Genomic DNA, 54781 nt, shown 5'->3' with positions numbered 1-54781 from the left:
AGCCCTGGATATCCAAAATGACCAGGAAGGTTAGCACGGGGAAAACTACGGTCGTTACCAGGGCCCCAAAGGCCGAAATTTTACTCCTAGTAATAAGCTGGATAAACCCAATGATTGCTTCTCTTACTCCCACGGAAACGCCCCCCTTTCCCGTTTTTCTCAAGACCCTATGGGCAAAGCTTCACCCACACGGGGCGCTATATAACACGCTAAACTTTGATCGACAAGAAAAAATAACGTAATCTGGCCTGCTTAGATTACATAAATTTTTTTAAGAAAAAGTGGAAAAAATAATTGGCAAATAAAGATATAACTAGAAATTGATACTAAGCCTAGGAAGTTCTCCCCAAAGCCCCCTATTTAAAAAAAGAGGCCCTGATATTTTTGCCCTCGTGGGGATTTAAAAAGGCCTTGACTCCGGACCATAGTCCAGACCGTATGCTATTGGCAAAAGAAAGAGAGGAGCCCATGAGACGTCTTACCATTGGGAAAGTAGCCAAATTAGCCGGGGTAGGGGTAGAAACTATTCGTTTTTATGAACGCAAGGGGCTGATCAGTCGCCCTCCAAGGGGAATATCTGGCTACAGAGAATATTCTTTAGAGACCATCTCTAGGATACGCTTCATCAAACGGGCTCAGGCCGTGGGCTTCTCACTCAAAGAAATTAAAGAGCTATTAGAGCTTCGAGAGGCCCCAGAGACCAACTGTCAGGATATCCGCCAAAGGACCTGGAGCAAAATTCAAGAGATAGAGGAAAAAATAGCTCGTCTGCAATAGATGAAAAGGATCCTTGAAAAGCTGGCCAATTCCTGCAAGGGACAGGGGCCCTTATGGGAATGTCCTATTTTAGGGGCCCTGGAGGAGGAAAAATGACCAGAAAGAAATCTGGAGATTTGGCAAGATGGTATACCCTTCCAGGCTTAGGGATCTCCCTTCTTCCTGCCGGGATATGCCCGGTCTGTTGGCCTATATACGCAGGGATATTAAGTAGTCTCGGTCTGGGGTTCTTGTTGAAAAGGGCCTATCTCCTACTTCTGACAGTGCTCTTTCTATTGGTAGCCTTAATTGCCCTGGCCTATAAGGCTTATACCAAAAACCTTTACGGCCCGCTTGCCCTTGGATTTATGGCCTCAGTCTTGATCATTATCGGCAAATTCTTCTGGACAAGGCCGTTTTTAACCTACGGCGGAACATCACTTTTGTTTATTGCCTCTGTTTGGAATGCCTGGCCGTCCGAAAATTTCTCCAAATGCCTTTTTCTTAAAAACAACAAAAGGAGGTCTAAAATGAAAACCAAGCGTCTGATTGAGGTCTTCAGTGCCGGATGCCCCCTCTGCCAAGAAACCGTTAAATTGGTCCAGCAATTGGCCTACCCTTCTTATGAAGTTAAAGTGATCGGCTTGAACGACCCTCAGGGACTCAAACGGGCCCAAGAGCTAGGGGTCAAGACTGTACCAGCCGTGGCCATTGATGGCCAACTAGCAGCCTGTTGCCAAAACAGAGGCCCCCGGGAAAAAACACTTCGTCTGGCTGGCTTAGGATACCCCCTTAAAGAGGGGAACCAAGAAGACCCACAATAGCCCTTTCCCCTAAGCCCTCTGACCTAACATTAGAGATTACTGACAGGAACAAAAATGTGGATTGCCCTGCCCCGGTTCACTGCGGAGCAGAGCAATCCACATCCCAGGATAGCCAAGGATCTGGACTATCTCTTCCTGCCATTCACTTGGGATAGGCCCTAGGTTGAGAAAAAGATTGACACATAGAGACGATAGTTCTACATTTCGCCAAATAACGAAATAGAGTAACAAGTGAAAGAATTCCTCGCTATAACCAAAGCACTCTCGGACGAAGGCCGCGTGCGGATTCTATTAGCCCTTCGGAATGGAGAACTCTGTGTCTGCCAATTGATAAAGCTACTGAATCTCGCACCATCCACAGTCTCTAAACACATGACCATACTCAAGCAGGCCGGTCTTGTAAATCTCCGGAAGGATGGACGCTGGACCTATTATCGCCTTGCTGATGAGGAGTCCTCGCCAATGGTCCGACAGGCCATCGAATGGGTCGTCGAGTCTGTTGGAATGAGTGCTCGCGCCCGGGAGGACAAAAAACGCCTCAAAGAAATCCTCAAACTCGACAAGGAAGAGCTATGCAAGGTTTTAAGAAAAAACTGAAGATCCTTTTTCTCTGCACCGGCAACTCTTGCCGCAGCCAGATGGCAGAAGGTTGGGCTCGCCACCTGAAGGGTGACCTCATCGAGCCATACTCGGCTGGCGTAGAGGCAAGCACCCTGGACCGACGGGCCGTGGCGGTCATGAATGAGGCTGGTGTAGACATTTCCGCACAATACTCAAAACCAGTGCAGGAAGTCATGCACATCGAGTTCGATTACGTCGTCACCCTTTGCGGACACGCTCAGGAAACCTGTCCCGCCTTCTCTGGCAAGGCCAAGGTTATCCACCGAGGCTTTGACGACCCCCCAAGGCTGGCCGAATCCGCCAGAAACGAGGAAGAGGCCCTCGAACACTACCGTCGGGTGCGCGACGAGGTCAGGGCCTTCATTGAAAGGCTGCCCGACGCGTTGGATGCTTCGAGTACGAAGGAGGAGACATGAACGAGACGGATACACATCTTCGTGGACAACCCAGGGACCTGGGTTTTTTTGAACGTTACCTGACGATTTGGGTGGCCTTGTGTATCGTCGCCGGCATCTTCTTGGGCAAGATCGCTCCGGAGATAGCGCAGTGGCTGGACGGGCTCGCCATCTACGTGGGTGAGGCACCCGTTGTTTCCATACCCATCGCTGTCTGCCTTTTCTTCATGATGTACCCCATCATGGTGAAGATAGACTTTGCCGAAGTACTAAAGGCAGGTAGAAACGCAAAGCCGGTAGGTCTTACCCTTTTCATAAATTGGGCGGTCAAACCGTTTACGATGTACGCGATTTCCGTTTTCTTTCTCGGCTTCCTGTTCCGAGGCCTCATCGGCCCGGAGGCTGTAGATTACGTGAAGATGCCCCTGGGGTTTGACCTGCCAGTAGGGGCCGAACATGGTGTGGGCAAAATCGTACTAGTTGACGGCATCAAGATGCTCGAGGTGCCGCTCTGGCGCTCCTACCTTGCGGGCTGCATTCTGTTGGGGATCGCTCCGTGCACGGCGATGGTTTTAGTATGGGGCTATCTCGCCCGAGGGAATGATGGCCATACGCTGGTCATGGTGGCCATAAACTCGCTGACGATGCTTTTTCTGTATGGTCCGCTCGGCGGTCTTCTGCTAGGGGTAGGGCGCCTTCCCGTGCCGTGGCAGGCGCTGGCCCTTTCCATCGGCATCTATGTGGCCTTGCCTCTCGTCGCGGGATATGCATCGAGAAGGCTCGTCATCCGCATCAAGGGAGAAGAGTGGTTCAAAAGAAGGTTTCTGCACATCCTCACTCCGATCACCATCACCGCCCTACTGGCAACACTCGTCCTGCTGTTCTCGTTCAAGGGTGACGTGATCTTGTCCAATCCGCTGACTATTTTATGGATAGCCATTCCGCTTTTCATTCAGACCACTTTGATATTCTGGCTGGGCTACGGCCTGGCGCGGCTTTTGCGGCTTTCATATAAAGATGCAGCCCCCTCGGCAATGATCGGTGCTTCCAACCATTTTGAGGTCGCCATTGCCACCGCCGTGATGCTGTTCGGGCTTTCGTCTGGGGCTGCGCTCGCAACCGTGGTGGGTGTGCTTATAGAAGTGCCTGTCATGTTGATGTTAGTCAAAATTTGTCTGCGAACCAGCCACTGGTTTATGCACAATAAACCTTAGTCTTCCTTTAAGTATCTTAGATCTACATGATTTTGACTCCCTCACAGGAGGGTTAATTAAAATAGCTGGAGTTATTAAAAAAGTCGTTGTTTTCCTCCAAATGGAAGGGGTGGAAGCGGTTAATTGCCTAATAACCAGGAGGCAACCATAAGCCCAGACGGGGTCTAGCGTTAACCAAGAACCGCCAGAGTTGGCGGATTGAAATCTTGCTCCCGGGGAGGGACTCGAACCCCCAACCTAGTGGTTAACAGCCACCCGCTCTGCCGGTTGAGCTACCCGGGAAGCCAGGGGTATTAATAAAACGTGCTCGCCCCTTCGTCAATAGGGGGATCGACTTAGAAAATCTCCATCAGGCGAGGTATTCAAGATCTTCCGAAAGGTTTAGATCTTGGCTTAAAACTTGGTAATTCTCCAACAGATAAGTCCTTAGGACTTTACAGGATAATGATTTCCGTCGAATAAAATATAAAAGATCCTTTTAAAATAGATACATGACCAACAAAAAGATATTCTTACCACCAGAAGCCGAGAATTCCCGAGAAGTTCCACCTGCCGTCCGGCTAATTATTAAAACTTGCCAGAAGATACCACCGCTTCCCTCCAGCATTCTGGAGCTTCTGCAGAAGCTGGCCTCTCCCGAGGTCTCTGTAAAAGAAATAAGCCGAATAATCGAAAGGGATCAGGCCCTGTCAGCCATGATCCTCAAGCAGATAAACTCCGCTTACTATGGTCTACCCCGAAGGGTTTATTCTCTAAAGCAGGCTGTCGCCCTTTTAGGAATAAACGAGATCCGCCACTTGGCCTTAAGACTTTCTTTGAGAAAGACTCTTTTGAGCGAAGAGGCCCTCTTTCTTCACGCCCTCAAGGTAGCTGCCCTCTGCGAACATCGTACAGAGGGGGGCTTTGATCCCTCTCTTGCCTATACAGCCGGTCTTCTCCATGATATTGGGAAGTTAGTCCTAAAAATCGCCTTTAAGGAAAGGTATCAGCACCTAGACAGCCAGCACCTTTGGGGAAGGAATCTTACAGAGTTTGAAAAGGATCTTTTCTTGGTTGATCATGCCCAGGCGGGAGGCCTTTTGGCCGATTTTTGGAGACTCCCTCCAGTACTGGCAGAGGCCATAATGAATCATCATCGTTCTCCAGAGGGGCTTGCCGGCTTAGTGGGGTTGGCAGATGAGGCCGTCAACACAGAGGAACTCTCTGTTGAAGAAAAAGATCTCCTTTCAAGGTTAAGCCTTTAGAGGATTCTAAATGCAGGTCTTGGTTGCCCTTGCTGATTATGCCCAATCTGTAAAGCTGGCTAGTCTTTTAGTAAGTGCTGGCTTGGAGGCGGCGGCCGTAAATGATCTTGAGGGAATGCTCGAAGGCCTCAGATACAATCCCCTGGTTTTTGTCTCTGGGGCTGAGTTCTCAGGACTTTCGGCAAGCGAAATTGTCGGTATTCTTTCCCTTACCGAGGAAGAGCCGGTAAGTATTTTTATTGATATCCCCAAGGAAAAGATGGTTCCTCTTCTTTTGAGCGGAGCCGACCTCTGTCTTATGTCTGGAATGGAACTCTCTGACCTTCCAGAGATAATCAAAAAGTGGGCCTCCCAGGAGGCTACCCGAAGAGAAGTCGAGGCCCTCAGGGAAAAGGTCTCTCGGACGGAAGAAGAATTGGCCTTTATCCTGGAAAATATCGAAGAAGCCGTCCTGCGTCTAAAAGATGGACGGATTAAATACCTTAATAGATATGCAAAGCTCCTCTTTGGAAGCCTTTCTGAGAACCTAAAAGGCGAGAAGATTGCCAATCTGGCCCTAGATGATCTAGAAAATCTCTTGCAGATTATTGAGGCCGGCGCCAACACTGAAGATTTAGTCCGTTTTATTCGAAAAGACGGCCAAATCTTTCACGGCCACGTACTGGCCAAAAGTATCGGGCCCGAAGAGGCCCTTCTGGTTATCAGAGATGTCAGTCAGCTTCCGGATCTTAAGGTACGCAATGAACGCCTGGAGATCCTATCGGCCCTAATAAATCTAGTTGACGGCCTAGCCCACAATCTGCGCAACCCCTTAATGGTGATCGGGGGATTCTCCCGGAGACTTATCCAAAAGATAGACCCGAAACATCCCTTTTGGCCCTATCTGGATACTATCTGCCAGCAGGTAGAACGTATCGAGGCCTTCCTTAAAGAGAGTGCCCGCTCTGTTTCTCTACTCCGAGGAGAAGATATCCAGTTTCGCCAAGTAGACCTCAAAGCCCTGGTAAAGAGAAATATTGAACAAGCCCAAAAGGTCTCTTTGGGAGGAGAATTCAAGTTTGAGGTCTTTTTACCTCAAGAAAGGCTTTACACCTTCGGAGAGGAAGGGCTTCTAGAGCGTCTTTTCTGGCGAATCATCGAAAACGCCATGGAGGCCCTGACCAGCGGAGGAACAATTAGAATCAGATCCCAAAGGGAAAGGGGTTTTATCTGCATGCTTATTATGGACAGCGGCCCTGGGATCCCTCAAGAAGAGGTTGAGAAGATCTTTGAACCCTTTTACACTACCAAGCCAGCGGCCCTGGGCCTGGGGCTCACCGAGGCCTTCTTCATCACTACCATCCACAGGGGGCTCATCGATATCTGTCAAGGAGAACTCCCCGGAGCCTGCATCAAGATCTGTCTCCCGGAGTCTAGCCAGCAGGAAACAGTCCACCCCCTTGGCTCTTAAATCTGTTTAGGCTACCCTTTAGCCAAAATGGTCAAGACAATTCTCCTTCATGTCTGTTGTGGACCATGTAGCTTTTTCCCGACAAAGATCCTGCGTGAAGAGGGCCTGGAGCCTGTAGCCTTCTTTTATAATCCCAATATTCACCCCTTTAGGGAGTTTAAAAATCGGCTCAAGGCTATGAAAGAGATGGCTGAACGACTCTCTCTTGAACTCCTGGCCGAAAAAAACTACGGCCTTAAAGATTATCTTCACCGGGTCGCCTTCCAAGAGGACAACCGATGCCTGATCTGTTATCGGATGCGTCTTGAAACCACAGCCAGGAAGGTCCGAGAACTTGGCCTTTGGGGCTTCAGCACCACCCTTCTTTACAGCCGCTATCAACAGCATAATCTTATCCGTCGGGTGGCTGAAGATCTCGCCTATCGCTATAATGTAAGGTTTGTCTATCGCGATTTTCGCCAAGGATGGCCAGAGGGCCAAAAAAGAGCCCGAGAGTGGGGGATCTACCTTCAGTCTTACTGCGGCTGTATCTTCAGTGAGCAAGAACGTTACGACAAAAAATTTAAAATCAGGCAAGGAGGAAGGCCATGAATCCTATGGAAGGGTTGGGTAAAACCATTATCCTCTTGGGGATCGTCCTTATCGTGATCGGACTTATCCTCACCTTTGGGGCCAAGATTCCCTTCCTCGGAAGACTTCCTGGAGACATTTACATAAAACGAGACAACTTCACCTTTTATTTCCCTCTGGCCACCTCTATCCTTATCAGCATAATCCTGACCCTGATCTTCTCCCTGCTCAATCGCCGTTAAGACCGGAGAGTTTGGCCTGAACCGATGGGAAGAGGCCAGGGTCTGTATGGGGAAGAAAGAGGGCTCCAGTGAGCAGTTGCATGAATTCGCCCCGAACATTCATCTCCAGATAGGTGAGTTTTTTAAGGATATCCTTAACCTCGGCAAGCCCCTCCCGGTTAAGGAGGAGATATACCGCCCCAGCCCCAGCAGCGTTGCCCAAAGCCTTAAAGCGAGATAGGGGAATGTCGGGTAACATCCCGATAGTTACGGCGGCAGCAGGATCGATATAGTTTCCAAAGGCCCCGGCAATATAGAAGTTTTCTATCTCCTCAAAGGAGATCCCAACGCTCTGACAGATGACCGTAAGGATAGTATACATGGCCCCTTTGGAACGGATAAGATTTTTAATATCTGCCTCAGTAATAAAGATTTTCTTACCATGGGCAGTCTCCTCGGGGGGAGCAACCAAGTAGGCCGGCTCACCATCTATCTGGATCATCCTCTCCGGATCCTTGTCCTGAAGGAGCCGACCCCGTTGATCTACAAGGCCGGCGATAAACATCTGGGCCAGGAGATCAATTATTCCTGAGCCACAGAGCCCCTCTGGGGGAGCATTTCCAATAACTTCATACGTAAGATGAAGGCTTTGGGGATCGATGCGAACCCGTTCAATGGCCCCCTTCCGGGCCCTCAGGCCACAGGTAAGGATTCCTCCCTCAAGGGCCGGCCCGGCCGCCCCGGCGCAGGCCACCAGAAAATCCTTATTCCCCAAGACGACTTCAGCATTAGTCCCTACATCAACTAGAAGGCTGATGCTCGAAGATCTGTGCATCCTTGAGGCCAGAATCCCGGCAATAAGATCACCACCAAAGTAACTACCGATATTGGGAAAGATGTAGATTCCCCCTAAAGGGTAGATATCAAGCCCCACCTCACTAGGAGACAAAAAATCAAAATAATTGGCGGCCGGAAGATAAGGTTCCCGAAAGATCTGGGAGGGATCAAGCCCCAGAAGAAAGTGGATCATCGTTGTATTTCCGGCCACAGCCACCACATAGATAGACTCCGGCCCCCATCCCTTCTCTTCAACCAGGACCTTGAGCTCACGGTTAAGGAAAGAAAGGGTCAGTTCCTGGAGTCTCTTTAATCCTTGGGGACGGGAGGCTGTATGAAGCCTAGTGAGGATGTCTTCCCCATAGTCAACCTGGGGATTAAGACCGGATCTGTGGGCGATCACTGTCCCTTTAGCCAGATCAAGGAGATAAAAAACTATGGTTGTGCTTCCCAGATCTATAGCCAGCCCCAGGGGGGGAACTTCAGGAGATCTTGAAACTTTAACAACCTGCCATCTCTCCTTAAAGAGGCAATCGACAACTATCTCATAGGAGCCCTGGCGAAGTAAGTAGGGAAGTTCTCTTAAGACCGGAAGCGGAATTTCTGGAATAGCTTCCAGGGGCTCCTTGAGAGCGGCCCGCAGGCGGGCCTCAGCGGACCGATTGTCCTCAAGGTTGGGTTTAGGAAGACGAAGTTTGACTCTTTTTACTAAAGGATCAACGGCCTTATTTGGGTAACTGGAGACGTTCTGGAGGCTCCTCTCGGTATTTGACATCGATGATCTCGCCCTCTTCTTCGCGAACGATCTTCTCAAAGGAATGTTCAGCCTTGTCCATCAGGCGCTTGACCCGCCAGTAAAAATATAGCCCTACCCCGGCAGCAGTAATGAGGGCGGCTAAAATCAGGGGAAGGCTAAGCAAAAAGATGACTCCCGCCAAGGCCAGAGAGCCCACTAACCCCAGGATAAAACGCATCTCTTGCCAAAGTTTTTGTAAATTGCCTTTTGTTAACATAAGCTTAGGGTAAATCCTCACCCGAGAAAATCAAGCCTAAGCGGTTTGACATAACCCCCACTGGCGGGTATTTCCTTCAGAGATTAAGCTTTGGTCTAGGAAGGGCTCCTTGATCAGAACCTCCAGAAGGCCTCCCCCAATGATCATCATTCCAATCCTGTCAGCACTGGCTGCCTTGGCCATCTCTACCATCCACTTCTTTATGCCTCTTTATCTTCAGGGGACCTTAGGATTCTCCGGCCAACAGATAGGGTTTCTGTATGGAGCTTTAAGTATTACCACCATTGTCACTGCCTTTCCCTTTGGTCTAGCTAGCGACCGGCTTAAGGCCCGTGATCTGGTAGCCCTAGCCCTTGTTCTCCTGGGCGGAGCCATTTATGTCCAGTCTCGGGTAAGCAAATTTTCCATATACTTTCTGGCCTTTCTCACCTATGGCCTGGGGCTTAATCTTTTTCGAATTGCCCTTGATGCCCTTTTATTTAAGACAGTCTCTGAGCGGGGGGGAAAGAGTTTCGGAATCTTCAACGGTTCCCGCATGGCCGGCTTTACGGTGGGGGGCCTTATTGGGGGCCTCCTTCTGGAAAGACTCGATTTTGTTTTCACCCTCAAGACCGTGGCCGTCTTTTATCTGTTGCTTCTCGGCCTTTATCCTTGGTTGCCTAAAACAATCCCGGTCCATTTCCGAGTGGCCAGCTATCGAGAAGACTTCAGCCGCCGGCCGGTAATCCTCTTTGCCCTGTGGTTGTTGCTCTTTTACCTTCACTGGGGGGCAGAGTTTACCAGCTATGGTCTTTTTCTAAAGAAAGGGCTGGGGCTTTCTCTAAGTGGCATGGGCCTTTATATGGCCGCCGAATTTGCTACCGTAGGGTTGGCCTCTTTGACTGGAGGGCTTCTTCTCCATAGGGGAATATCTATCGAATACCTAGCTCTAGCTGGACTGGTGGCCTCTGGAATAGGACACATCGGAATGGTCTGGCCAGTGGTGGGAATCTCCTTGGCCTTCCGACTCATCCACGGCCTGGGAGACGGCCTGATTGCTGTGGTATCCTATGTAGGAATCGCTAGGCTTTTTCGCATCGAACGTATTGGCGGAAACTCCGGATTGATTACCTTATCTATTATGCTGGGTTCCTTTGTGGGTTCTCTGATCTTCGGCCCCTTGGGGGAAAGATTTGGCTATGGAGTTCCGTTGGCAGTCTCCGGAGCGGTGACCCTGGGGCTCATCCCTCTAGCCCTAATTTACCGCTACTCCAGCGCCTTAGAGCCTAGTCGGAGGTAAGATGGAGGCAATAATTATCTCTTGTCCTGGATGTCAGACCAAAAATCGTATCCCTCTGGAAAGGGTCCTTCAGCATCCGATTTGCGGCCGTTGTCGAAGACCACTTCCTGTGGGAGGGGTAGTGGAGACGATCGAGGAGGCAAATTTTAAGGACTCGGTATTGACCTCAGAACTTCCCTTTCTCCTCGACTGTTGGGCCCCTTGGTGTGGTCCTTGCCGGATGTTGGCTCCAGTACTTGAAGAAATGGCCCAAGAGTATGCCGGCCGTCTGAGAATAGGCAAACTCAACGTCGATGAAAACCCGACAATAGCCCAGAGCCTGGGGATAAGATCCATCCCCACTTTGGTACTCTTCAAAGGTGGGCGACCGGTAGATCAGGCTATCGGGGCTCTTCCTCCGGAACAACTCCGGGCCTGGTTAGAGAGACATCTCTAAGAGAAAAGGGGAGTAATCTATGGAGACCGACCTCGTTGAAAGCCTTACCACCCAGGTCAAAAAGGACATCGCTGAACGCTACTTTGGCTATCGGCGGCTGATTGAAGAAGACATTGCCCACCTTAAGGAAGAAGCTGCCAGGCTGGAGGGGATGATTTACCGAAGGATTGCCCCTGACTTCTGCCGGATCTACATCATGCTTAAAGATCTAGAACTCATTAAAGACTTCCTCAGGCTAGTAGGGCTCAAGGAGACCATCTTTTACGACGACTACCTCACCCAATCAAAGACCATCCGGCGAAGACTCTTCAAGGGCCTTAAGGTTTGGGGGCTTACTAGTCATGGACGTTTTCGAAGACTCCTTATGGAAATTTACGAACGCCTGAGACGAAACATCCACGAATACCGGGAGGCCTTAGGTGAGCTCAAGACCAAAGAGGCCTTGGTGGCCAAAGAGATAAAACACTTTGAAGAGAATTTTAGTCTAAGCGAGATCCTCTCCTTTATCGGAGAGCTTGATCGCCTGGATACTGGTACCAGTTTAGTTGAAGAAATGAGCGAGGTAGGGGCCAGAGAAGAACTGGAGAAGGCTATGAGGATTCCCCCTCTGAGGCCTCCTTCCCGGGATCTTCCCGATCTCCCCGAATTTCCTCCGCTTCCTGTGGTAAGAAAAGAGCTCAAAAGGCTTGCCGATGCTGCCTGGCCCCTCCACAATCCTGAGACCCTCAAGGTCATTGTTCACTAGGTGGATATCCTAGCCAAGATCAAAGGCTTCATCAGGAAGAAAAAGCTGCTCGCCCCAGGGCAAAAGATCCTTCTGGCCGTCTCCGGGGGGCCTGATTCTATGGCCATGCTGGATGTCTTCCGGCGCCTTGAGAAACCCTGGAATCTCAAATTAGGGATAGCCCACTTCGACCATCGTCTGAGAAAGGAATCTCGAGAAGAGGCCGAGTTCGTCAAACAATCGGCCGAGAAATACCACCTTCCCTTTAGCTTAGGGGCTGCTCCAGTATCCCTTTACCGAAAACTTAAAAAACTAAGCCTAGAAGAGGCCGCCAGGGAACTCCGTTACCGTTTTCTCGAACAGGTAGCCCAAAGAAGAGGCTACGAGCTCATCTGTCTGGGGCACAATCTTGATGATCAGGCCGAAGAGATTCTCATCCGCCTCATCAGAGGAGCCGGCCGAGGGGGGCTGGCGGGTATTCCGGCCAAACGCCATCCGTTCATCAGACCCCTTCTTGCCCTAAGCAAGGCAGAAATCCTGGAATATTTAAAGATCAGAGGGATTAACTTCCGGGAGGATCCCAGCAACAAGAGCCGCCTTTTTCTCCGGAATCGGATCCGTCTGGACCTAATTCCTTTCCTGGAGAAACACTTCAACCCCCGAATAAAAGAGACTCTCTGGCAGACAGCAGAAATCCTCTCCGAAGAGGAAGCCTTTTTCCAGCAACAGATCGAATACCACCTACGTCGACTTCTGGCTAAGGGAAACGGAGACATTCTGCTCAAAAAAGAGGTCTTAGAGCTGGAGTTGGCCCTGAGGCGCCGCCTCTATCTGACAATTATCAGACGTCTTTCTCCGAGGGCCAAAGTGGGTTTCAGGCACCTAGAGATGTTGGAAGATATTATCAAAAGCCCTTCTCCAGGGGTTGGTCTTAGGCTTGGGGGCTTGAGGATCCGTCGGGTACAAAGGGGGCTCCTTTTTAGCCCATCGCCGTTGAAGGCCGAGCAGTTTAGGCTACTCATTCCTGGACCGGGCCGCTTTGATCTTAAGGCCCTTGGTCAGATCTTGGTGCTTGAGGAAGGACCGATAAGTTCAAACCAGTACGAAGAGGGAACCATCTTCCTTGATGCCGAGAAGGTCTCCTATCCTCTTGTCCTCAGGTCTCCCAGGCCAGGAGACCGTTTTCATCCTCTGGGGGCCCCGGGGAGGAAGAACGTCTTCCGCTTTCTGGCAGACTCTGGCATCGACCGAGAGGAGAGGAAAAGGTATCCGGTCCTTGTTTCCCAAGACCAGATCCTGGCCGTCATTCCTTTAAGGCCCGCAGACTGGGCCAAAGTGACCTCTAAGACTAAAAAAGTGATCCAAATTCGCCTATTGCCAAAAGACAACAATACTTATTAAGATTGATTTAAAATGTTTCTTCCATTTCGGGCTAGGTCCAGAAGATGGTTAATGATTGGTTGCCTTTAAGCCGTTTCAATTAATAAATCGGGCCTGTCAATTGCCTTTAAGGAGGTAAGAGAGTTGTCATCCTTTTACAGAAACTTAAGCCTTTGGCTCATAATAGCCATTGTGATGGTCTTCCTCTTTAATATTTTCAACCAGCCTAAACCAAGGGGGGTAGAAATTCCTTACAGTGAGTTTATCAGTCTGGTGGAAAAGGGAGAAGTCGAAGAAGTCATCATCCAGGGAGATAAGATCGATGGTTTTCTCACCAACAAGAAACGCTTCCATACTGTGGCCCCCCGGGATGACAGTCTAGTCAGCCTGCTCAAGGATGCCCAGGTAAAGATCACTGTTAAGCCTCAGGAAGAGACCCCCTGGTATATCACCCTTCTTATATCCTGGTTCCCCATGCTTCTTCTGGTTGGGGTCTGGATCTTCTTTATGCGCCAGATGCAGACCGGGGGTGGGAAGGCCCTTTCTTTTGGTCGGAGCCGAGCCAAGATGCTTACCGGTCAGCAGATAAAAATCACTTTTAAAGACGTCGCAGGAGTGGAGGAGGCTAAAGAAGAGGTCTCAGAGATTATAGATTTTCTACGGGATCCCAAAAAGTTTACCCGGCTGGGAGGCCGGATCCCCAAAGGAATACTTCTGGTCGGACCTCCTGGGACCGGAAAGACCCTGCTGGCTAAGGCCATTGCTGGGGAGGCCGGAGTGCCGTTCTTCAGTATATCTGGTTCTGATTTTGTAGAGATGTTTGTCGGTGTAGGAGCAGCCCGGGTAAGGGATCTCTTCACCCAGGCCAAAAGGCATGCCCCCTGTATCATCTTTATTGACGAGATAGACGCCGTTGGACGCCACCGTGGAGCAGGCCTTGGGGGAGGACACGACGAAAGGGAACAGACCTTAAACCAGCTCTTGGTAGAAATGGATGGTTTTGAGAGCAACGAGGGGGTCATCGTTATTGCCGCCACCAACCGGCCAGATGTCCTTGATCCCGCCCTCCTCCGCCCGGGGCGTTTCGACCGTCAGGTGGTTGTTCCCGCCCCAGATGTCAAGGGACGGGAAGAGATCCTTAAGGTCCACACCCAAAAGGTCCCCTTGGCAGAAAATGTTGACATCTCCCTGATCGCCCGGGGCACACCGGGCTTCTCTGGAGCTGATCTTGAGAATCTGGTTAACGAAGCGGCTCTTCTAGCGGCTCGCAAAGGGAAGGAAAAGGTAGATATGGAAGATTTTGAGGAGGCCAAGGATAAAGTCCTCATGGGGCGGGAGAGGAAAAGTATGATCATCAGCGAAGAAGAAAAAAGGATCACTGCCTACCATGAAGCAGGCCATGCCTTGGTGGCCAAACTGCTCCCGGGGACCGATCCTCTCCACAAGGTAACCATCATTCCCCGGGGGCAGGCCTTGGGGCTAACCCAACAACTCCCTCTAGATGAACGGCATACCTATCCTAAGGACTATCTCATCAATCGCCTGATGATCCTCCTCGGGGGGCGGGCTGCTGAAGAGCTGGTCCTAAAGCAGATCACTACCGGGGCTGGAAACGACATCGAGCGGGCCACGGAGCTGGCTCGAAAAATGGTCTGTGAATGGGGAATGAGCGAGGTCTTAGGACCGGTGTCTTTTGGGAAAAGAGACGAACACATCTTTCTGGGCAAGGAGCTAGCCCATCATAAGGATTATAGCGAGGATACAGCTATTAAGATCGACACCGAGATCCGCCGCATGGTCACCGAATGTTACGAGAAAACCAAAAAGCTACTCCAAGACAATATCAACACGCTCCATCGGTTGGCAGAGGCCCTTCTGGAACGGGAGACCCTAGACGCCAAGGCTATAGATGAGATCATTCGAGAAACCGGGGCCACCCCTCAAGCAGCTTAGAAAAGCCGCCCGTAAAAAGGGCTCTTTTACTACCTAAACAGAAAGGACGGCAGTGAAACCTCTCAAGTGGGGTCGTCTCCACCTTGACTGGCAAAGACCCTATATCATGGGGGTGGTCAACGTCACCCCCGATTCCTTCTCTGACGGGGGAAAATATTTAAGCCCCCAAGCAGCCTTAAGGCAGGCCCTGGCCCTGGCTGAAGCCGGCGCCGACATACTTGACATCGGGGGGGAATCTACCCGCCCTTTTGCAGAACCCGTCTCCGTAGAGGAAGAACTTTCTCGGGTCATTCCGGCCATAAGCCTCATCCGCCATCATCTGCCGGATACCCCCATCTCTATTGATACCTACAAGGCTCCAGTGGCCCGTGAGGCCTTGGCTAACGGGGCCGATATAATAAACGACATCAGCGGCCTGCGCTTTGATCCCAAAATGATCGAGCTGGCCAAAATCACCCAGGCCCCAGTGGTGGTGATGCATATGAAGGGAAGCCCCCGAGATATGCAGATTAACCCCACCTATGACGATGTCATAGGAGAGATAAGATCCTTCTTTATCGAACGTATAGAGAGTCTTACTAGGGCTGGGATCAAGAGAGAGCGGATCATCCTTGATCCGGGAATAGGGTTTGGCAAACGTTTTGAGGACAATTTGGTTATCCTTAGACATCTTGAAAAGTTTATCTCTCTGGGGGCTCCGATCCTTGTAGGCCCCAGCCGCAAGGCCTTCATTGGCCAGATAACCGGACACCCTCCCGAGGAGCGGGATGCTGGAACCATGGGGGCAGTGGCTTGGGCAGCCATCAAAGGAGCCCACATCGTCCGGGTCCACAACGTGGCTATGGCCAGGGATCTGCTGACGGTAATTGGAGCCATTGCTAAGGTCGAATATGTCTCCAAGATGAAAGAAGGCTGATGGATAAGGTCTTTCAGTTTCTAGAACGGCTACGTTGGCAGGATATCCTCGATATTGCCATTGTGGCCTTCCTCATCTACCGGGTGATGCTAATCATTCGGGGCACCCGGGCCATGCAGATGGTGGCTGGGCTCGGGGTGCTTATGCTCATCTACTTTGTGGCGGCCAAACTCGAACTTCTAACCCTTCACTGGATATTGGGTACCTTTCTTTCTTCCTTGGTCCTCCTCATCATCATTGTCTTCCAGGATGACATCCGTCGGGCCCTTACCCAGATGGGCCAAACCCCTTTTCTGAAGGCCCGGGTAGAGCGCTCCCAGGCTATGGAGGAAATCATCAAGGCGGTCACCTCCTTGGCCGACCGCTACATTGGGGCCCTTATTGTCATCGAGCGGGAAACCGGTCTCAAGGAATACATTGAAAGCGGAACCATCCTTGAGGCCCGGGTCAACCGCGATCTTATCTGCTGTATATTTAATCCAGCCTCCCCCCTCCACGACGGGGCGGTGATCATCCGCGAAGGCCGGGTGGCAACAGCAGGTTCCATTCTCCCTCTGACCACCAATCCCAACGTCAGTAAATACTTAGGGACTAGGCACCGGGCCGCCCTGGGAATCACGGAGATAACCGATGCAGTGGCCATCGTGGTCTCCGAAGAACGGGGGGCCATTAGCCTGGCTGTCGGCGGGCACATTACCCCTGATATTGATGAGTCCACCCTGAGGCGAATGCTTCTTAACCTCTTGGGAGTCGGTCCTCCCAAGAGTCATCCCTGGTGGAAGAGGAAAATCTTCTGATGAGATGGCAGGAGTTCCTGGGTAGAGACTGGGTACTTAAGGGGCTCTCGATAGTCTTTGCCGTCATCCTCTGGTTCCTGGTAGTAGGTGAAGAAAATGCAGAAATGGCCCTGGATGTAGCCCTGGAGCTGGTTAACCTGCCTTCTGACACCATTGTCGTCAACGACATCCCCGGAGAGATCAAGGTCAGGGTAAGTGGGCCTCGAAGCCTGCTTCAGGGGCTATCACGGCAGAGGATCTCCCGGGTTATCGACCTCTCAGAGGCCAAGCCTGGGAGGATAATTATCCAGATCACTCCGGAGAGTATTCGAGTCCCCAGAGGGGTTCGGGTGGTCAAGATCAGTCCCTCAGAGATTGAGATCGTCCTCGACCGCCTGATTCGCAAGACCGTGAAGGTCCGAGTCCGTACAGAAGGCAAGTTACCAGAGGGATTCCGTCTGGAGAAGATCGTCGTCAGTCCCGAAAAGGTCCGGGTGGAAGGACCTCTTTCGACTCTCAAAGGTCTCAAATTTCTGGAAACCCAGCCGGTGGACCTCTCTGGGTTGACCACCGCCTTCCAGCGACAGGTAAGACTCAACCTGCCCCCTTATGTAAGGGTCATTAATGGAGACCCAATGGTCACGGTAACGGTAATAGTCACCGAGATCATTGGCAGCAAAGTTCTGAAGGTCCCCTTGTCCTCTGAGGGAGAAACCAGACCGATTATCCTGACCCCCAACCGAGTAACTCTTAAGATCGCTGGTCCCGTGATCATTCTTAGGAAACTTGAGACCTCACAGATAAAGGCCTGGGTGGAAACAAAAGATCTTAAGCCTGGAACCTACTGGCGAGAGATAAGAGTCGGATTGCCGGATAAAAAACTTCGTCTTCTCTCCATAAAGCCTTCCAGAGTCAAGGTTTACATCAAAAAGGCCCCAAACAAAAAAACCCAAAATATCCTCCATCTCATCAAGAAAACCGTGTGGAAAGGGAAAAAACATGAGCAGGAGACTGTTCGGGACAGATGGGATCCGCGGCCTAGCCAACGAACACCCCATGACTCCGGAGACCGCCCTCAAGCTGGGACGAGCGATCGCCTATTATTTTAGAAAGATTGGCGGCCACCATCGAGTCCTTATCGGTAAGGACACCCGACTTTCGGGCTACATGCTAGAGACTGCCTTGGCTTCAGGAATCTGCTCCATGGGAGCCAATGTACTCCTGGTTGGTCCTCTACCAACCCCGGCCATCGCCTTTTTGACCTCAAGCATGCGAGCCGATGCCGGAGTGGTCATCTCGGCTTCGCATAACCCTTATCCAGACAACGGAATCAAGGTCTTCTCTGGAGATGGTTTTAAGCTTCCTGATGAGACCGAGGCCGAGTTGGAGGCCCTTATGGAGAGCCCGGAACTTGATAACCACCGACCAACGGGCGACGGAGTAGGTAAGGCCTTCCGGATCGACGACGCTCGGGGGCGTTACATCGTCTTCCTCAAGCAGGCCTTTCCTAAGGAATTCACCCTTGATGGGCTGAGACTGGTCCTTGATTGTGCCCACGGAGCTGCCTACAGGGTAGCCCCAGCGGTCTTTGAGGAACTGGGGGCCGAGGTCATCAAGCTAGGGGTAGATCCTGATGGCCTAAACATTAACAACCGTTGTGGAGCTCTTTATCCAGAGGTGGTTCAAGCCAAGGTTCGAGAGACCGGAGCCGATATGGGAATTGCCCTGGACGGGGACGCTGACCGGGTTATTGTCGTCGATGAAAGGGGCGAAATAGTCGACGGGGATCACATTATGGCCATCTGTGCCCAGGCCATGGCCCGGGCCGGACGCCTTCAGAAAAACACCGTGGTGGCCACTATCATGAGCAATATGGGACTTGAGGTCTGCCTAAAAAAGATGGGGCTCCGGCTTCTGAGGACCAAGGTTGGAGATCGATACGTGGTCGAGGCTATGAGGGAGGGAGGCTACAATCTGGGAGGAGAACAGTCGGGACACCTGATCTTCCTTGACTACATGACCACTGGTGACGGAACCCTTGCGGCCCTCATGCTCCTGGCCGTAATGCTCAAAGAAGGCAAATCCCTTTCAGAACTCGCTCAGATAATGGAGACTTATCCTCAAGTCTTAATAAACGTCCGGGTAAGCCGGCGTCTTCCCCCTGAGGAGATCCCCGGGCTCATGGAGCTTAAAAGCCAGATAGAGAGAAAACTCTCTAATAGGGGCCGGATCGTCATCCGGCCTTCAGGGACTGAACCGGTATATCGGGTCATGGTGGAAGGAGAGGATCAGGAGGAGATCAAGGCCTACGCCAAAGAGATAAGTGAACATATCAAAAGGACTCTGGCCTAGTCCTCTAAGTCAAGGCGAAGCTCGATCAACTTGGCCTTTTCTGGAAGTCGCAAGTTTCTGACCACCCCAAGGACAATATCGGCCGTAATCTGACGGATGAAATACTTAAGGGGGGCCGGACGGCCATTTACCCAGAGACTGAGATGTCTCTGCCCTCCGAAGGGGGCTATTATCTTTTCTTTGATAAACTCTACGACCTTCTCCGGCTCCTTGAAAGAAAAAAGAGGCCAGCCTTTCACCGGAAAATCAGCCACCACCGCTATCACCCCGGGAATCTCTTCGGCCAATAGCTGGGAAGAGATATCCCGGCGGGCAATTTCTATCTTGGGAAGATGGGGATGATGTTTAAAACCTTCAATTATTACCAAATCACAGCCTCCATAATATCTAAAGAGAATCTCCTCGAGAGAAGGACGATGTCCAGAGAAAAAATAAAGTCCCGAAGGTCCGACCAAACCAACCTGGCTTACAAGCTCTCGATACTGAAAGGTATCCTTGCCTGGGTGGTCAAGATTGGCGATTTCTTTGGTAGATTTGAGAACTCCCGGTTTGTATCCTTCAGTCCTTAAGATCTTAAGGATCTCAAGGATGAAAGTCGTCTTGCCTACGTTGTGGGGACCAACAAAGGCCACTGCCGGCGGAAGACCAATCTTTTCCCAAATCTCCTGATAGTTCATTTGACAACTATTATCTCCAGATCACCTTTCTTTTTAAAGACGTTTATGACCACATCTCCCTCCCATTTGCGGATCAGCAGATCAACGCTGGCCTCCCCCAAGCGAAGGTTTTTGATCCAGATCCGGTTCAGAAAGTCAGGAAGTATGGGATGGTAAAAGTAGATCTTTCCCCCTTCAAAACTCAAGCCCAGAGAGGCCTGAAGAAGAAAGAAGACGGAGGCCGCAGCCCAGGCTTGAGGATTACAGGAGACCGGATAAGCTGTGGGGCCTTCGTGGGGACGCCGGGGAAAACCGCAGAAGAGCTCTGGCATCCGGTGGAGTTCAAAGAAATTACTGGCCTCAAAAAGGGCCTGAAAGATCTTTAAGAACTCTGTCCGAAAGCCGTAGCGTCTGAGACCATAGGCAATCAAGGCGTTGTCATGGGGCCAGATAGAACCATTGTGATAAGACATGGGATTATAACGGACCTCAAGGGAGGAAAGAGTCCGGATACCCCAACCGGAGAATGAGTCTGGAGACAGAAGCCTTTGGGCCACAGCTCGGGCCTCTTCCTCTCCGGCCAGCCCGGAGAAAAGTAGGTGACCAGCATTCGAGGTCCGGACAAGACAGGGGCGTTTGTCTCCATCAAGGGCCAGGGCATAGGTGTCCAGTTCTTCGGACCAAAAAAGTTTGTTGACCTTTTTGCGTAGGATTTTAGCTTGAAGGGCCAGTTTGTTAGCCAGAACCTCTTCCCCTAAAGCTGCCGCCAAATGAGAAGCCTTAAGCCAGGCCTCGTAGACATATCCCTGGACCTCCACCAGGGCTATAGGGCCTTTGACTAGCCGACCATCGGCATGGAAGACACTATCATGAGAGTCCTTCCAGCCTTTGTTAACCAGCCCTTTTCCTTTTGAAGAGTATTCCACCAGACCGTCACCGTCCAGATCACCGTACTTTTCGATCCACTCCAAGGCCAAAAGGATCTGGGGCCAGATCTGGCGGATGAAGTCGAGATCCTGAGTGCGTTGATAATAGGCCCCGGCCAAAAGAATAAAAAGGGGAGTGGCATCGATCGTCCCGTAATAAAAGGCAAAAGGGATCTCACCGGTGGCTGCTGTCTCGTTAGAGCGGATCTCGTGAACTATCTTGCCAGGTTCGGCATCGGTTTCGGGATTGATCTCCCGAGCCTGAGTCGCCGCCAGATAGGAAAGAACCCCCCGGGCAATGGCCGGATTGATCCAGAGACACTCTAGGGCGGTAATGATACCGTCTCGTCCGAAGACTGTACTGAACCAGGGAATGCCGGCATAAGGATAGGGGCCATGGGGAGTGTCGGTAAGCATGATAAAGATATCGGCTAAAGAGCGATGGAGCCAGCGGTTAAACTGCTCATTTGAAGTCTGGATCTCACAGGTCTGTTGGCGGAAGTTGGTCAGATGCAAACGGGCCTCAAAACCGGCCTTCTTGTAGGATAGGCACCGGCGCTTCTCTTCATCTATCTCACAAGAAACCGTAAGGAAGAAGGTCTTTGCCTCCCGGGGACGTAGACAGACCCTGAAGATGGCCTCCGAAGGAGCTAATTCTTCCGGAGCTGGAGAAAAGCGAAGAACCGTCTCTCTCAAGACCCCATCAAGCCCCTGGTAAGAGAAGATCACCCGGTCGGATTCCAACTTTGGAGCAAAGATCCGCCCTTTCTTGGGCCGTTTCAGGCCTCGAACCTCAAAGATATCAGCGTAGTCGGCCTCGAAATAGTAGGAAAAGAAAAGATCTACCGGGCAGAGACCAAAGTTTTCAAATTCAAGCCGTTCGTAACAACAACCATCATAAAGGAACTTGGTCCTCAGGATATGAATAGTACCTTTGGGAACCAGAAGACGATCCCGGGAGACGATATCGGGATTGGTGAGATCCACCGTAAAGAAGATATTGTCTTCCCGGATGGTAGAACTTAAGAGCAGAGGGGCCAGGTCGGCTACTGCCAAGCGAAGGCGAGAGACGAACCTGGTCCCCTGGTGGAAAAGACCGTATTCGTTGCTTCCCAGTGGCTCTATATCGCCAAAGCGGTTAAAAATGGCAAAGGTATCCCCCTGCTTGAGGACCCGGGGCCGATCGTCGATCCTGGCCGAGGTCGTAAGGATATAGAAACGATTTTCGACACAGATGATCTCCTGATGGGCCACTTAGACCGCCTTAAGCAGGGGATATTTTTCGCCGACGATGGCCTCATATATGTCAAGATAATCCCGGGCCATTCTGGAAGCCGAGAATCGCCGTTCAAAAAACTCCCGGCAGCCAGCCCGATCAACAGAGGCCACTTTTTCTACTGCCACCACCGCCTCCTCCAAGCTCTCCACGATGAATCCGGCCACTCCCTCTTCGATCACCTCCGGCACAGAACCACAGCGCCAAGCAATAACCGGGGTACCACAGGCCAAAGCCTCGATCATCACTAACCCAAAAGGCTCAGGCCAGTCAATGGGAAAGACCAAGGCCAGGGCCTGCCCTAGAAACTCGTTCTTTTCCCCCTCTCCAATCTCCCCCACAAACTCTACCCAGGGGCTCTTGAGAAGCGGTCTGATAACCTCTTCAAAATACTGACGGTCTGCGGAATCTACCTTAGCGGCAATCTTGAGGGGAACCCCAGCCATCTCCGCGATCTTTATGGCCCGGTCTGGTCTTTTCTCCGGAGATATCCGGCCTAAAAAGGCCAGATATTTTCCTGGCTCAGTATATGGACGGTAAAGGCCTTTGGGCAGTCCATGGTAGACGGTCCCTTTCCAGTTGGCCCAGTAAAGGGGTTTTCGCTGGGCATAGGATATAGAGACCAGAGCCTGATCTTTAAACTCCCGATAAAGGGGGACAAGATCACCGATGTCCAGGCGTCCGTGAAGAGTGGTCACCGAGGGAGTTGAGAGACGCCTGGCCAAAGGGAAATGGATATAATCGATGTGGAAGTGAATGATATCGAACTCATCGGCCATCTGGAAGACCTTTTCCAACTGAAGGATGTGGTGGGCAAGGCGATCCTGACAGCTGGCATCAAGCCTTAAGGCCCTCTGGCAACAGGGAATCAGCTTGGCCTTGGTCTTTGAGTCGCCGCTAGCAAAAAGGCTCACTTCGTGGCCCATGGCCACCAGCTCTTCAGTCAAGTAGGAGACAACCCGTTCCGTTCCCCCATAAAGCTTTGGGGGCACACTTTCATGGAGAGGAGCCACCTGAGCAATCTTCATAAAGATGCTCACCTCCTCCTACCCGATCTATTTAAAAACAAGGGAAAAAAGAAGAAATGTTGCCAATTAAAAAGAAGGGCTTATCATGTCTTCTGCGCCCATAAAATAGTCTCTTTTCCCGACTTTACAAGGCCAAAAGCTTGCAGGCTCTCTGCAAGGGGACTAAGTAAAAGAGGAGATGCCCAAGATAGTCTTCAGGTGGTCTTACGGCCACGTCTTAGTAATGGTTTTTAGCTCAGCGGCCTTGGTTTCCCTTTTTGTCTTGGCCCTGGTCTTTGCCTATCTAAAACTGGAGTTGCCTGACGTCAGTAGCCTTAAGAACTACCGCCCCCCGGCAGTAAGCGAGCTCTATGATCGCAAGGGGCGCCTAGTGGCCTACTTTTATAGGGAAAAGAGGTGGCCTGTCCCCCTGGAACTGGTCCCTGAGAGGCTTATCCAGGCCATCATTGCCGCCGAAGACGCCCGCTTTTACCAACACAAAGGCTTGGACTTCTTTAGCATCATGCGGGCGGCCATCAGAAACATGGAGGCTGGCAGTATTGTCCAAGGCGGTAGCACCATTACCCAGCAGGTCACCAGAGCGTTGTTGCTCTCCAGAGAGAAGTCCTTCAGACGCAAGATCAAAGAGGCCCTCCTGGCTTGGCGTATTGATTCCATGCTCACCAAGGATGAGATCCTCAACATCTATCTCAATCAGATCTACCTGGGAGAAGGGGCTTACGGAGTCGAGGCTGCCAGCCGGATATATTTTGGCAAACACGTCTGGGATCTCAACCTAGCCGAGTGCGCCCTTATTGCTGGCCTCCCGCAGGCCCCTAGCCGGTATAATCCCTACCGTAACTTCAAACTGGCCAAAAAACGTCAGGCTTACGTCCTGAAGAGAATGGTCGCCGAGGGTTACATCACGGAAGAGGAGGCCCAAAGGGCCTATGCTACCCCCATTGAGCTCCGGCGTTTCAACCCTCCCATTGCCAAGGAAGCGGCTTACTTTGTCGATTATGCCCAACAACAACTCAGTAGGATCCTGGGGCGAGAAGAGCTTCTCACCGGTGGCTATAGGATCTATAGCACCCTTGACCTCGATTACCAGAGAGCTGCCTTTGAGGCCTTGAAAGAAGGCCTAATAGCCATAGATAAACGTCACCCCGACCTCAAGGATTCCCCCGTTCAGGGAGCCATCTGCCTCATTGAGGCCTCAACTGGGGCCATAAGGGCCTTGGTCGGGGGGCTTGATCCCGGCCGGGGCCATTTCAACCGGGCCACCCAGGCCCGCCGTCAACCAGGCTCTGCCTTCAAGCCTATTGTCTATGCCGCCGCCCTTGAGGCCGATCTTATCAGCCCGGCTACACTCTTTGTTGACGAACCCCTGATCTTTCCAGGAGCCACTGAAGACAAACACTGGGAGCCTCAGAACTTTGACGGTTTCTTTTTAGGTCCCATTACCGTCCGCAAGGCCCTGGCGGATTCCCGAAACACTGTGGCCGTTAAGGTGGCCCAACTAGCGGGGATAGATCAGGTAATCACCGAGGCCCAAAAGCTGGGGATCACGGTCCGGCTCTCCCGGGACCTAGCCTTGGCCCTAGGATCCAATGGTATTCCCCTCATCCAACTTACAGCAGCCTACCAAGCCTTTGCCAATGAAGGGGAAAGAATCCCTCCACGGATAGTCGAAGCCCTGGTAGACCGAGACGGACGGGTCCTTGAGCCCCGAAGATCCCCCCCGGTTCGGGTTCTCTCTCCAGAGACCAGCTTTATGCTCACCTATCTTCTGGAGGAGGTGGTCAAGGACGGAACCGGCCGTTGTGCCTCCCGTCTTCCCATCCCCATAGCGGCCAAAACCGGGACCACAGACTATTATCGCGATGCCTGGTTCGTCGGCTATACTCCTTCGTTGGTGATCGGAGTATGGGTGGGGCGTGATGACAAAACACCCCTTGGCCCTGGGGAAACCGGTGGCCGGGCCGCCTGTCCCATCTGGGTCTCTTTTATGGAAAAGATCCTTGATATTGATGGCTTGAGGGAAGAGAGATTTATCCCCCCCGAGGGGATCACCTTTGCCGCCATCGATGAGACAACAGGTGAGGTCTCCCTCCCCAAAGGAAATACCGTCTGGATGCCCCTCAGAGAGGGAGAGGTCTCAGAAATCAGACCAGTCCTTGAGGAAAGGCCTAGCCTGTGGCCTGACGTATCCCCCCAAAGACGTCCTTGGTGGCAACGTCTACCTTTTTGGGAATAACCGTAAGGTCATCCCGGACGACATAGAGGACCTTAAAACGGGTCTTAAGACGTTCAATCATCTCGTTAAGGGCCTCATCTTCCAGGTCCTTAATCCGGATATAGACCTCCCGCCGGCCAGGTTCAGCGTGGTCATAGGAGGTGAGGATGGAAACCAAGCGTCCACCATGTTGCCGAATAACCGCCGCCACCTCGTTGATCGATCCCGGACGATCCTCAAGATCAAAGGCAATCTGGATGGGCCCCCGGTATATACCGGTAATGCTGATCAGGACCTTAAAGACATCGGTCTGGGTAATTATGCCAACCACATAGCCTTCTTCGTTGACTACTGGAAGGCCAGAGATCCGGTTCTCCAGCATGATCACCGCTGCCCTCTCAACAGTATCGTCCTCTCTGATGGTGATGGGATTAGGAGTCATGATGTCTTTGACCTTGATCTCGGAAAGCAGGTAATAGAGTTCGTGAACGTCTAAAGAAGTAGCTTTAGACGGAGCCGCTTCCTTAAGATCGCGATCAGTAATAATCCCGACAACCTTCCCCCGACGGACCACCGGTATACGCCGAATCTTATGTTCCTTCATTATTTGGGTGGCCTTCATCATGGAGGCATTTTCGTCTACGGTGACCACATCTGTTGCCATCCATTCTCTTACTAACATAGACCCCTCCTTCTTATCTGTGCCGTTCCTTTATCAAAAGCCCCGACCCTCTTCAAGAAAAAGGTTAAGACTTTTCTTCAAGGATTTCATCAAGAGCCTTTTTAAACTCTTCGGATTCAAGGGCCGAGAGATCGATCTCTTCTAGATCCTCTCCAGAGCCTTCTTCTCCAGCCTCAGGAACTAGATCAGAGACGTCAATATCAGAGATTCCTGAAGGCCCAGGAGCCTCTTTGCTGGGTTCAATGGATTCAGGCTGGGCCCCTAACTGGGGCCCCTGAGGCGGACTTGAGGCCGAAGGGGCCTCCGAGCCAGTCAGAAAGTCAGCCACTGCCTCAAGGGGCAAAGGATTACCCAGGGCTTTCTTGATGGAGCTTAGGTCGTTCTGACAATGAGGACAAGTGCTCAGATGGTCAAAGGTTAAAAAATTACACTTCGGACAGCGCATTTTCTCCCTCCTCAGGCCGATATGAGGCCTTTATCCTCCTCAGGACGGCTGTTATATTGTTTAACATGTCAAAGCATTCTTTGGTAAAAAAACTAGCTGTTTTTTTATTTATCGGCCTGTCAGCTCTAGGACTTAGCGGTTGTGGAGGGGGCAGACGGGTCTATCTGGCCAATGAGGCCTGTCTCATCAAAAAAGGACAGTCCAACCGGGCTGAGGTCTTGAACCTCCTTGGACCTCCAGACAAAGTTGTCCGCCAAGCCAATGGTTGGGAGATCTGGTACTATTTTAATGTCAATAAAAGCACTTTAAAAAAATTTCCCCTTTTGGGAAGCCGCTTAGGACGTGAGGAAATAGAGATCTTAGAGATTATCTTTGCGGGCAATCAGGTCTACCAATGCCGTTACCAAGTAGAAGAGAAAAAGTGAAGGATCCTTTCGCCATCGCCCGCAATCGCATGGTAGAGACCCAGATCGTTGCCCGGGGCATAAAAGACCCACGGGTAATCGAGGCCATGCGTAAAGTCCCTCGCCATCTTTTTGTCGATGAGGCCCTATGGGACCAGGCCTATGGAGATTTTCCCCTTCCCATCGGTCAAGGGCAAACTATTTCCCAGCCCTACATTGTAGCCCTGATGACCGAGGCCCTCCAACTCAAAGGGGACGAAAAGGTCCTGGAGATAGGAACGGGATCCGGATACCAGACAGCCATCCTGGCAGAGCTGGCCCACAAGGTATATTCCATCGAGCGAGTGCCGACCTTGGTCCAGAGAGCCCGACGGGTGCTCGATGAATTGGGCTATACCAATGTGGTCATCCGCCTGGGAGATGGAACTAAGGGCTGGCCGGAAGAGGCCCCCTTTGAGGCCATAATCGTCACCGCTGCCGGCCCCAAGATTCCGAAACCTCTCCTTGAACAACTCTCCGACAATGGCCGGCTGGTCATCCCTGTCGGAGATGAATACTCACAGGACCTTATCCGGGTCACCAGAAAGGACGACCGTTTTGTGACTGAAAATCTCGGGGGCGTCCGCTTTGTTAAACTTATTGGAGACCACGGATGGCAGGGTTAAAAAGCCTGGATTCCCTCAAAGACTGGACCCTTTCTTTTGCCGAATCTCCCCGGGGGACCTGGGCCCTCTTTTTTTTAGCCGTAGCTGAAGCCAGTTTTTTCCCCATTCCCCCGGATGTCCTTCTCATCGCCCTTTGTCTAGCTACCCCTAAGAGAGGCTTCTATCTGGCCCTCATCTGCACCCTGGGATCGGTTCTGGGGGGGCTGGCTGGCTATGGACTGGGGGCCTTCTTTATGGAGACTGTCGGCCAACCGATCCTTTCTTTTTATGGCCTTACCGCCAAGTTCGATCTGGCTCGAACCTATTTTCATCAGTATGATGCCTGGGCAGTAGGAGTGGCTGGTTTTACCCCTCTTCCCTATAAGCTCTTCACCATTAGTGCCGGAGCCTTTAAGATCGATCTCCTGACCTTCTTTCTGGCCTCGGTAATCTCCCGGGCCGGTCGGTTCTTTCTGGTAGCCGGGATGATCTTCTTCTTCGGCCAGGCGGTCAAAGACTATATAGAACGTTACTTTAATCTGCTTACAGCGGCCTTTGTGGGCCTGCTAATAGTGGGATTCTTGGTGATAAAATGGCTATTTTGAGACGAATTGCGGTCATCGGGGCCGGAATCTGTGAGGCCAACATCTATGAGATTGCCCAGAGGGTCGGTTTTCTTCTGGCCAAGCAAGGAGCCATGATTTACTGTGGCGGTCTTGGCGGGGTTATGGAGGCCGCGGCCAAAGGAGCCAAAGAGGCCGGAGGCCTCACTGTTGGAATACTTCCTGGCAATAAAGCCTCAGAGGCCAATCCCTACATCGATATCCCTGTGGTTACGGCCATGAGTCACGCCCGAAACGTCATTTTAGTCCGCTCAGCCGAGGCCGTAGTGGCCATCTCTGGGGGTTACGGGACTCTTTCAGAGATCGCCTTGGCCCTAAAGATGTGGCGTCCTGTAGTCGGCCTTAAGACCTGGCCAGGAATAGAGGGGGTCCGATACGTGGAGGAAGCCGAAGAGGCGGTGGAGGAAGTCTTTAAGGTTCTGGGTTAGGACCAGAGGGATTTAGCCCCAACTTGGCCTTGATCTCCTGACAGATGAGGGCCACTTCGGCCCGAGTCTCTGCCCCGTCAAACATGACCGGAACTCCCCGATCAAAGACCACCTCTCCGTTAACCATCACCCAGGAAACATCTCCTCCCCGGGCGCTATAAACCAAAAGCGAAAGAGGGTCATAAAGAGGGGTTAGATGCGGTCTAGAAAGATCTAGGGCGGCCATATCGGCCAAGAATCCTGGCTCAAGACGCCCCAGGCCCTGGAGTCTAAGGGCCCGAGCCCCGGCTTCGGTGGCCATACGAAAGGCCTCCCGGGCTGGGAGCACCGTGGCCTGCTCTTTGAGCCCCTTCTGGAGCAAGGCGGCAGAGCGCATCTCTCCCAGAAGATCAAGATCATTGTTAGAGGCCGGACCATCCGTCCCCAAAGCCACATTGAGCTTGAGGGAGAGCATCTCCAGCACCGGAGCTACCCCGGAGGCCAGCTTGAGGTTACTCTCCGGACAGTGAACCAAGCTGGCCTGGGCTTCAGCCAGAAGGACTATCTCCTCAGAAGTCAATTTAACTCCATGGACGGCCACCAAGGCCTCAGAGACCAGCCCCAAGGAGGCCAGATGTTTGGCCGGAGAAAGACCGTAGCGCTCTTTGATAAGGCTTACCTCGTCGTTGGTCTCAGCCAAATGGATATTGAAACTGGCGCCGTGTTTCTCGGCCAGATGGTAGGCCTTTTTTAAAGTCTCTGGAGAGCAGGTATAAAGGGCATGGGGACAGACCATGACTTTAATGCGGGGATGATCCCGGTAGGCCAGAAGAAGATCTTCGGTAAGTCTAAGACCGGCCTCAAGAGGACCATAACCTGGAGAAGGGAAATCAAAGAGACCTTCGCCAACAACGGCCCTGACCCCAGCCGAATCCGCAGCCTTTATGACCTCTTTGGAGAAGATATACATATCGGCAAAGGTGGTCACCCCTGAGGCCAGCATCTCCCAAATGGCCAGTTTCGTTCCCCAATATACCCACCGGGGGTTAAGGTGTCTTTCGGCCGGGAAGATGTAGCCCTCCAGCCAACGCATAAGAGGAAGATCATCCGCCATCCCCCGGAAAATGGTCATGGCTGCGTGGGTATGGGCGTTTATCAGTCCCGGAAAAAGGAGACTGGCCCCCAAATCCTTGACCCGGGCCAGAGGGTGACTGGCGAGGATCTCCCGGGCCGGCCCCACGGCGATGATCTTCGGGCCCCGTACCAGAACTGCTCCATCAAAGATGGCCGGTACATCCCAGGCCGGCAGTATGACCCTGGCCTTGATCAGAAGCTCATCCCCGCCCATAGCGCTCTCCTTTAAGCCAATCCTCTGGGATCCTTTGGACAAAGGCGGCCACTAGCCTTTCAAGCTTCTCCCCGGCAGCCTCAGCCGAGGCAATGACTTCTTTGAGCAGAATAGGCCTAAAGTTGTCTGGATCATTGACATTGGCAATAACCGAAAGCCCCAAGACCTCAAGGCCGGCGTGATTGGCGACAATGACCTCTGGAGTGGTTGACATACCTACGGCGTCAGCTCCGAGATGGCGGAGCATCCTCGTCTCGGCCGGGGTCTCTAAACTGGGCCCGGGGACAGCCACGTAGACCCCCTCTTTAAGATCAATTCCCTCAGCCCGAGCTACCTCCTTCATCAGGTGGCGCAATCTCAGACTATAGGCTTCAGATAGATCCGGAAACCGCGGCCCCCATTCCTCAATGTTGGGGCCTCGTAAGGGATTGTCCGGAATGAGATTTATATGGTCCGAAATAAGCATGATATCCCCAGGAGAAAAAGAAAGATTTAGCCCTCCGGCAGCGTTAGAGACAATTACCGTCTTTACCCCCAGCCTAGTCATCACCCTTAAAGGAAACGTTATCTCCCGGGCCGAATATCCCTCATAGTAGTGAAACCGACCTTGGAAGGCCCAGATAGGTCGGCCAGCAAAGTAGCCCATGACTAAACGCCCCCGGTGGCTAGGGACCGTTGAGGCCGGAAAATGAGGGATCTCATGATAGGGAATCTCCAGGGTCTTTTCCATCTTTTCAGCTACCCCGGAGAGCCCAGTACCCAAAATAAGCAAAACCGGGGGAAAAGACTGGACCCTGGCCCCAATAAATGCCCTAGCCTCTTCAACCTGTTTCCTTAGCTCAGTATTTACCATTAGGTAAAACTCCCTATTTATCTTTGAGGCAAACTGCTGTTTAATTTGCCAGATTTTTTACATAATAGCTGGATTATCGTAACAATTAGGTTATCCTTTAAAAATATTGTATCGAGCTACATGGTTTGGGTAAGGAGGCCTCTGTGGCCCTGGATTTTATTGTCGGGCAGAGTTCGGCCATTCAGAGCATCAAAGAGCTCATCACTCAGGTCGTAAACACGGACCTAAACGTCGTAATCTATGGCGAAAGCGGCGTTGGCAAAGAGCTGGTAGCCCGAGCCCTCCATCGGCTCTCCTACCGGAAGGATAAGCCTTTTGTCAAGGTAAACTGTGCGGCCCTTCCTGGAGAACTTCTGGAGAGCGAGCTCTTTGGCCATGAGAAGGGAGCCTTCACCGGAGCAGTAACCCAGAAGCCAGGCAAGTTTGAGTTGGCCAACGGTGGGGTGATCTTCCTTGACGAGATAGGCGACATGCCCCTTCACCTCCAGGCCAAACTGCTCCAGGTCCTCCAGGATGGCGAATTCAGCCGGGTCGGCGGCCAGAAAGACATCCGGGTGGACACCTGGGTGATTGCGGCCACCAACCACGATCTTGACCGGGACATCAAAGAAGGACGTTTTCGGGAGGATCTTTATTTCCGCCTTAACATCATCAAGATCGTTGTTCCCCCGCTAAGGAATCGCCGCGAGGACATTCCTTTGCTCTGCAAACACTTTTTGGCCCGCTATTCTCCCCGTCTTGGGGGCCAAGACGTGGAGATCCCTACCCCACTCATGGAACTTTTCATGGAATATCACTGGCCGGGCAATGTCCGCGAGCTTGAGAACTACATCCGGCGATTTCTGGTCCTCAAAGACTGGGAACCCATTGCCCAAGATATCCGCCGTCACATGGATTCGGCCCAAGGGAAGAAATCGCCCCAGGTCCAGGCCACCAACCTCAAGGATCTCGTCCGTGAAGAGTTAGCCCCCTACGGCAACGGATCCATCCCTCTTAAAGAGATCCGTCGCAAGATATTCGACTATGTGGAAAGAGAGCTTATCGAAGTGGTTCTAGAGAAGACCAATTGGAATCGCCGCCAAGCTGCTGAAATCCTCCAGATAAGTTACAAAGCCCTTCTTTACAAGATGCAAAACCTAGGCATTAAAGAGCCTGAAAAATCTTCCGAATCTGGTTAAAACCCCTCAGGAGGTAAAAATGGCCCGCTTTTTAGTAACTGGAGGGGCCGGTTTCATCGGCTCCAACATCACCGAACGCCTTTTGAAAGATGGACACTACGTCCGTGTTCTGGACGACTTCTCAAACGGCAAAGAGGAAAACCTCGACTTTTCTGCTCCCCTTAAGGAAAGGCTTGAGGTTATCAGGGGAGATATTCGAGATCCTTCTGTCTGCAAGGAGGCCTGTCAGGCTGTAGAGTACATCTTCCATGAGGCCGCTTTGGGATCGGTTCCCCGATCCATTGATGACCCCCAGAGCACCAACGAGATTAATATTACCGGGACTCTTAACCTTCTTTGGGCGGCCAAGGAGGCAGGGGTCAAGCGCTTCGTTTATGCTGCTTCCTCCTCGGCCTACGGCGACAAGGAAGATCCCTTCGGCCAGATCATAGCCAAGAAGGAGACCATGGCCCCAAACCCCCTTTCTCCCTACGCTGTCTCCAAACTTACCGGAGAATACTACTGCCAGGTCTTCAGCCAGGTCTACGGGCTAGAGACGGTCATTTTGAGATATTTCAACGTTTTTGGTCCCCGGCAGGACCCTCACTCCATGTACGCCGCTGTGGTTCCCAAGTTCATCACCTCTCTCCTCAAAGGGCAGTCCCCGACCATCTTTGGAGACGGAGAGCAGAGCCGGGATTTCACCTATATTGACAACGTAGTAGAAGCCAATCTGAAGGCTTGTTTTGCCGGGAAAGAGGCCGTGGGAGAGGTTTTCAACATTGCCTGCGGTCGGAGAACAAGCATCAACGAGCTCTACCGTCTCATTGCCCAACTTATCGGCACGGACCTTAAACCTCACTATGCCCCGGCAAGAGCCGGAGATGTAAGACATTCCTTGGCCGATATCTCCAAGGCCCAAAAGATCCTCGGCCTCCAAGAGATGGTCAGTCTGGAGGAAGGCCTGAGGAAGACTATTGACTGGTACCGAAAAGGTCTCGAAGAGTAAAAATTAAGAAGAAAAATAGTTCCCTGGTCAGGGAATTTTCTTTCCCTTTTGCTCTTTTTAATAAGGGCCCCGGCCAGTTATTACTCAAAAGGGGCCCTTAATCCTCCTAAAAGGTTCTTCCATATCGGCTCATTTCTTGCATTATCGTCACCTGTAGTAATTACAGGTAGAGAAGAGATGTCACAAAAGAGCCGTCTCCATCCTTCGGCAGAAATCCTAAATTCTGGCTTTGATATATTCCTTCCCTACCCGGGAAAAAGGAAGAAAAACTCGGTCTCAGAGCAGGATCTGGAGGCCTTTATCCTCAAGGATCTCAAGGCCGGAGAAATGAATCTTGAGGGATGGCTTAAAAAGATCCGCAAAAAGAAGATACCCGTAAGGCTCCCTGAGGCCTTCTTTGAGAAGGACCCCTCCCGCCGCTATGATATCCGTATCGCCCCCTTGGCCAAAGGCTTTCTTATCTCTGGGGCTGAAATCGGTCCAGGACCTGGGGCCTATCTCTACCAGTCGGCCTTCTTTGAGAAAGTCCTCAACCGGATGGGGAACCTGGTTTCGGCCCTCTCTGGCCGGATAGACCTCTTGAGGCTCAAAGATGAAGAAAATCAAAAAGGAGAACTTAATTCTCTCTTTCCCCGTCTGAAACGGGGATTGGGGGAGATCCTGGCCTTCTTTAAGGCCTTGGCCCTTTACCAACATCATTTGGGGCAAAGAGAGGAGACCTGTCTCAATTTGGATCAGGTCATCCTCGAGGTAGTCGAATTCATGGAGATGTTTACCTTCAGGGAAGGAACCTTCTTTTTCAATCCTTCGGGTAAGCTACCAAGTATTCAAGGAAGAAAGGGAGACTTTACCGAGGCTCTCTGCCTCATCCTGGCCTCTATCGTAGAGGCCAGCTCCATTGGAAGCCAGAGGGCCATCTTCATCCAGACTGGCTTGGCCGTAGATGGATCTGGCCTTATTGAGTTTCGCTACGATGGTCACAAGCTCTCAAATCTGGCCAGTCTAAGCCCCATACGCCGCCTGAGACGGCTCTATGGAGTAAAGCTCAAGACAATGGGGCTCAGTGGCGATCAACGGATCGCCCTCCTCATCCCCCTTTAGTTGCCCATTATCCGCTGAAGCTGACGCCTTACCGAATCTTTAAGTTCATCAAGATTATAGGATTTGACAATATAGTCATCCGAGGCCCAGGAGGCCAAGTCCTGCTTGTATTCCGGATAGGCTGAGCTTAAGATCACCGGCCGATTGGGCTTCCTCTCCTTGAGTTTCCTCAAGACCTCAATGCCGTCCATCCCGGGCATATTGATATCTAGAATGACCACATCCGGATCAACTTCCTCAGCCATCTTGAGGGCCTCCTCCCCATTCAGGGCCGAATAAACCTCATAGCCCTCTTCCTCCAGCTCTTCTCGATAAAGGATATGAATGCTTTCTTCGTCATCGACCAATAAAATGCGGGGTTTCCTTGTCTCTGCCATAGTCTCTACTCCTTACTTGGTCTGAAATCTTTGTTTCCTGCGCCACAGGGGAAGCTTGATGATAAAGGTAGCTCCCTTGCCAGGGCGGTTGTCTACTAAAATTTCTCCTTCATGGAACCGAACAATACGGTAAGCCAGGGCCAGCCCTAATCCACGACTGCGTTTGGTCCCAAAGAAGGGATTAAATATATTGGGCAGGATATCAAGGGGAATGCCTCCACCAGTATCACTCACCTCAAAGACCACCGTCGGTTCGACCTCTTCATCGGTGTAGGTGCGGATACTAAGGATCCCCCCCTCCCCCATGGCCTGAAGAGCGTTTAAAATCAAGCAAGAGATAACGTAGCGGATCTCATGACCATCACAGTCAACCCGGGGCAGGGGGTGAAAGTCTTTTTCCACCCGAATTCCTCTAGCCTGAATCTCTCTTTCTAGTAGAAAGAGGGCCTCTTCTACCAAACGATTAAGATCCTCCTGCCCAAAGCACCGAGGACAACGATAATTGACGTCCAGAAGACCCCGAAGGACCTTTTCCAGCCGGGCCACCTGGGAGACCATCCGGTCCAGATATCTGCGGGCCTCCTCTGCCGAGGAGGCCCGAGAGGCCCGCCGGGCAAGCCCCCCCAGGATGCTCAATGGATTGCGGATCTCATGGGCAATGGCCGAGGCCAGCTCTCCCAAGGCGGCCCTTTTCTCAGAATCTACCAAGCGATCCTTGGTGATGAGGAGTTCCCGATTGGCCCTTTCAAGGCCGGCATAAAGAAGGGTCTTCTCCAGGCTTACGGCCAAATAGCTGGCCAGAAGACGAAAGCCCCGGTCATCTTCGACAAAGCTCTGGCTGTCTACGGCCAAGAGCCCCAGGGGTTCAGGACCGGCCATGAGGGGATAGATAAGAGGAGAAGGTCCCATCTTCTGGACCACCTCTTGAGGGAGTTCATCTCTTGAAGGAGGCAGAACCGGACCCCTGAAAACGCTAGTTCCTCCCTCTACAACCTCGGCCATATAACGACGGTGATCCTTCTTGAGAACCAGGGCCGCCCTAGGGCAGGAGAGCCCTGGATGAGTGGTCAATCGAGCCAAAAACTCACGTCCCAGGTCCTGGGGGCTATTGGCAGCCAGCAGGTAAAGACCAACCTCATAGAGGCCGGCCAGCTGGTCGACCATGGTCTGGTTTTCTTCCGCTAGCCGGCGCATTTCCTCAAGGGCCACCACCGTGGATATTCCCCGGGAGATCATTCTTCCTACAGTCTGAAGGGAAAGGACCGCCTCTTTAAAGGCCTCTTCCTCCCCTGGGGGAGCAAAAAGACATAAGGCTCCCTGAGCTGAGGGGATCTCCAACGGAAGACAGACCATGGTCTGGAAGCTCTCGGAAGGACTTCCCCCACAAAGGGTCTTTGAACAGTTCTTTCGGCAATAGAGAGGAAGATCTCCGGCCTGGGCCTGATAGAGGCCCGAGTTTGATTCAAGCCTTATGGCTACCCCAGCAATCTTAAAAAGGTCCTTAAGAAGGATTACCAGCTCCTCAAGAAGCCCCTGAGGGCTTTTAGCAAAGTGAAAGATCCGATCTATCCGGGTGACAATCTTGGTCAGCGATTGCTGATGATGCAGATCTCTTTGAAGCTCAAATTCTTTTATTAGGCCGGTGGCCAGATAGAGCCCGTCAAGGACTAACTCCTTGTCCTCCTCAGACCAAGAACGAGGGCCCCTTGAAGCCAGGGCCAAGATGGCCCGAAAATCATCATCCCAGGGGACGATAGCCCAGGCCCCTGCCTTCTGAAATAAGGGAGGATCAAGTAGTTCATCATGTCCGCCGGAATCCTCGATAAACAGGGGTTTCCCTTTAAAGAGAACGTATCCAAAAGCATTATCTAGGGAATCTTCCACTGGATCAGAGGGGATACCGATCCCCACCAGGGGGGTCAAACTCCGGGAAACATTGTCTCGGAGATAAAGAGCGACCTGATCCAGATTCAAAAGCCCCTTGATAGTCCTAAGAAGGCGCTCCAAGCGGACCAGTGGGTCATCCTTACCCAGGGTGGCCCGTATCAGGCAGGAGACCTGCTTTAGACCCTGGCTTCCTGCCGGCGATGGTCTCTGTCTGACCGGATACAGGCGTCTGACCTTGGGGCCGTCCATCCCTTAAGGCCTAAAGGGTTATCTCCCTCAAGAACCTAGCCGCCTCCTCTGGGGGAGTAGGATTAATATAGAAGCCAGTGCCCCACTCAAAACCGGCTATCCTGGTAAGTTTAGGCATGATTTCAAAATGCCAGTGATAGTGTTCCAGATAAGACTCCCTTAAGGGGGCGGTGTGAAGAACATAGTTAAAGGGGCAACGGGGTATGGCCGCATCAAGCCGCCTCATGGCCTCCGAGAAAATCTCCGCCAAAGCCCGAAACTGCTTGTCATCAATGCTTCGATAATCCGAGTGATGTCTTTTGGGAAGGATCCACATCTCAAAGGGAGAACGAGGAGCAAAGGGACTGATACAGAGAAATTCCTCATTTTCACAGATAATCCGGATATTTTGCTGGAGTTCCTGGTGAATGATATCGCAGAAGATACATCGTTCTTTGTAATCATAATATAACTTGGCCCCTTTGAGCTCTTCACGGACAAGTTGAGGGACAATAGGAAGGGCGATCAGCTGGGAGTGAGAGTGTTCGAGAGAGGCCCCAGCGGCCTGACCAAAGTTCTTGAAGATCATCACATAGCGAAAGCGGGGGTCTCTGGCCAGATCAACCATCCGATCTCGATAAGACCAATAGACCTGGACGAGTCTATCCGGAGGAATATCGGCCAGGGTTTCATTGTGATTAGGAGTCTCAACAATAACCTCATGGGCCCCAATACCATTCATCTTGTCGTAGATGCCCTCCCCCTGTTTCCAGAGATCGCCTTCAATGATCAGAGCTGGATATTTATTGGGTACCACCCTTAAGGTCCAACCAGGGCTGTTAGGTGGGGCCCCCGGAGGGCGACCATAGGCCAAGACCTCAGGTGGGGTCGTATATTCGTGTTCTGGGCACAGAGGGCAAAATCCTCCTTTGGTCTTTTCCTTCTCGACCACAAAATCCGAAGGCCTTTTGCCCCGCTCCTTGGCAATGATCACCCATCGCCCCACGATGGGATCTTTCCGCAATTCAGGCATATTTCCTCCTTTAGACCTGCCAGAAGATTTGCTCGAAGTTTTCGTCAGGCACAGTGAACGAAAGGTGGCCCATCCGAGGGACCCTCTCCCTTACTAGCCCTTTTTCCAGGATCTCTATCCAAAAGATGACATTGTCTCCAACCCTAAAGTTGAGCAGAGCAAAGGGAACCGAAAGTTCCACAATCCGATCAACGGCTAAATCTGCCCCCTCTCTTTGGGCCCCAAGAACTCGATCTTCTATAATAATTCTGTAACTCTCGGCCGGTTTCTCTACCCGAGGTCTGAAGCTCAAAATGGCCTTATGGCGGGCCGAGAGGATAATATTTATTTCGATCCCTGGCGGCCATTGGTTTAGGGATTCCTGAGGATCCAGTCTAAAAAATATCTTTTCTAAATTGAAGCCAAAATAGACAGCTCCAATCAGTCCAGGCCCGAGATACATGGCCGAACCCAGATCAGAGACGCTGTAATATCCAGAGCCACTCCATTCCAGAAAGTGACTCTCCTGACCATCAATAATGGGATTTATGAAACCTAAGGGAACCCTTTGGGGCTCTACATGCCGAGGGCGCCGGATAGGCAGGGATAATTCGGCCGGAGGGTGACTGCCAGCGGCCTCATAGACCCGGCTGAGATGGCTCCGAAAGAGACGATCAAATTCCGAATTATACGGGCTATAGAAGTGTTCTCCGAACCACCAGAACCAATCGCTACCTTCGGCTGCCATCAGGGCCTCATAGGCGGCTTCAAAAGGCTCGGTCTCAAGTTCAGAGGCCTTATCTTTAAGCCAGCGTCGGGTATGCCCCAGAAGGCTCCAGGCCCGGTTTTCTTCCTCTCCACCGATCCAGATATCAAAGTTATGGTTGATCCACGAACCAGTAAAAAGACGGTCAAGACGGCCTTGAGGCGGATTTTTTTTCAAAAAACCCCTAACAGTGGTGGTCTTAAGGTCTTCAGCCTCGCTCAAGGCCTCGTATAGCCCCTTAAGGAAGGCCTCCCCTCCATCGGGATAGTATTCCCAGGGATTTTCCCCATCAAGGATTATGCAGACCAGCCAGGGCCCGGGCCCTTGCCCCAGACATAGCTGGCGTATCTGACGCAAGCTGACCATAAAATCCTCAACACTCTCCCCGGCTGGATTCCGCTGATAGACAAAGCCGATCTTGTCAGAGAGACCGTGGTGTCGAAAGACAAGCCTTACCTTAGCCCCGTCTATCTCTACCTGATATGGCTGGAATAGGGCCGTCGGGCTATGGGTCTCAAGGCTGTGAAAGAGGATCTCTTCATCAGTGGCCGCCCAAAGAAGACCGCATTCTTCCAGGATAGGGATAAGTTCTGGAGAGACAGAGCCTTCTGAAGGCCAAAGCCCCAATGGCCGCTGGCCAAAGAGCTCCTCATGGAGATCAAGGGCCCGGTCTATCTGGGCCTTAGCATCTTCTGGAAAGCGAAACCGAGGGGGCAGAGCCACATGGGGCATGGCCCGCCGGGCACAGTCGCTGTCTATCAGAAGGGGCAGGATAGGGTGAAAAAAAGGACTGGTACTGATCTCAATCTGACCGTTTTCAAGCAGGCGACGATAGCGGGGAATGACCTCCTTTAGGGCGGTGAGCTGAAGATCAAGAAGTCGGTGTTTTTCCTCTTCACTGTAAGTCCTCTCTTTAGCCAAAAGGTGTCGAACTAAAGGATCCCCCCGCAGATGGAAGCCCATCCAGGTAAGGTTAAACCAGACCTGAAGATCCAGAAAATCCTGGACCGAAAAGTTCGAAATAGCGGCCTTGATAGAGCCCGAATCCCCAGAAAGCCCTCTTTTTTCCAGGAGGGCCCGATAACGGGGATAGGGATTGATCATTGTCTCCCAGTGACAACTGAAGAAATTGGCCAAAATGAACTCTTTATCTCGATCAGTGAGTTCGGCGGCCGCTTTTCGGGAAAGGCTCAAGAATTCGTCTTCTCCTCCCCCCTCATAAAAGGTGAGCTGTTTAAGGAGAGAGGGAACAAGATTAAAGACGGCCTTTACCCTAGGGAAACCTTCCAGGGCGGCCGGCATATCGGTATAGGCTTTAGTGGCGTGGAGTCTTACCCATGGAAGACTTAAAGTTCCTCGATGCCAGTCAAGATAAAGGGGCTGGTGCATATGCCAGACAAAAGCCACATAGAGGGGCTCATCCCCCATCTTCCTAGCCCCCTTTGAGCTTTTCTAGACGCTCCTGATTCCTCTTGCATTCAATACACAAAGAAGCCTCAGGCCGGGCCTCCAGACGTTTGAGACTTATCTCCTCCCCGCATTCCTCACAGATACCATAAGTTCCCTCATCAATCCTCTCTAGAGCGGCCATAATCTTCCGGATGAACTTTCTCTCCCGATCCCGGATACGAAGCTCAAAACCGCGGTCAGATTCAAGTACTGCCCGATCTGTAGGATCCGGACAGTTAACCCCACTTTCTGTAAGATCAGTGAGGGTTTTTTCGGCTTCAGACAAAAGAGTCTTCAGTTTTTCCTGCAGAAGATTCCGAAAGTACTCTAACTTCTCCTGATCCATAAAAGGCCCACCTCCATTATTTTTCCAGGATTATCGTGCCGCTGCGGCCGCCGCTTTTACGGACCAAGCGCGTATTTTCTATCCGGATGGAGTGGCTGATGGCCTTACACATATCGTATATAGTCAAGGCGGCCACCGAGCAGGCACAAAGAGCCTCCATCTCCACCCCGGTGGGAGCCTTGGTCCGGACAATGGCCTCTATCTCTACCGCATATTCGGATTCATCCATGTTAAAGCTTATATCCGCATGGGTGATGGGGAGTGGATGGCAGAGAGGGATGAGTTCATCGACCCTTTTGGCGGCCATGATCCCGGCAATCTTGGCCACCGTGAAGAGATCACCCTTCTTGATCTGGCCTTGCCGAGCAGCATAAAAGGCCTCCTTTCCTAAAACCACCCTAGCCCGAGCCACCGCCTCTCGGAGGCTTTCCCCCTTTTCAGAGACATCGACCATCTGGGCCCGGCCAGAAGAATCAATGTGGGTCAGGCGTCTCATCCCTTGGCCTCACGACGAAAGATTTTCTGGAAAAAACCCTCCTTCTTCTCCCCTTCCAGGGCCTCAAATTCCCGAAGGAGTTCTTCCTGACGACGGGTAAGTTTCCGAGGAATCTCCACATCGATCTGGACGATGAGATCCCCCCGACCACCACCTTTAAGCCTGGGCATCCCCTGACCTTTAAGAAGCAAGGTCTCTCCAGGCTGGATGCCCCGAGGGATGGAGAGGCGTTCCTCACCCCAAAGGGTCTTCAGAGTAATCTCGTCACCAAGGGCGGCCTTGACAAAACTTATAGGTATCCGACAGAAGAGATCATCTCCCCGACGCTCAAAGAGCTCATGAGGCCTGACGTGGATGACTACATATAAATCCCCCGGAGGGCCACCATTGAGACCAGCCTCACCCTCGCCCTTAATGCGGAGGCGATTTCCAGTATCAACCCCAGGAGGAATCTCTACTAGAAGCCGACGACGGCGCTTAAGACGGCCCTGCCCTCCACAGTCCGGGCAGGGATCGGCATTAATGGTGCCTGCCCCCCGGCAGTGAGGACAGGTGGAGCTTATCCGGAAAAAGCCCTCAGAGTGGACCACCTGGCCCCGGCCCTGACAGACCGGACAATAAGACCGTTGCCCTCCAGGCCGCACTCCGCTTCCCTGGCAGGTAAGACAGATCTCAAACCTGCTAAATTCAATTTCTACCTCCTTTCCGGTAGCCGCATCCTCAAGGTCAATGGTCAGATCATAGCGAAGATCAGCCCCGCGTCTGGGCCTGGAGCGGCCCCGATGGCTAAAGCCCGGCGAGAAGCCAAAGAACTCCTCAAACAGGTCGGAAAAGGTGGAAAAGATGTCTTGGAAATCTTCAAATCCAGTCTTATAACCCTGCCCCGAAAGACCCTGGTGACCAAAACGGTCATAGACCGCCCGCTTCTCCGGGTCAGAAAGGACTTCGTAGGCCTCGGAGGCCTCCTTAAAACGCTCCTCGGCCTCCTTATCTCCGGGATTTCTGTCAGGATGATATTTGAGGGCCAAGCGCCGATAGGCCTTTTTGATCTCCTCAGCCGAGGCGTCTCTGGAGACCCCTAGGATTTCATAATAATCTTTGTTGGTCATAGACTATGAATCGACCGCTTCAAGGATTCTCTTTGGGACCCAGAGCCGCATAAATACGGCTCTCTTCCAGCTGTTTCTCCAGATCTTTGATATTCTCTGGAGATACGGCCCCAGAGGCGATTTCCCTCAAAGCCGTAACGATCTCCTTATTCTCACAAACCACCAAGGGCTGGGCCCCTTTGCGAAGTTGTTTAACCCGCTGGACGGCCAAATGTACCAGCCGAAAGCGACTGGGGACCTTCCTTAAGCAATCTTCCACCGTAACCCGGGCCATATCTCTACCTCCTGCGGTAAGGGGCTATTCTGGAAATCAGAGAGAACATTATAGTGAGAAATTAACCCAAGGCAAGTTCAAGCAAGGGCTTTTATCAACAGGAACCCAGACAAGTTGAAGCCAGTAAGATCCCTAAGGCTTATTTTAGGCCTGATCCACCCCAGGAAACTTGTAAATAAAAAAGCTCCGGGTACTCCGGAGCCTAAATAAAGGCGAAAGCTTAAAAAGGCCTTAGGCCTGCCGGGAGACCCCGTTGGCGCTTACCGCCTGAAGGCAAACCTCCCGTCTTCCTTTATGAACCACGATCCGATCCCCGGGTCGGATCGTTCCCCCTTTGATAACCCGAGCGAAGACTCCCTCTCTAGGCATAACGCAATCGCCTATTTGGCGATAGATATTACAACGAGAATGACAGCTTTTACCTATTTGAGTGATCTCAATCTCAACCTCTTCCCCTATAGAAAGCCTCGTTCCCAAAGGAAGGGAGACCAGATCTATACCCTCAGTGGTGATGTTCTCCGCAAATGACCCGGGGGAGACATTGAGACCAAATTCTTGCATCTTCCGCAGGCTCTCCATGGCCAGAAGGCTTACCTGCCGATGCCATTCCGAAGAGGCATGGGCATCACCCTCGATACCATAACCCTCCTTGACCACGGCCATATCTACCGGGGTTTTACATCTGCCCTTCTTATCACAAACATTTACTGAGACAACCTTTCCTTCCATAGGCTCCTCTCCCAACAAGGATTTTTCATTTTTTAACACAAAAGCTTAAGTTCATAAAGATTATCTTGGCAAAGTTCTTGTTTTTAAGAAGATCTTCACTTTAATGACCAAAGATCCCATAATTTTTACATGGGAGTCTGTCAGGGGTGTGGCCGACAGGGACCAGCTATCTCCAACTTAATCGGGTTCTGTGTCTCTTGCATCAGGAATCATTGGTCAGAGATAGGTCCCAGGATAATGGCCGTCCACCGTAAAACCCGGGAGGCCTTTGGGCTTCCGACTGAGGCCCCCAAGACCCCGCAGGGAATCCCTTGTAATCTCTGTTTTCATCGCTGTCGGCTAGGAGAAGGAGAACAGGGCTACTGCGGAGTCTGGAAGGTCCAGCAGGGGCGCCTCAGAGGTGGCGGGCCCGATGGAGCCCTGGTCTCCTGGTATCTTGATCCCCTGCCGACAAACTGTGTAGCCGACTGGGTCTGCCCTGGAGGTACGGGGGCCGGATATCCTCAGTTTGCCCACCGGCCTGGACCAGAGAAGGGCTATAGCAACCTGGCGGTCTTCTATGAGGCCTGCAATTTCAATTGCCTTTACTGCCAGAATTGGCACTTCAAAAAGAGGAGCTTCCACTCTAGCCAGGTGCCAGTCTCGGACCTGACTAAGGAACTGGCCCCGCATGTTGCTTGTATCTGCTTCTTTGGGGGCGATCCCGGCCCTCAGGCCCCCCATGCCTTGGCGGCCGCCCAAAGGGCCAGAGGCACCAGGAGGATCCTTAGGATCTGCTGGGAGACCAATGGTGGGGAATCCCGACAGATCATCAAGGAGATGATGCGCCAGAGCCTGAGGAGTGGAGGTTGCCTGAAGATAGATCTTAAGGCCGCCAGTGAAAGTGTACATCTGGCCCTCTGTGGTGTCTCCAACCGAAGTACCTTTGAGAACCTGATCTACCTAGCCTCTCTTAGCCGAAGCAGACCTGAGCCTCCAGCCTTGGTTGTCTCTACCCTGCTTGTCCCTGGATATGTAGACGCCGAAGAGATCCTCCGTCTTAGCCGCTTCTTAGCTGAACTTGATCCTGAGATTCCTTGGAGTCTCCTGGCCTTCTATCCGGCCTTTGTCCTCACAGACCTCCCCACTACCTCCCGCTACCATGCCCAGGAGGCCCTAAGTATTGCCCGGGCTGAAGGGCTCAAAAGGGTTCGGCTGGGCAACGTCCACCTCCTCTCTGATGTCCATTACTAAGGGCTATCGATGAGCCGCTTTAGGCGATTCCTGATCCTTAAGCCCAGGGGCAGATAGTCAAAAGAGCCCTTCTTTTGGATGAGGACCTGATGAGTTTCCCCCAACCCTTGGGGAAAGATGAGCAGCTTTAGACGATTCATCTCCTCTGGTCCCTGGGATGGCAGTCGGGACAAGATCTCTTCAAGGCCTACAGAGACCAGATAGGTCCCCTGGGGAACGAAACCAAGGGCCTCAAGTCCAAGCTCCTTTCCCCAGGAAACCAAGGCGCTAAAATTAACATGGGCAGTAATGTCCTGCTCTCCAACCAGGCTGTAGGGATCAGCGCTCACCCGGTGGGAACGATAACAGATCAGAGTCCCCCGGATACGTTGAGGGGCATAGTAAAGGGTGGCAGGATAACCATAATCAATGGTTAACACCAAGCCCTTACTGAGCAAGGAGGCTATCTCTCTGAGGAGAATCCTTGCTGAAAGGTTGACCTCGGTCCGATAGCCTTCTGGCCAGGAGGCAAAATAACCCGAGACGAGATCCCAGATCTCGTCTCGAGACAAAGGACCGAGGGATTCCTGAAACCCTTTCGTCTCATCAAACTGAACGTATATCTCCTTGAGTTCAGCGCCCCTTTTCTCCACCAGATGGACGGGAAGGGCGTCAAAGACCTCATTAGTTAAAACAAGACCTTCAAGACCGGCTGCCTCCCGGAGACTTCCAAGCCAGACCACCTGGGGAAAGTTTTTGAGACGTCGTTGTTGGACGGAGCGGGGAATGGACCGGGGCTCTACAATGAAATAGGTCAGACGACTTAAAAGTTTCTCTTTCAGCCCGGAGAGAAAATCAAGGGCCAGATAGCCTTCACCAGCCCCAAGCTCTATGACCGAAAAGCGAGCCGGCTCCCCCAAGGCCCTATAGAGGCCTTCGGCCTCAATGGCCAAGGCCGTCCCAAAAGCCGGATGAACATGTGGACTGGTATAATAGTCCCCAGCCCGACCGATGCGCCCGCTCCGACTATAGTAGCCCTCTTCAGGGTGATAGAGGGCAAGCTCCATAAAGCGAGCAAAGGTGACTGGCCCCTCCCTAAAAATCTCCTCGGCGATCTTTTTCAAGGCTTGTTACTGGCTGACGATTCGAACGATATCAATGGCCGAGAGGATCCCCACCGGAACCAAGCGCCCCATGTGCGAGGAGAAGACGATGATCCGGTGGACCCCATTGCCGACCATCTTGGCTGCCGCCTCTTTAAGGGAGGCATCGCCCTTTACATAATAAGGTTTGGGGCACATGATGTCTTCGGCGTTAAGGCTAAAGATCTCCTCCCGCCTCTTGGCCAAAGTCTCGATGATGTCTGAATGACTGACCACCCCCATGAATTCTCCATCTTTGGCCGTAACGATCACCGCATGGACCTTGTTCTCCAGGAGCTGATCCAGGATCTCCTCAAAGGTGGCCTCAAGCCCCACAGTAACCACCCCTCGACTCATAACCTCCGAGACTTTGATCTTAGTAAGATCCATCTTATTCCCCCCTTAAAATGATTTGGAATCGAATTTAATTTCAGGATTAATCATAGAATATGAAGCCGTTTAATTACAAATCTTTTGTTTTTTTAATCAGTCTAGATCCTTAAGGGAAAATCGTTGTTAAGGACGATCAACCAAATCTAATCCGAGGACTTCTTCAAGATTATAAGACCTCCAGAGGCAAAAATAAGAGGCACTGCGGAGAGGATCAGAGGGGGAAAGACCTTGCCAGAGATGGCCACCGTAGTGGCTACCCCCCAGAGTATCCAGGCCAAAATACCCAAAAAAAGGCCCAGAGATATCCCGGTGGCGATGACATGTTTGCCCCTTTGGGTCAGGAAAGCAGCCCCTCCCAAGATAAAAAGACTCGGGGCCAACAAAGGATAAAGAATACGACTGGAGAGTTCAGTAAGAAGAGAGGCCGTCTTCAAGCCGGCCCGAGAGAAAAGCTCTATCTGGCCCCAGAGGGCAAAGAGGTCTTTTTCCTGAGGGGGACGTTTGAGGGAGACAAAGTCTTCAGGGGTGGCCTTAAGGGAGAGGACAAGTTTACTAAAAAGCTCTCTTTTATAGACTCCCCCCTCTAGGCGTCGCTTTTCTCCGTTTCGGAGGAGCCAGTATTTATCCTCCCAGGTGGCCACCTTGGCCCGAATGATGCCCTTGGGCAGGGGATAATCTCTGATCTCTATGAAGTAGAAATCCTTAAGTCTTCGGGCCTGAGGATCCGTAATCTGACCCAGGTAAAAGCCATCTTCCCCTTTAAAATAAAGCCTCTCGCCGATAAGGACCCCTTTGGGGCGTTCTTTCTTGAGCTCAATCTGCCAGAGAGCCTCGGCCTTGGCGGTGGCCCAGGGAACAAAGGCCTCGCTGGCCGGAATAGAGGCCAAGGCCAGGGCCAAGGTGGTTAAGACAAGGGGGGCTAAGATCTCCCAGGGGGAAAAACCGCAGGCCTTCATGGCCAAGAGTTCAAGGCCCCTGGCGAGCAAGGCCAGGGTGATCAGGGCAGAGAGGAAAAGAATAAGGGGCAAAAGTTCCTCGATTACAGCCGGAGCCCGGTAAAGATAGTACCTCCAAGCCAGAATGAGCCCCTTATCCGTGGCCATGAATTCGTCAAGCTTTTCAAAGAAATCCACCAACAAATAGAGGCCCACAAGGGCCGGAGCAATCACTCCAAGGACCCGCAGATACTCCTTAAGGATATAACGGCTAAGAATTCTCATGTTTTTTCCTACGGGCAAAGGATCTCAAGGGGACCCTTAGGCGAAGGTGCCTTCCGGCGGCCCAGACAAGACCGGCCCCCAAGAGGCCAAAGACCAGATTAGGAAGCCAGAGGGCAAGGGCTACCGGGAGTTTTCCAGTCTCGGCCAAGCCTGTAGCTCCGGCAAGGGCCCCATAATAGAGAAGAAATAAGACCACCGCCAAACTAACCCCAGCCGAACGTCCAGAGCCCCTTATCTGGGCGGCAAGAGCTGCCCCTAGAAAGCCAAAGATCAGAGAAGCAAAGGGGAAGGCTAACCTTTTGTGGTACTCACTCTCTAGCTTTAGCCTCTTTTTACTCCCCAAGGGATATCTCTTGGCCTCTGTCCTTAGCTCGGAGAGCCCCATCTCCCCTCGTCTCTTAGGGCGGCTGGAGACCGCAGCCCAAGAAAGCTTCATGGTCATGGTCTGGAAACGGATGACTTCTCCCTTACGGCCGTCCCGATAGAGTCGATGGATAACCCCATCTTTAAGATCAAGGGCTGGAAGATCAGGATCTATCCGACCGCTTCGGGCAAAGATAAGGCTTTCGAGATCCTTGCGGCGGCCATCATAAATAAAGACCTCCTTTAGCCGAAGCCCCCTTCCTCGCGTCTTTCCGGCGTAGATTGTCAGACCGTGGATCTCAGAGGCAAATGTCTTCTCAGGGAGCCCCCGGGCGATCTTTTGAGCCAGAAGACGGTTCATGAACTGTCTGAAGTTGGCCTTACTCTGGGGAAGAACGTAGATGGTAACTATCATGGTCAGGGAAAAAACCACTAAAGAAAAGCCAGCCACCGGCCGGAGAAGCTCGTAGAAACTTACCCCTAGAGCCTCAAGGGCCAGGAGCTCATTGTCCTGCGAGAGCCTTAGAAAGGCCACCAAGCTGGCCACCAAAGCCGACATAGGAAGACAAAAAACCAAAAAATAAGGATAAAGCGAAAAGGCGATTTCCAAAAAATCCCCCGGCCCAGCCCTTTCTCGCAACAGGAGGCCGGCCAGGGGAATGAGGCGGATAGTGAGCAAAATAAAGGTGAGGGAGAATAGCGAGAGGAGAAAAGGGGCCCAAAGTTCCCGAAAAATATAGCGAAAAAGGATCTTCCCCATGATGTCCCGAATGCTACAGGGCCTCTTATACCTTGACAAGCGGAGAAAGGTGGTAGAGTAGTCGTCAATGATGATTCGTTTACGCCTAGAAGAGCGGGAAGAAAAGACCCTCTCGGCCTTTGCTGCTTTGTCTTCAAAGAGCAAGGGGCGGCAGTATCCGGAGGAAGAATGTCCCTTAAGGACGGCCTTTCAGCGGGACCGGGATCGAATCATCCACTCCAAGGCCTTCCGGCGCCTCAAACACAAGACCCAGGTCTTTCTATCACCAACGGGCGATCACTACCGAACCCGTCTCACCCATACCCTGGAGGTGGCCCAGATATCCCGAACCATCGCCCGGGCCCTCCGATTGAACGAGGACCTCACCGAGGCCATTGCCTTGGGCCATGACCTGGGGCACACCCCCTTCGGGCACGCCGGGGAAAAGGTCCTAAATGACCTTTATCCGGGAGGCTTCAGACACTACGAACAATCTCTAAGGGTGGTCGAGTTCCTGGAGAAAAACGGCCAAGGCCTCAACCTGACCTGGGAAGTCAGAGACGGAATCCTCAAACACTCAAAAGGCCGAAGCCACATCCTTCCTCCCAGAGACGATGATCTTCCAGCGACCCTTGAAGGGCAGGTAGTCCGGGTAGCCGACATCATCGCCTACATAAATCATGACCTAGACGACGCCCTGAGGGCAGGGGTCATCTCCATGGAAGATATCCCCCGTCGCTGTCTTAAGACCTTGGGGGAGAGACACTCCCAGCGGATTGGAACCATGGTCAGAAGCCTGATCGAAAAGACGCTGGAGGCCGAAGACGGCCGACTCTACCTTGAGCCCGAAGTCCTGGAGGCCATGGAGGAGCTGAGAGATTTTCTCTTTGAAAACGTCTATGATTCTCCCACCGTCCATGCAGAATTCATTAAGGCCAAAAAGGTCCTTAAAGAACTTTATCAGTATTTTCTCACCCAGGAAAACATCTGGGAAAAGGAAAGCACCCTTTATGGCCCGGAGACTTCCCGCCACCGGATTGCCTGCGATTTCATCTCCGGGATGACCGATCGCTACGCCCTAAATCTCTACGAGAGACTCTTCATCCCCCGCCCCTGGGTGGTCTACTGACTAGAGACCACCTCTGCCCAGCGGGTCCGCATAAATTCGGCCACTCGATCAAGAGACTCTTTAAGAGGACGATAGCGGGTCGGGCGCCTTTTGGCCTTGCGATTGATATAACGGATAGGATGAAATTGACGAGCCACCCATTCCATGGGGAAGGTCCCCAGAATGGCCACTACGGCCTGAAGATAAAAATGTCTTAAGACAAAAAGGATAGAGGCCAAATAGGCTCCATAGACAAAAAAACTGCAAGAATAGGAAAAGGCCCGGGAAACGTGGGGCCAGAGAAAAAAGACCCCGTACTGTTTGAGGGTGGCCAAATCCTCAGGTGAGAGGTCCTTTTGCAACCGGGGCTCAAAGGGCCGGAGCTGTTCCTCTGCCCGCCTCTGGAGAAAGATCAGCCAGGAAACAGTAGAGATAATGGCCCCAGCATAGGCATAAAAACCCCGACTTGGGTGAAGCACCCAGATGGTTAAAACCACAGCATAAATCAGTCTGACAATGGCCCCCATACCTTCTCCTTGAAGACTTTAGGCTAGCCTAGCTTAAAGGTAAGGGAGCCTTCTGACAAGAAAGGATCAAGGGTTTCCTTCCAGGAGTCGCTCTAAAACACTTTTGAGCTCCGAAAGTTTAAAAGGTTTGGGGAGAACCCCGGAGAAGCCATACTTTTGATAATTAGCCATCACGTCGTCGTTGGAATAGCCACTGGAGACAATGACCCGGGCCGATGGATCAAAGCTCAGGAGTTCCTTGACAGCCTCCCGTCCCCCCATCCCCCCGGGGATGGTCAGGTCCATGATTACCAGATCAAAAGGCTCTCCGGTCTCAAGGGCCTCTCTGTAGAGAGAAAGGGCCTTGTGGCCCTCGGGGGCCACCACGACCTCATAGCCAAGATCGGTGAGCATCTGCGAGGCCACCTGACGAACGTCCTGATCATCGTCCATAAGGAGGATGCGGGCCTTCTTAAAGCCTTTTCCCAAAGATCCGGGGCCGAAGTCGTCTGGCGTCGAAGATATATCTTCGGCCCTTTCAGAGAGCGCTGGCAGATAGACAGTAAAGACCGAACCGTGTCCTAGGGTTGACTCTACGGTGATGGTTCCCCCGTGTCTTTTGACGATTGAATAGGCCGAGGCCAACCCCAGACCGCTTCCCTTTTGTTTGGTTGAGAAGTAAGGATCAAAAATCCGATCTATGATGTTCTCCGGAATCCCCACCCCCTCGTCCTCAAAGGTCAATTTGATGTAAGGGCCGGCAGTGAGGCCTTCTTCGCCATCAGAGATATAGTTTTCGGCCCGGATGCGGAGGCGCCCCCCGTGGGGCATGGCCTGATCGGCGTTGATGACGATGTTCTGAATAACCTGGTGGATTTGGCCTGGATCCACCTCTGCCGGGAAAAGATCTGGAGCCAGATCAAACTCTGGAGAGACATTTGAGCCCCTTAAAGTAAAGACCACCGTCTCTCGGAGAAGCTCATCAATGGAGACCGCCTTTTTAAGAGGAAGGCCTCCCTGGGAGAAGGTCTGGAGTTGAGTAGTCAACCCCTTGGCCTGATCCAGGGCCTTAAGAGCCCCCTTCAGATAGTCCTGAGCCGGGGAGCCCTCGGGGATTTTCAAGGCGGCCAAGGAAAGGTTACCAGCCAGGGCCGTAAGGATGTTGTTGAAGTCATGGGCAATGCCGCCGGACAATATCCCCAGGGCCTCAAGCCTTTCGGCCCGGGCCAGCTCCTCTTCGATCCGCTTTTTCTCGGTAATGTCCCGAAAGACCAAGACCATCCCCGCCCTTCTGGTCTGGTCCTTAAGGGCCGCGGCCCTTAAAGTAAGGAGTTTTTCGGTCGGCTCATCAAGGACAACAGGCATCACCTCCACCTCAAAGGTGTCTCTTTTCCCCTTCAAGACCTCAAAGAGACCGGCGACGACAGCATCATCGGCTTCATCAAGACGTAAGATTCGCCCAAAACTCTGACCCAAGACCTTCTCATCGGCTTCAAGGATCTTCTGAGCAGCCGGATTGATGAAGACGATCTTCCCTTCTCCATCGGTGGAGATGACTCCATCGGCAATCCCCTCGAGGATGGTGGCCAGACGTTCCTTTTCTGTCAGCAGCTCATCCTGGGCCTTTTTCAGCTCGGAGATATCCTTACAGTATTCGATAACCCCGATAATCCTTCCAGCCTCATCTTTGAGGGGATAACTGGAGAGATCAATCCAGCCCCGAGGATTATCATAGGAGGGGTAGGGGACGATCTTTCGATGGGTCTGCCCTGTCTTCATGGCCTCAAGGGAAGGACAATCCGGACAGGGCTCCTTTCTACGCTGATATATCTCATAACACTTCTTACCCACGATCTCCTCGGCCCGTCCGTACCAGCGTTCCATGGCTGCATTGACCCCAAGAATATTGAGCTCCCGGTCAAGGACACTTAGGCCATCATTTATGGCGTCAAAGACGTTCTGAAGAAACTTATGGCTGTGATGAAGGGCATCGCTCAAGGAGACCTGTTCAGTGACATCATTTATAAGCCAAGCCAGATAATCTCTTTTGCCTATTTTAAAAGGCCGAAGGCTAAGCTCTATCCAGAGCTCCATATCGTGAGGGGCAATTTTAAGCCTTAAGAACTGCCCGTCTGAATGGATAAGCCGTCTATAGTCCTCCCTTTTAAGCCCCAAGAGCTCGAAGAGATCAACCCCCGGCTCCCCCTTAAGCCCTAGGAGATGGGCCCCCAGGGAATTGACCCGAATCAAACGCCCCTGGCCATCGGTAATCAGGACCCCTAGGTGGATGGAATCGATTAGGGCCTTCCAGATGGTGGACTCGAGGAGACGATCAAAAGGATCCGGGCAGAGAAAGGCCATCGCCTGTGCCTCCCGGGGGAAGAGACGGCCCTGGAGCTCCACCTTGACCAAAGAGCCATCTCGACACCTGAGGACCACCCTCCTCCGAAAACGCTCCCGAGACCTAGAGAAAACTTCTGCCAGATGAGGGCAGAGATCGACAATCTTTGTCGCCTTAAGGCGCTGCGGATCCTCGTATCTCAAGAGAGTGACCGCCGCCGAGTTGACTTCCAGGATCCGTCCCTTATCGTCCCAACAAATGGCCGCCAAAGGCAAACAGTCAAGAATTTGACGGCACTGTAGGCTTAAAGAAATAGATCCCTGATCCCCCTGGAAGGATGACAACATTCAGGCCTACTCAGGCAAGTCATCAAGTATCTAAATTCCAAAAAATTCTTGAAAAAGAAATGTTTAATATTTTGCTAAATTCTCAAACACCGCATTTTCCTTTGTTTTTACTGAAAAAGAAATGCAAAGAAAGAGCCAAAAAGAAATAGAAATCCCGGATCCATGGCTGAGGGCGGCGGAGGAAATCCTGGCCGGATCTTTAAGGCGAATCTTGGTCCTAGGGGCTACCGATGTTGGCAAGAGTACCTTCGTGCTCTTTCTGGTACGCTACCTGAGTAGCCGGGGTAAGAAGGTAGCCATAGTAGATGCCGATATCGGACAGAAGGATCTCGGCCCCCCAGCCACGGTAAGCCTGGGGATAACTCACAGGCCAGTGACCAGGCTTCGTACGCTTCGGCCCCTCAAGCTTTACTTTGTGGGCTCCGTAACCCCTCGAGGTCATCTACTTCCTCTGGTGATCGGCTCCCAGATCCTCCTTAAGGCCGCTCGGTCAGACTTTGCCATTATCAATACTACCGGCCTGATAAAAGGCCCGGGACGAAGGCTCAAGGCCTTCAAAATTGAACTACTGAGGCCCCAGGTTATAGTTGCCCTGGAAAGGGGGGAGGAGCTTTCGGCCATCCTCAAGACCTATCCTTGGGTAAAGGCCATCCGTCTTAAGCCGGCTCCATCGGCCAGGACCAAAAGCCCCGAGACCAGAAGGCACCTGAGAGAAATAGCCTTTAGAGACTATTTCTCCAAGGCCAAAGTCCTTGAGATACCGTTTGAACAGGTGGCCATATGGGGAAGCCTCCTTTTAAGTGGACGCCCTCAAGAGATTCCCCAGACCATCTGGGCCGAAGAAACTAGTGAAGGACTCCTTGTAGTCTCTCAAGAAAGACCCGAGGGGCGACTCAAGTGCATCCATCCCCGGGTCTTTACCAATCTCCTCTGCGGGGTCGTTGACTATCGGGGCCATTGCCTGGGGTTGGCTATCCTGGAACGGATAGACTTTGCCAACCGAAAGCTGCTTATCCTTACCCCTGTGGCCCAAGAACGAATCCGCCTCATTAGCCCCGGAAGCCTCTATCTTCGCCCAGACGGCCGGGAACTCGGCCGAGGCCACCTACCCTTTTAACCCTGGCTCCAAAGCAGTCTTGAGGATACATTTGATATGATAAATAAACGCTGGCCCTGAGGCCGGAGCCTGTTTTTTTCAACTATGAGACATCCAGCCGGACCTCCATACCTCGTTTTTGCTAATAAAAAAGGAGAGATCTTTGAGTTCCCCGGGCTACTGGCCCTGGGGCGATCGGGCTATGATCTTCTCCTCCCCCAAAAAGAGGACTTCATCCCTCTCCCTTATGGAAGCGAGCTCTTTGTCCTTCCTGACCGCCATCCGATAGGCCTTGACCCTGAAAGTGGCGAACCAGTAGCCCTCACCGAAAATCCCTATTCTGCCTCAGAGCCGGCCTTGGCAGTGGCCGCCTTTGTGGCCCCGGCTCACACCCACACCCACCTGGCCGCCTGGGAAAAGGCCCTGGAAGACCTTCCCCCTTTACCCCTTTTTGCTTACAGCGCCGTAGGCTGGAGGGATGGGGATTTTTGGGTGACGGCCTTCCGCTCTGATCCGGACCCTCGGCAGGATCTAGACCATTTTGACCCCGAGGAGGTCACCCAAAGAACCCAAAAACGCCTTCGGGCCTTCGCCCATAACCGGCTCATCCAACACCTGGGACAACGTTGTTGCCTTACCTATGGTTGCCCTGCGGCCAGAAACTACTTCCTGGATCGCTACGAAGCCCCCTTGCCCACCTCACGCCATTGCAATGCCCGTTGTCTAGGCTGCCTCTCCCTCCAGCCACCAGAAGGGCCGCCTGCAACCCAAGAAAGAATCGACTTTTTACCAAGCCCCGAGGAAATAGCCGAGGTGGCCGGCGGGCACCTGCTCCGGGCCCAACCCGGTATCGTCTCCTTCGGCCAAGGTTGTGAGGGAGAACCCCTCCTTGAGGCCAAGCTCCTAGAGAAAACCATCAGGCTAATCCGGCAGAGAACCACCCGGGGAACCATAAATCTCAACACCAACGCCAGCCTCCCAGAAGCCGTAGCCCGTCTAGCCCTGGCCGGGCTTGATTCCATGAGAGTCTCCCTGCCTTCGGCCCGAAGCCGTTATTGGCAGGCCTATGTCCGCCCCAGGAATTTTGGCCTTGAGGACATCCGGGCCTCCATCCGGGAGATGAAGAAAAAAGGACGCTTCGTAAGCCTAAATTATTTTATTTTTCCAGGGATTTCGGACGAGGAAGAAGAGCTTGAGGCCCTTAGCGAGATAGTCTCTTTAGGAGTTGATTTTATCCAGTTACGCAACCTGAATATCGATCCAGACTGGTATCTTGAGGGGCTAGGCTATTCACATCGAGGGAAAGCCTTAGGGATAAAGGAAATGATAGCCATCTTGAAGAAGAGGTTCCCTGAGCTCAAGTTTGGCTATTTCAATCCCTATCTAGGTTAATCTCCGCCCTCAACCAAAGACAGAGAATAGTTTTTGGCCTTTGCACCTTTGAGGCCTTGACAAAGCTCGGCCCATCTTGCATAGTTCAGAACGTCGCCGGGGTAGCTCAGTCGGTAGAGCAGCGGACTGAAAATCCGCGTGTCGGTGGTTCGATTCCGCCCCCCGGCACATCCTTCCGGCTTTAGCCTACCAATCTTTGCTTTTCTGTAATAGTCTGTTGGCAAAAGTTCTATAGATAAGAGCAGGAATCAAAGAAGCGAATCCCAAAAACAAAAAAGTTAGCGAAAACAAAATAACTACAAATTCATCATTAAAATCAATTCTAATAGGTAGAGACCACAAAAACACAAGAATTGCCATCAAAAACAAAAAAGTTACCTTCATTTCTTTTACAAAGAAACGAATCATTCGATGAGGACAAGCTACCCCCAAAAGGAACAAACACACAATAATTGCAAAAATCAAACAATAAGCATCACGATTACGAAAAAACCGGAAAAAAATAATAAAAGAC

55 protein-coding genes, 2 tRNA genes and 1 pseudogene are annotated in these 54781 nt (G+C 52.1%); 32 read left to right on the top strand and 26 right to left on the bottom strand.

Annotated features, from left to right (window positions below):
- Positions 1 to 468 precede the first annotated feature (468 nt).
- The 6 genes and pseudogenes from ACXJJX_RS02935 to arsB all read left to right on the top strand — a co-directional run bounded on the left by ACXJJX_RS02935 (position 469) and on the right by arsB (position 3810).
- Positions 469 to 777, top strand: coding sequence for a MerR family transcriptional regulator (locus ACXJJX_RS02935; protein ID WP_456431876.1), 309 nt, complete (start codon positions 469 to 471; stop codon positions 775 to 777).
- 53 nt (positions 778 to 830) lie between these two features.
- Positions 831 to 1211, top strand: a pseudogene (locus tag ACXJJX_RS02930) (hypothetical protein); the annotation flags it as partial.
- Between the two features lie 75 nt (positions 1212 to 1286).
- Positions 1287 to 1580, top strand: coding sequence for a thioredoxin family protein (locus ACXJJX_RS02925; RefSeq protein ID WP_456431880.1), 294 nt, complete (start codon positions 1287 to 1289; stop codon positions 1578 to 1580).
- Positions 1581 to 1811: 231 nt separating this feature from the next.
- Positions 1812 to 2177, top strand: coding sequence for an ArsR/SmtB family transcription factor (locus ACXJJX_RS02920; RefSeq protein ID WP_456431874.1), 366 nt, complete (start codon positions 1812 to 1814; stop codon positions 2175 to 2177).
- On the top strand, positions 2153 to 2617 hold the full coding sequence (locus ACXJJX_RS02915) for an arsenate reductase ArsC (RefSeq protein ID WP_456431872.1): 465 nt from the start codon (positions 2153 to 2155) through the stop codon (positions 2615 to 2617). The genes ACXJJX_RS02920 and ACXJJX_RS02915 overlap by 25 nt, the downstream gene beginning before the upstream one ends.
- Positions 2614 to 3810 carry an ACR3 family arsenite efflux transporter gene (gene arsB, locus ACXJJX_RS02910; protein ID WP_456431870.1) on the top strand — a complete coding sequence of 399 codons (1197 nt, stop codon included), beginning with the start codon at positions 2614 to 2616 and terminating at the stop codon, positions 3808 to 3810. Before ACXJJX_RS02915 ends, arsB begins: the two co-directional genes overlap by 4 nt.
- Before the next feature lie 209 nt (positions 3811 to 4019).
- Here arsB and ACXJJX_RS02905 read toward each other — a convergent pair.
- A tRNA-Asn gene (locus ACXJJX_RS02905) sits at positions 4020 to 4092 on the bottom strand.
- Positions 4093 to 4301: 209 nt separating this feature from the next.
- Here ACXJJX_RS02905 and ACXJJX_RS02900 point away from each other — a divergent pair.
- Genes ACXJJX_RS02900 through ACXJJX_RS02885 form a run of 4 tightly spaced genes read left to right on the top strand, consistent with a single transcriptional unit; the run spans position 4302 to position 7316 of the window.
- Positions 4302 to 5054 carry an HDOD domain-containing protein gene (locus tag ACXJJX_RS02900; protein ID WP_456431868.1) on the top strand — a complete coding sequence of 251 codons (753 nt, stop codon included), beginning with the start codon at positions 4302 to 4304 and terminating at the stop codon, positions 5052 to 5054.
- A 10-nt stretch (positions 5055 to 5064) separates the two neighbouring features.
- Positions 5065 to 6504 carry a two-component system sensor histidine kinase NtrB gene (locus ACXJJX_RS02895; RefSeq protein WP_456431866.1) on the top strand — a complete coding sequence of 480 codons (1440 nt, stop codon included), beginning with the start codon at positions 5065 to 5067 and terminating at the stop codon, positions 6502 to 6504.
- A gap of 27 nt (positions 6505 to 6531) precedes the next feature.
- Entirely contained in the window at positions 6532 to 7095 is a 564-nt protein-coding gene (locus tag ACXJJX_RS02890; protein ID WP_456431864.1) for an epoxyqueuosine reductase QueH, read from the top strand.
- Positions 7096 to 7100: 5 nt separating this feature from the next.
- Positions 7101 to 7316, top strand: coding sequence for a DUF2905 domain-containing protein (locus ACXJJX_RS02885; protein WP_456431878.1), 216 nt, complete (start codon positions 7101 to 7103; stop codon positions 7314 to 7316).
- On the opposite strand, the gene ACXJJX_RS02880 is transcribed toward ACXJJX_RS02885, so the two are convergent.
- Complete coding sequence (locus tag ACXJJX_RS02880; protein ID WP_456431862.1) at positions 7303 to 8907, bottom strand: ASKHA domain-containing protein; 1605 nt, start codon at positions 8905 to 8907, stop codon at positions 7303 to 7305. The genes ACXJJX_RS02885 and ACXJJX_RS02880 overlap by 14 nt on opposite strands.
- Positions 8858 to 9106: a hypothetical protein gene (locus ACXJJX_RS02875; RefSeq protein WP_456431860.1), complete on the bottom strand. Its 249-nt coding sequence runs from the start codon at positions 9104 to 9106 to the stop codon at positions 8858 to 8860. Before ACXJJX_RS02875 ends, ACXJJX_RS02880 begins: the two co-directional genes overlap by 50 nt.
- Before the next feature lie 178 nt (positions 9107 to 9284).
- Here ACXJJX_RS02875 and ACXJJX_RS02870 point away from each other — a divergent pair, with 178 nt between their 5' ends.
- The 9 genes from ACXJJX_RS02870 (at position 9285) to glmM (ending at position 18961) form a co-directional block, all read left to right on the top strand.
- Positions 9285 to 10424, top strand: coding sequence for an MFS transporter (locus tag ACXJJX_RS02870; protein WP_456431858.1), 1140 nt, complete (start codon positions 9285 to 9287; stop codon positions 10422 to 10424).
- 1 nt (position 10425) lies between these two features.
- On the top strand, positions 10426 to 10860 hold the full coding sequence (gene trxC, locus ACXJJX_RS02865; RefSeq protein ID WP_456431856.1) for a thioredoxin TrxC: 435 nt from the start codon (positions 10426 to 10428) through the stop codon (positions 10858 to 10860).
- 19 nt (positions 10861 to 10879) lie between these two features.
- Entirely contained in the window at positions 10880 to 11605 is a 726-nt protein-coding gene (locus ACXJJX_RS02860) for a hypothetical protein (protein ID WP_456431854.1), read from the top strand.
- Entirely contained in the window at positions 11606 to 12985 is a 1380-nt protein-coding gene (gene tilS / locus ACXJJX_RS02855) for a tRNA lysidine(34) synthetase TilS (RefSeq protein ID WP_456431852.1), read from the top strand. It abuts the gene before it with no gap.
- A 123-nt stretch (positions 12986 to 13108) separates the two neighbouring features.
- A complete protein-coding gene (ftsH, locus tag ACXJJX_RS02850; protein ID WP_456431850.1) occupies positions 13109 to 14917 on the top strand; it encodes an ATP-dependent zinc metalloprotease FtsH in 1809 nt (602 codons plus the stop codon).
- Positions 14918 to 14969: 52 nt separating this feature from the next.
- Complete coding sequence (gene folP, locus ACXJJX_RS02845) at positions 14970 to 15833, top strand: dihydropteroate synthase (protein ID WP_456431848.1); 864 nt, start codon at positions 14970 to 14972, stop codon at positions 15831 to 15833.
- The gene (cdaA, locus tag ACXJJX_RS02840) at positions 15833 to 16630 is read left to right on the top strand and encodes a diadenylate cyclase CdaA (protein WP_456431846.1); all 798 of its coding nucleotides are present in this window, start codon (positions 15833 to 15835) and stop codon (positions 16628 to 16630) included. The genes folP and cdaA overlap by 1 nt, the downstream gene beginning before the upstream one ends.
- Positions 16609 to 17718 (top strand): CdaR family protein, encoded by a 1110-nt coding sequence (locus ACXJJX_RS02835; protein ID WP_456431844.1) that lies wholly within the window; start codon positions 16609 to 16611, stop codon positions 17716 to 17718. Before cdaA ends, ACXJJX_RS02835 begins: the two co-directional genes overlap by 22 nt.
- Entirely contained in the window at positions 17609 to 18961 is a 1353-nt protein-coding gene (gene glmM / locus ACXJJX_RS02830) for a phosphoglucosamine mutase (protein ID WP_456431842.1), read from the top strand. The genes ACXJJX_RS02835 and glmM overlap by 110 nt, the downstream gene beginning before the upstream one ends.
- Here the strand turns inward: glmM and mobB are convergent.
- From mobB to ACXJJX_RS02815, 3 genes are read right to left on the bottom strand one after another with little or no spacing between them, the layout of a single operon-like run.
- Positions 18958 to 19638, bottom strand: coding sequence for a molybdopterin-guanine dinucleotide biosynthesis protein B (gene mobB, locus ACXJJX_RS02825; RefSeq protein ID WP_456431823.1), 681 nt, complete (start codon positions 19636 to 19638; stop codon positions 18958 to 18960). The two genes, glmM and mobB, sit on opposite strands and share 4 nt — an antisense overlap.
- Positions 19635 to 21797: an amylo-alpha-1,6-glucosidase gene (locus ACXJJX_RS02820; protein ID WP_456431808.1), complete on the bottom strand. Its 2163-nt coding sequence runs from the start codon at positions 21795 to 21797 to the stop codon at positions 19635 to 19637. Before ACXJJX_RS02820 ends, mobB begins: the two co-directional genes overlap by 4 nt.
- Positions 21798 to 22847, bottom strand: a complete 1050-nt coding sequence (locus ACXJJX_RS02815) for a glycosyltransferase family 4 protein (protein ID WP_456431806.1) — start codon at positions 22845 to 22847, stop codon at positions 21798 to 21800.
- A 178-nt stretch (positions 22848 to 23025) separates the two neighbouring features.
- On the opposite strand from ACXJJX_RS02815, the gene ACXJJX_RS02810 reads away from it, so the two are divergent.
- Positions 23026 to 25083 carry a penicillin-binding protein 1A gene (locus ACXJJX_RS02810; RefSeq protein WP_456431804.1) on the top strand — a complete coding sequence of 686 codons (2058 nt, stop codon included), beginning with the start codon at positions 23026 to 23028 and terminating at the stop codon, positions 25081 to 25083.
- Here the strand turns inward: ACXJJX_RS02810 and ACXJJX_RS02805 are convergent.
- The gene (locus tag ACXJJX_RS02805; protein ID WP_456431802.1) at positions 25016 to 25744 is read right to left on the bottom strand and encodes a CBS and ACT domain-containing protein; all 729 of its coding nucleotides are present in this window, start codon (positions 25742 to 25744) and stop codon (positions 25016 to 25018) included. The genes ACXJJX_RS02810 and ACXJJX_RS02805 overlap by 68 nt on opposite strands.
- Positions 25745 to 25808: 64 nt before the next feature.
- A complete protein-coding gene (locus ACXJJX_RS02800; protein WP_456431800.1) occupies positions 25809 to 26189 on the bottom strand; it encodes a hypothetical protein in 381 nt (126 codons plus the stop codon).
- A gap of 65 nt (positions 26190 to 26254) precedes the next feature.
- On the opposite strand from ACXJJX_RS02800, the gene ACXJJX_RS02795 reads away from it, so the two are divergent.
- From ACXJJX_RS02795 to ACXJJX_RS02780, 4 genes are read left to right on the top strand one after another with little or no spacing between them, the layout of a single operon-like run.
- Entirely contained in the window at positions 26255 to 26614 is a 360-nt protein-coding gene (locus ACXJJX_RS02795) for a hypothetical protein (RefSeq protein ID WP_456431798.1), read from the top strand.
- Positions 26584 to 27258, top strand: coding sequence for a protein-L-isoaspartate(D-aspartate) O-methyltransferase (locus ACXJJX_RS02790; RefSeq protein ID WP_456431796.1), 675 nt, complete (start codon positions 26584 to 26586; stop codon positions 27256 to 27258). Before ACXJJX_RS02795 ends, ACXJJX_RS02790 begins: the two co-directional genes overlap by 31 nt.
- Positions 27246 to 27842, top strand: a complete 597-nt coding sequence (locus ACXJJX_RS02785) for a YqaA family protein (protein WP_456431794.1) — start codon at positions 27246 to 27248, stop codon at positions 27840 to 27842. The genes ACXJJX_RS02790 and ACXJJX_RS02785 overlap by 13 nt, the downstream gene beginning before the upstream one ends.
- Positions 27830 to 28288 (top strand): TIGR00725 family protein, encoded by a 459-nt coding sequence (locus tag ACXJJX_RS02780; protein WP_456431792.1) that lies wholly within the window; start codon positions 27830 to 27832, stop codon positions 28286 to 28288. Before ACXJJX_RS02785 ends, ACXJJX_RS02780 begins: the two co-directional genes overlap by 13 nt.
- On the opposite strand, the gene ACXJJX_RS02775 is transcribed toward ACXJJX_RS02780, so the two are convergent.
- Positions 28272 to 29615: an amidohydrolase family protein gene (locus ACXJJX_RS02775; RefSeq protein ID WP_456431790.1), complete on the bottom strand. Its 1344-nt coding sequence runs from the start codon at positions 29613 to 29615 to the stop codon at positions 28272 to 28274. The genes ACXJJX_RS02780 and ACXJJX_RS02775 overlap by 17 nt on opposite strands.
- Positions 29602 to 30468, bottom strand: a complete 867-nt coding sequence (locus tag ACXJJX_RS02770; protein ID WP_456431788.1) for a purine-nucleoside phosphorylase — start codon at positions 30466 to 30468, stop codon at positions 29602 to 29604. Before ACXJJX_RS02770 ends, ACXJJX_RS02775 begins: the two co-directional genes overlap by 14 nt.
- 143 nt (positions 30469 to 30611) lie before the next feature.
- Between ACXJJX_RS02770 and ACXJJX_RS02765 the strand changes: the two genes are divergently transcribed.
- From ACXJJX_RS02765 to ACXJJX_RS02755, 3 genes are all read left to right on the top strand, one after another.
- Positions 30612 to 31646, top strand: a complete 1035-nt coding sequence (locus ACXJJX_RS02765; RefSeq protein ID WP_456431786.1) for a sigma-54 interaction domain-containing protein — start codon at positions 30612 to 30614, stop codon at positions 31644 to 31646.
- A gap of 19 nt (positions 31647 to 31665) precedes the next feature.
- The gene (locus tag ACXJJX_RS02760) at positions 31666 to 32634 is read left to right on the top strand and encodes an SDR family oxidoreductase (RefSeq protein WP_456431784.1); all 969 of its coding nucleotides are present in this window, start codon (positions 31666 to 31668) and stop codon (positions 32632 to 32634) included.
- Between the two features lie 177 nt (positions 32635 to 32811).
- Positions 32812 to 33735, top strand: a complete 924-nt coding sequence (locus ACXJJX_RS02755; protein ID WP_456431779.1) for a hypothetical protein — start codon at positions 32812 to 32814, stop codon at positions 33733 to 33735.
- Here ACXJJX_RS02755 and ACXJJX_RS02750 read toward each other — a convergent pair.
- The 9 genes from ACXJJX_RS02750 to ACXJJX_RS02710 all read right to left on the bottom strand — a co-directional run bounded on the left by ACXJJX_RS02750 (position 33732) and on the right by ACXJJX_RS02710 (position 42408).
- Positions 33732 to 34112: a response regulator gene (locus ACXJJX_RS02750; protein WP_456431777.1), complete on the bottom strand. Its 381-nt coding sequence runs from the start codon at positions 34110 to 34112 to the stop codon at positions 33732 to 33734. The genes ACXJJX_RS02755 and ACXJJX_RS02750 overlap by 4 nt on opposite strands.
- Before the next feature lie 12 nt (positions 34113 to 34124).
- Positions 34125 to 36248 carry a GAF domain-containing sensor histidine kinase gene (locus ACXJJX_RS02745; protein ID WP_456431747.1) on the bottom strand — a complete coding sequence of 708 codons (2124 nt, stop codon included), beginning with the start codon at positions 36246 to 36248 and terminating at the stop codon, positions 34125 to 34127.
- Positions 36249 to 36258: 10 nt separating this feature from the next.
- Complete coding sequence (galT, locus tag ACXJJX_RS02740) at positions 36259 to 37260, bottom strand: galactose-1-phosphate uridylyltransferase (protein WP_456431731.1); 1002 nt, start codon at positions 37258 to 37260, stop codon at positions 36259 to 36261.
- 10 nt (positions 37261 to 37270) lie between these two features.
- Positions 37271 to 39433 carry a glycoside hydrolase family 57 protein gene (locus tag ACXJJX_RS02735; RefSeq protein WP_456431730.1) on the bottom strand — a complete coding sequence of 721 codons (2163 nt, stop codon included), beginning with the start codon at positions 39431 to 39433 and terminating at the stop codon, positions 37271 to 37273.
- A 4-nt stretch (positions 39434 to 39437) separates the two neighbouring features.
- Positions 39438 to 39800 carry an RNA polymerase-binding protein DksA gene (gene dksA, locus ACXJJX_RS02730; protein WP_456431729.1) on the bottom strand — a complete coding sequence of 121 codons (363 nt, stop codon included), beginning with the start codon at positions 39798 to 39800 and terminating at the stop codon, positions 39438 to 39440.
- Between the two features lie 16 nt (positions 39801 to 39816).
- The gene (gene moaC, locus ACXJJX_RS02725; RefSeq protein ID WP_456431728.1) at positions 39817 to 40296 is read right to left on the bottom strand and encodes a cyclic pyranopterin monophosphate synthase MoaC; all 480 of its coding nucleotides are present in this window, start codon (positions 40294 to 40296) and stop codon (positions 39817 to 39819) included.
- Positions 40293 to 41405: a molecular chaperone DnaJ gene (gene dnaJ, locus ACXJJX_RS02720; RefSeq protein WP_456431726.1), complete on the bottom strand. Its 1113-nt coding sequence runs from the start codon at positions 41403 to 41405 to the stop codon at positions 40293 to 40295. The genes moaC and dnaJ overlap by 4 nt, the downstream gene beginning before the upstream one ends.
- A 19-nt stretch (positions 41406 to 41424) precedes the next feature.
- Complete coding sequence (gene rpoZ, locus ACXJJX_RS02715; protein WP_456431724.1) at positions 41425 to 41679, bottom strand: DNA-directed RNA polymerase subunit omega; 255 nt, start codon at positions 41677 to 41679, stop codon at positions 41425 to 41427.
- Positions 41680 to 41910: 231 nt separating this feature from the next.
- Complete coding sequence (locus tag ACXJJX_RS02710; RefSeq protein ID WP_456431722.1) at positions 41911 to 42408, bottom strand: MOSC domain-containing protein; 498 nt, start codon at positions 42406 to 42408, stop codon at positions 41911 to 41913.
- Positions 42409 to 42645: 237 nt separating this feature from the next.
- Here ACXJJX_RS02710 and ACXJJX_RS02705 point away from each other — a divergent pair, with 237 nt between their 5' ends.
- The gene (locus ACXJJX_RS02705) at positions 42646 to 43641 is read left to right on the top strand and encodes a radical SAM protein (protein ID WP_456431720.1); all 996 of its coding nucleotides are present in this window, start codon (positions 42646 to 42648) and stop codon (positions 43639 to 43641) included.
- Here the strand turns inward: ACXJJX_RS02705 and ACXJJX_RS02700 are convergent.
- The 4 genes from ACXJJX_RS02700 to lptF all read right to left on the bottom strand — a co-directional run bounded on the left by ACXJJX_RS02700 (position 43638) and on the right by lptF (position 47498).
- Positions 43638 to 44744: a class I SAM-dependent methyltransferase gene (locus ACXJJX_RS02700; protein WP_456431718.1), complete on the bottom strand. Its 1107-nt coding sequence runs from the start codon at positions 44742 to 44744 to the stop codon at positions 43638 to 43640. The genes ACXJJX_RS02705 and ACXJJX_RS02700 overlap by 4 nt on opposite strands.
- Before the next feature lie 6 nt (positions 44745 to 44750).
- Complete coding sequence (locus tag ACXJJX_RS02695; protein ID WP_456431716.1) at positions 44751 to 45152, bottom strand: CBS domain-containing protein; 402 nt, start codon at positions 45150 to 45152, stop codon at positions 44751 to 44753.
- A gap of 146 nt (positions 45153 to 45298) precedes the next feature.
- Positions 45299 to 46375: an LptF/LptG family permease gene (locus tag ACXJJX_RS02690; protein ID WP_456431714.1), complete on the bottom strand. Its 1077-nt coding sequence runs from the start codon at positions 46373 to 46375 to the stop codon at positions 45299 to 45301.
- Positions 46362 to 47498: an LPS export ABC transporter permease LptF gene (gene lptF, locus ACXJJX_RS02685; RefSeq protein ID WP_456431712.1), complete on the bottom strand. Its 1137-nt coding sequence runs from the start codon at positions 47496 to 47498 to the stop codon at positions 46362 to 46364. Before lptF ends, ACXJJX_RS02690 begins: the two co-directional genes overlap by 14 nt.
- Positions 47499 to 47565: 67 nt before the next feature.
- Here lptF and ACXJJX_RS02680 point away from each other — a divergent pair, with 67 nt between their 5' ends.
- Positions 47566 to 48606, top strand: coding sequence for a deoxyguanosinetriphosphate triphosphohydrolase (locus ACXJJX_RS02680; RefSeq protein ID WP_456431710.1), 1041 nt, complete (start codon positions 47566 to 47568; stop codon positions 48604 to 48606).
- On the opposite strand, the gene ACXJJX_RS02675 is transcribed toward ACXJJX_RS02680, so the two are convergent.
- Positions 48600 to 49112, bottom strand: coding sequence for a hypothetical protein (locus ACXJJX_RS02675; RefSeq protein ID WP_456431708.1), 513 nt, complete (start codon positions 49110 to 49112; stop codon positions 48600 to 48602). The genes ACXJJX_RS02680 and ACXJJX_RS02675 overlap by 7 nt on opposite strands.
- Positions 49113 to 49178: 66 nt before the next feature.
- On the bottom strand, positions 49179 to 51779 hold the full coding sequence (locus ACXJJX_RS02670; RefSeq protein WP_456431706.1) for a hybrid sensor histidine kinase/response regulator: 2601 nt from the start codon (positions 51777 to 51779) through the stop codon (positions 49179 to 49181).
- 121 nt (positions 51780 to 51900) lie between these two features.
- Between ACXJJX_RS02670 and ACXJJX_RS02665 the strand changes: the two genes are divergently transcribed.
- From ACXJJX_RS02665 to ACXJJX_RS02655, 3 genes are all read left to right on the top strand, one after another.
- Positions 51901 to 52896: a Clp1/GlmU family protein gene (locus ACXJJX_RS02665; protein ID WP_456431704.1), complete on the top strand. Its 996-nt coding sequence runs from the start codon at positions 51901 to 51903 to the stop codon at positions 52894 to 52896.
- Between the two features lie 84 nt (positions 52897 to 52980).
- On the top strand, positions 52981 to 54267 hold the full coding sequence (locus ACXJJX_RS02660; RefSeq protein WP_456431702.1) for a radical SAM family protein: 1287 nt from the start codon (positions 52981 to 52983) through the stop codon (positions 54265 to 54267).
- 95 nt (positions 54268 to 54362) lie between these two features.
- A tRNA-Phe gene (locus tag ACXJJX_RS02655) sits at positions 54363 to 54435 on the top strand.
- Positions 54436 to 54453: 18 nt separating this feature from the next.
- Here the strand turns inward: ACXJJX_RS02655 and ACXJJX_RS02650 are convergent.
- On the bottom strand, positions 54454 to 54781 hold a 328-nt coding region (locus ACXJJX_RS02650), incomplete at its 5' end, for a hypothetical protein (protein ID WP_456431700.1).

It is taken from the genome of Thermosulfuriphilus sp., from assembly GCF_054026695.1.
This window is presented reverse-complemented; position numbering and strand designations above follow the sequence as displayed.

Excerpts from the sequence above, each read along its gene's own strand:
- ACXJJX_RS02675 (WP_456431708.1), bottom strand. The coding sequence starts at position 49,112 with ATGGGGGCCATTGTCAGACTGATTTATGCTGTGGTTTTAACCATCTGG.
- rpoZ (WP_456431724.1), bottom strand. The coding sequence starts at position 41,679 with ATGGCCCGGGTTACGGTGGAAGATTGCTTAAGGAAGGTCCCCAGTCGC.
- dnaJ (WP_456431726.1), bottom strand. The coding sequence starts at position 41,405 with ATGACCAACAAAGATTATTATGAAATCCTAGGGGTCTCCAGAGACGCC.
- dksA (WP_456431729.1), bottom strand. The coding sequence starts at position 39,800 with ATGGATCAGGAGAAGTTAGAGTACTTTCGGAATCTTCTGCAGGAAAAA.
- ACXJJX_RS02935 (WP_456431876.1), top strand. The coding sequence starts at position 469 with ATGAGACGTCTTACCATTGGGAAAGTAGCCAAATTAGCCGGGGTAGGG.
- cdaA (WP_456431846.1), top strand. The coding sequence starts at position 15,833 with ATGGATAAGGTCTTTCAGTTTCTAGAACGGCTACGTTGGCAGGATATC.
- ACXJJX_RS02875 (WP_456431860.1), bottom strand. The coding sequence starts at position 9,106 with ATGCGTTTTATCCTGGGGTTAGTGGGCTCTCTGGCCTTGGCGGGAGTC.
- ACXJJX_RS02925 (WP_456431880.1), top strand. The coding sequence starts at position 1,287 with ATGAAAACCAAGCGTCTGATTGAGGTCTTCAGTGCCGGATGCCCCCTC.
- ACXJJX_RS02800 (WP_456431800.1), bottom strand. The coding sequence starts at position 26,189 with ATGCGCTGTCCGAAGTGTAATTTTTTAACCTTTGACCATCTGAGCACT.
- ACXJJX_RS02890 (WP_456431864.1), top strand. The coding sequence starts at position 6,532 with ATGGTCAAGACAATTCTCCTTCATGTCTGTTGTGGACCATGTAGCTTT.
- trxC (WP_456431856.1), top strand. The coding sequence starts at position 10,426 with ATGGAGGCAATAATTATCTCTTGTCCTGGATGTCAGACCAAAAATCGT.
- ACXJJX_RS02735 (WP_456431730.1), bottom strand. The coding sequence starts at position 39,433 with ATGGGGGATGAGCCCCTCTATGTGGCTTTTGTCTGGCATATGCACCAG.
- ACXJJX_RS02900 (WP_456431868.1), top strand. The coding sequence starts at position 4,302 with ATGACCAACAAAAAGATATTCTTACCACCAGAAGCCGAGAATTCCCGA.
- ACXJJX_RS02885 (WP_456431878.1), top strand. The coding sequence starts at position 7,101 with ATGGAAGGGTTGGGTAAAACCATTATCCTCTTGGGGATCGTCCTTATC.
- ACXJJX_RS02750 (WP_456431777.1), bottom strand. The coding sequence starts at position 34,112 with ATGGCAGAGACAAGGAAACCCCGCATTTTATTGGTCGATGACGAAGAA.
- mobB (WP_456431823.1), bottom strand. The coding sequence starts at position 19,638 with ATGAACTATCAGGAGATTTGGGAAAAGATTGGTCTTCCGCCGGCAGTG.
- ACXJJX_RS02760 (WP_456431784.1), top strand. The coding sequence starts at position 31,666 with ATGGCCCGCTTTTTAGTAACTGGAGGGGCCGGTTTCATCGGCTCCAAC.
- ACXJJX_RS02785 (WP_456431794.1), top strand. The coding sequence starts at position 27,246 with ATGGCAGGGTTAAAAAGCCTGGATTCCCTCAAAGACTGGACCCTTTCT.
- ACXJJX_RS02880 (WP_456431862.1), bottom strand. The coding sequence starts at position 8,907 with ATGTCAAATACCGAGAGGAGCCTCCAGAACGTCTCCAGTTACCCAAAT.
- ACXJJX_RS02665 (WP_456431704.1), top strand. The coding sequence starts at position 51,901 with ATGCAAAGAAAGAGCCAAAAAGAAATAGAAATCCCGGATCCATGGCTG.
- ACXJJX_RS02680 (WP_456431710.1), top strand. The coding sequence starts at position 47,566 with ATGATGATTCGTTTACGCCTAGAAGAGCGGGAAGAAAAGACCCTCTCG.
- ACXJJX_RS02860 (WP_456431854.1), top strand. The coding sequence starts at position 10,880 with ATGGAGACCGACCTCGTTGAAAGCCTTACCACCCAGGTCAAAAAGGAC.
- ACXJJX_RS02695 (WP_456431716.1), bottom strand. The coding sequence starts at position 45,152 with ATGGATCTTACTAAGATCAAAGTCTCGGAGGTTATGAGTCGAGGGGTG.
- ACXJJX_RS02770 (WP_456431788.1), bottom strand. The coding sequence starts at position 30,468 with ATGGTAAATACTGAGCTAAGGAAACAGGTTGAAGAGGCTAGGGCATTT.
- ACXJJX_RS02690 (WP_456431714.1), bottom strand. The coding sequence starts at position 46,375 with ATGAGAATTCTTAGCCGTTATATCCTTAAGGAGTATCTGCGGGTCCTT.
- ACXJJX_RS02710 (WP_456431722.1), bottom strand. The coding sequence starts at position 42,408 with ATGGAAGGAAAGGTTGTCTCAGTAAATGTTTGTGATAAGAAGGGCAGA.
- ACXJJX_RS02790 (WP_456431796.1), top strand. The coding sequence starts at position 26,584 with ATGCCGTTACCAAGTAGAAGAGAAAAAGTGAAGGATCCTTTCGCCATC.
- ACXJJX_RS02755 (WP_456431779.1), top strand. The coding sequence starts at position 32,812 with ATGTCACAAAAGAGCCGTCTCCATCCTTCGGCAGAAATCCTAAATTCT.
- galT (WP_456431731.1), bottom strand. The coding sequence starts at position 37,260 with ATGCCTGAATTGCGGAAAGATCCCATCGTGGGGCGATGGGTGATCATT.
- glmM (WP_456431842.1), top strand. The coding sequence starts at position 17,609 with ATGAGCAGGAGACTGTTCGGGACAGATGGGATCCGCGGCCTAGCCAAC.
- ACXJJX_RS02705 (WP_456431720.1), top strand. The coding sequence starts at position 42,646 with ATGGCCGTCCACCGTAAAACCCGGGAGGCCTTTGGGCTTCCGACTGAG.
- ACXJJX_RS02895 (WP_456431866.1), top strand. The coding sequence starts at position 5,065 with ATGCAGGTCTTGGTTGCCCTTGCTGATTATGCCCAATCTGTAAAGCTG.
- arsB (WP_456431870.1), top strand. The coding sequence starts at position 2,614 with ATGAACGAGACGGATACACATCTTCGTGGACAACCCAGGGACCTGGGT.
- ACXJJX_RS02810 (WP_456431804.1), top strand. The coding sequence starts at position 23,026 with ATGCCCAAGATAGTCTTCAGGTGGTCTTACGGCCACGTCTTAGTAATG.
- ACXJJX_RS02775 (WP_456431790.1), bottom strand. The coding sequence starts at position 29,615 with ATGGGCGGGGATGAGCTTCTGATCAAGGCCAGGGTCATACTGCCGGCC.
- ACXJJX_RS02815 (WP_456431806.1), bottom strand. The coding sequence starts at position 22,847 with ATGAAGATTGCTCAGGTGGCTCCTCTCCATGAAAGTGTGCCCCCAAAG.
- moaC (WP_456431728.1), bottom strand. The coding sequence starts at position 40,296 with ATGAGACGCCTGACCCACATTGATTCTTCTGGCCGGGCCCAGATGGTC.
- ACXJJX_RS02805 (WP_456431802.1), bottom strand. The coding sequence starts at position 25,744 with ATGTTAGTAAGAGAATGGATGGCAACAGATGTGGTCACCGTAGACGAA.
- ACXJJX_RS02870 (WP_456431858.1), top strand. The coding sequence starts at position 9,285 with ATGATCATCATTCCAATCCTGTCAGCACTGGCTGCCTTGGCCATCTCT.
- lptF (WP_456431712.1), bottom strand. The coding sequence starts at position 47,498 with ATGGGGAAGATCCTTTTTCGCTATATTTTTCGGGAACTTTGGGCCCCT.
- ACXJJX_RS02915 (WP_456431872.1), top strand. The coding sequence starts at position 2,153 with ATGCAAGGTTTTAAGAAAAAACTGAAGATCCTTTTTCTCTGCACCGGC.
- ACXJJX_RS02745 (WP_456431747.1), bottom strand. The coding sequence starts at position 36,248 with ATGGACGGCCCCAAGGTCAGACGCCTGTATCCGGTCAGACAGAGACCA.
- ACXJJX_RS02780 (WP_456431792.1), top strand. The coding sequence starts at position 27,830 with ATGGCTATTTTGAGACGAATTGCGGTCATCGGGGCCGGAATCTGTGAG.
- ACXJJX_RS02660 (WP_456431702.1), top strand. The coding sequence starts at position 52,981 with ATGAGACATCCAGCCGGACCTCCATACCTCGTTTTTGCTAATAAAAAA.
- ACXJJX_RS02670 (WP_456431706.1), bottom strand. The coding sequence starts at position 51,779 with ATGTTGTCATCCTTCCAGGGGGATCAGGGATCTATTTCTTTAAGCCTA.
- ACXJJX_RS02795 (WP_456431798.1), top strand. The coding sequence starts at position 26,255 with ATGTCAAAGCATTCTTTGGTAAAAAAACTAGCTGTTTTTTTATTTATC.